The organism is Rhizobium sp. WW22, assembly GCF_047041135.1.
Taxonomy (GTDB): Bacteria; Pseudomonadota; Alphaproteobacteria; order Rhizobiales; family Rhizobiaceae; genus Rhizobium.
Genome location: NZ_CP178198.1, coordinates 3,815,150 through 3,869,641, shown reverse-complemented (window position 1 = coordinate 3,869,641; position 54,492 = coordinate 3,815,150). Strand labels below are relative to the sequence as shown.

Genomic DNA, 54,492 nt, shown 5'->3' with positions numbered 1-54,492 from the left:
GTCAAGATGAAGAGCGGCATAGGCTTGCTTGAGCTCGGAAAGGACCGTTGAATTCAGCGCGTTCAGCGCCTGCGGCCGATTGATCCGGACGAGGCCGACAGCCCCATGAGTTTCGACAATGAGGGTTTCGTAAGCCACTTCTCTCTCCCTTTAAATCAGCTCTGGCCCTTTAAATCACCTTTGGCCCGTCAATCAGCCTTGGCAGGAGGCGCAGTAGAAAGAAGAGCGCCCCGCCTGGACGATGCGACTGACCGTACCGCCGCAGCCGGGCGTACTGCAAGGCTGGCTTTCACGATCATAGACGGAAAAGGAATGCTGGAAATAGCCGAGCGAACCGTCCGTCTGGATATGATCGCGCAGCGACGAGCCGCCTGCGGCTATCGCATCGGCAATGACCTCGCGGATCGCCTCGACCAGCGCCAGCAGCGCTTCGGTCGGTTTGCCGGTATCCATCACCAGCGTGCCGGCGGCGCGCAACGGCGACAGGTGGGAGCGCCACAGCGCCTCGCACACATATATATTGCCGAGACCGGCGATGTTCTTCTGGTCCAGCAGCGCGCTCTTCAGCGGCTGCGCCTTACCGCCAAAGCGCTTAGCCAGATAGTCCGCGCTCAGTTCATTGCCCGTGGGTTCCGGCCCGAGATCACGGAAGAAGGGATGGCTGGCCATCTCGGCCCGCCGGACGAGATCCATGAAACCGAAGCGGCGCGGGTCATTATAGATGACGCGCGCATCGCCGCTTGCACCCGCCAGATGGAAGAGGACGTGATCGTGCTTCTCGTCCTTGGAGCGGGGATGATGGAAGGTTCCCAGCGTCTCGGCCGCAGCACCTTCCTCCACCCGGAACGAGCCGGACATGCCGAGATGCGCGACGATCGTCTTGCCGTCGTCGAGATCGATCAGCAGGTATTTGGCCCGGCGCGACAGCGACGCGATGCCGCGGCCCGCAACGGCCTGCGCGAAATCGGCCGGGAAAGGAAAGCGCAAATCGTTGCGGCGCAGCTCCAACTCCTTCAGAACGGCACCCTCCATGGAAGGCGCAAGGCCCCGTCTGACGGTTTCGACCTCTGGTAATTCCGGCATGGCTATCCATCTTTATGTTTCAACCGCTTATGATCTGAGCTATAGCCCAAGGCATTGCGGCTGGTGATCTGGCTGATGAGATAGCGTGGCAAACGCGATTTCGCTATGGTCCGCCGCTTAATTGTGTAACGGAGTTGAGCCGATGGCAGACAGCCGCACCTCCGCCGATGGCGGCATGGAAACATCCTATGGCTTTCGCGAAGTAGCCGATGGCGAAAAGCAGGGCCTCGTCAACGAGGTGTTCCACAAGGTCGCCAAGCGCTATGACGTCATGAATGACGTCATGTCCATGGGCATGCATCGCGCCTGGAAAGACGCGATGATATCAGCGCTCAACCCGCGCAAGGAGCCTGGTTACAAGGTGCTCGACGTTGCCGGCGGCACGGGCGATATCGCCTTCCGCATCGTGGAAGCCTCGAACCGCCTGGCACATGCAACGGTGCTCGATATCAACGGCTCGATGCTGGCCGTCGGCGCCGAGCGGGCGGAGAAAAAGAAGCTTTCCGACAATCTCACTTTCGTCGAAGCGAATGCCGAGGAACTGCCTTTCGAGCCGAACTCCTTCGACGCCTATACGATCGCTTTCGGTATCCGCAACGTGCCGCACATCGATGTTGCATTGAAGGAGGCCTATCGCGTCCTGAAGCGCGGCGGCCGGCTGCTCGTGCTCGAATTCTCCGAAGTCAATCTGCCGCTGCTCGACCGTGTCTACGACGCCTGGTCCTTCAATGCCATTCCGAAGTTCGGCAAGGCGATCACCGGCGATGCCGAGCCCTATCAATATCTGGTGGAATCAATCCGCAAGTTCCCGAACCAGCAGGACTTCGCGACGATGATCCGCGAGGCCGGCTTCTCGCGCGTGAGCTTCACCAACTACACCGGCGGCATCGCCGCGCTGCACTCCGGCTGGAAGCTCTGAAGCATGATGTCGAGCCACATGACGCGGCCGAAGGTTTCCGCTCGTCAGGACTTTGAGGTGCTATGAGTGCTTTCAGCGCATATTTCGGCCTTGTTCGGGTCGGCTGGGTGCTCGTGCGCGAAGGCGTGGTCATGGCGCTGCCATCGGAAGGGCTGCCCCCCTCCATCAGCCTCGCCAAGTCCTTCGTCAGCATCTTCGCCCGCCGGAAGGCGAAGAGCCAGGCGCGCAGCGACCGGCTTGCCCAAGCGGTCGAGCGGCTCGGCCCTTCCTATGTGAAGATCGGCCAGTTCCTGGCGACGCGCCCCGATGTCGTCGGCGTGGATATGGCGAACGACTTATCGCAGCTTCAGGACCGCATGGCCTTCTTCCCGCATGAAACGGCGACGGCAGCCATCGAGTCTTCGCTCGGCCGGCGGATCGACGATCTCTACGCCAGCTTTGACGCGCCGATCGCCGCCGCGTCGATAGCGCAGGTGCATCCGGCCGAAATCGAGACGGCAGAGGGCCGCAAGCGCGTTGCCGTCAAGGTGGTCCGGCCAGGAGTTCGTCAGCGCTTTTCTAACGATATCAAGGCGATGTATCTGGTTTCACGGCTGCAGGAGCGGTTCATGCCCTCCAGCCGGCGTCTTCGCCCGGTGGAAGTGACCAAGACGCTCGAGCAGACCACCAAGGTCGAGATGGATCTGCGGCTGGAAGCGGCCGCGCTCTCCGAGATCGCCGAAAACACCGAAAAGGATCCGGGCTTCCGCGTTCCGAAAGTCGACTGGGAACGCACCGGCCGCGACGTCATCACCATGGAGTGGATCGACGGCGTGAAGATGTCCGACGTCGAGGGGCTGAAGGCGGCCGGCCACGATCTCAACGCGCTCGCCGATACGCTGATCCAGTCCTTCCTGCGCCATACGCTGCGCGACGGCTTCTTCCACGCCGACATGCATCCCGGCAACCTTTTCGTCGATGCAGCGGGCATGATCGTCGCTGTCGACATGGGGATCGTCGGGCGATTAGGGAAGAAGGAACGCCGCTTCCTCGCCGAAATCCTCTACGGTTTCATCACCCGCGACTATATCCGGGTGGCCGAAGTGCATTTCGAAGCCGGCTATGTACCTGCGCATCACAATACGGAGAGTTTTGCGCAGGCCATCCGCGCGATCGGCGAGCCGATCCATGGCCAGCCGGCCGAAACCATCTCCATGGGCAAGCTTCTGACCTTGCTCTTCGAAGTAACGGAACTCTTCGACATGGAAACGCGGCCCGAGCTGGTGATGCTGCAGAAGACCATGGTCGTGGTCGAGGGCGTATCGCGCATGCTCAATCCACGCTTCAACATGTGGAAGGCCTCGGAACCGGTCGTCGGCGACTGGATTCGCACCAATCTCGGCCCGAAGCGGATCATGACAGATTTGAAGGACGGTTTGAAAGCGGCCGTGAAGCTCGCCGAAGCCGCACCCGAGATTGCCGCGAAGACCGAGAAATTCCACCACGAACTGCTGCATATGAGCGAAAACGGCCTGCGTTTCGATCCGCAGACGGCGGAAGCGATCGGCAAGGCCGAGGCCAAGCACAGCCGCTCCGGCCGACTCGCGTTGTGGGTGATCGCACTGGCGCTTCTCTACATCGCCTGGCACCTGAGCTGATCGCAAAGTTTTCCGAGCTTCTTCCTCGCCTTGGCCCAATAGCTCGGCCGGGGCGGGAAGCCATATGCGCGCGCAAACATAGAGTTGCGCAACGTACGCACTCGCCTCAAAATCAGTCTGTCTGGCACGGATCAAGGTGTTCGCCATTTGGGATATCCCATTGACGATAAGGCTCGCATAGCCTTGCAAAAAAGGAGAACAGCAGAGATGGAGCGTCAGAGAGCCGGTATCGAGCTCAGCGGACAACCCCTTGGGTTCAGCGATCTGGTGCGGATCGGAGCGGGGACTGTCCTGCCGTCGGCGTCGGAGAGCGGCATGGCTCGCGTACGCTTGGCACGCGGCGTTCTCGAAAGCACCATTCAATCGGGGATGCCGGTTTACGGCTCTACGACCGGTGTCGGAGCCATGAAGGATGTCGAATGGTCTCCTGAAGATCTCGAGCCTTCAATCTCGGCCTCGTGCGCGCCCATCATTTCGGTACGGGCGCGCCCTTTTCCATGTCGGTCGTTCGCAATGCGATGGCGATCCGGGTAAATACCGCTTTGACCGGCAAGGTCGGTTGCTCGCAGGAGCTGATCGAAGCCTATCTGCAGCTGCTCAGCGCGGATGTCATTCCTGTCGTCAGGCGAACGGGCTCGATCGGCTGCGCGGATATCGGCCTGATGGGGCAGATTGGCGCTGTGCTGACCGGTGTTGGCGAGGCCGTCTATCGAGGGCGGCGCATGCAGGCTGCCGACGCTTTCAGCGCCGCCGGCATAGATCCTCTCAGGATGCTGCCGCGCGACAGCCTCGCCTCGCTCAGCGTCAATGCCGTCAGCTTCGCCGCCGCGGCGGAAACCACCCGCAATGCCGCCTCGTCGATTCGCGTACTGCTCGCGACCGGCATGATGGCCGCCGGCGCGCTCGGTGCTTCGCGCGATCCCTGGATTTCCGTGCGCCATGTCGGCACCGCCCGCGAGGCTCTGATCGGCGCCTGGCTCTGCAATGCCTCGGAAGAATGGCCCTGGCCGGTCGCGACCCATGTGCAGGACCCGCTGAGCCTGCGCATGATTGCCCAGGTCTTCGGCGCGGTCATCGAAAACCTTTTGACGGCAGGCCACAAGATTCTCGCCGCCACGGGCCGCTCGGACGATAATCCCGTCATCGTAGACGGCCGCGTCATGACCTCGGGCGGCTCCCTTCCGCTCGATGTCACCATTCTGCTTGAAGCCGCCGTCATCTGCATGGCGCATGCCGCCCGCAACGCCTTCAACCGCTGCGTGCTGCTCGGCAACGGCCAGCGGCGTGGCTTGCCGGTCAATCTCGTGCCGGAAGGGAAGATCGCGACCGGCTTCGGCCCCATCATCAAGCTCGCCGGCGAGATCTTCTCACGTGTTCTGTCCATGTCTAATCCGGTCTCGGCCCAGTCGCTCGTCGTGGCGGCTGGGATGGAAGACGAGGCCGCCTTCCTGCCGCTGGTCATCGAACGTTTTGAACGGCAGATGCGCGCGCTGAAGCGCCTGGCGGCCCTGGAAGCCCTGCTCTCGGCCCAGGCGATGGACATTCTCGGCGACAAGCCGGAAGGCGTGGCACGCATGCTCTACGAGGTCGTGCGCAAGCATGCGGATTTCTACGTGGTCGACCGGCCGCTTTCGGCCGAGGTCGAGGCGATCGAGGAGGAACTGGCCTCCGAGTCCTTCGTCTCTGAACTGATCGCGCATAAGCCGATCATCGCCTATGATGATTTCTTCGCACTTGGCTCGCTGGAGCGGGTCGAAGAGCGGCTTTATCGCGACACGATTGCCATCTGAAGCAACGACGAGCGGAGGGAACGCACATGGCCGATTTCGATCTTATTCTGCAGGGCACCGTAGTTCTGCCCGAGCGTATCGTGGAAGCCGGCTATGTCGCCGTGCGCGACGGCAAAATCGCCGAGGTCGGCATTGGCGTGCCGCCGCCAGCGCGTGAGCGGCACTTGCTCGGCAAGGCGCTGATTCTGCCTGGCGCAATCGACGCGCAGGTCCATTCCCTTTCCCAGAAGGACCAGGAGGATTTCATCTGGTCGACGCGCTCGGCAGCCGCTGGCGGCGTGACCACGATCGTCGACATGCCCTACGACGAAGGCAATCTCGTCTGCTCGGCAGCAGCGGTGAAGAAGAAGATCGACCACGCCGCGCCGCAATCGCGCGTCGATTTCGCCCTTTACGGCACGGTCGATCCGGAAGAAGGCCCCGCGCGCATCGCTGAAATGGTTGAGGCTGGCGTTGCCGCCTTCAAATTCTCCACCTTCGGGACCGATCCGAAGCGTTTTCCGCGCATTCCGCCTGCCCTGCTCGATGCCTGCTTTGCCGCGATCGCCCCAACGGGCCTGACCGCCGGCGTCCACAACGAAGATGACGAAGCGGTGCGCACCTACATGGAGCAGGTCAAGGCAAGCGGCGTCACCGACTATCGCGCCCACGGCCTGTCGCGCCCGCCGATCACCGAGCTGCTTGCCATGCACACGATCTTCGAGACCGGCGCGGATACCGGTTGCCCGGCGCATGTCGTGCATTGCTCGCTCGGCCGCGGCTATGACATCGCCCGCGCCTATCGCCGCGACGGCTTTGAAGCGACGGTCGAGTGCTGCATCCATTACCTGACGCTCGACGAGGAAAACGATGTGCGGCGCCTCGGCGGCAAGGCGAAAATTAATCCGCCGATCCGCCCGCGTGCCGAAGTGGAAACCTTGTGGCGCAAGTTGGCGGAAGGCAATGTCTGGCTCGTCTCGACCGACCATGTCAGCTGGTCGGAAAACCGCAAGACCGATCCGGACATGCTGGCGAATGCGTCCGGCGTGCCGGGACTGGAAGTCATGGTGCCGCTCTTCGTCAAGGGTGCTCTGGAACGCGGCGTGCCGCTCACCTGGGCTGCGAAACTGATGGCGGAGAACCCGGCTAAGCATTTCCGTCTCGACCACACCAAGGGCGCACTGACGCTGGGCAAGGACGCGGATATCGTCGTACTGGAACCGCGCGAAATGGTTTACGACGCGGCGGCAAGCGGCAACAATGTCGTCGGCTGGAGCCCCTATAATGGCATTCGCCTGCCCTGGACTGTGTCCGCCGCCTACCTTAGAGGCAAGCAGATCACCGAGGGGCAGAAGGTGCTGGCCGAACCCGGCTCCGGCAACTTCGTCCGTCCCTTGCCTCGCCAAATTCTCGCCGGAGATGCAGCCTGATGACCGAAACCAAGCGCCACAACCTGCCCGTAAACGCTGATCGTATCGCCGAGGATATCGATGCTCTGGCAAGGATCACCGATCCGGGCCATCCTTGGACGCGCCGCGCCTTCTCCCCGCTCTTCCTGGAAGGGCGTGCCTATATCGAGGCGCGGATGAAAGCGGCAGGACTTGAGACCCGCATCGACGCCGCCGGCAACCTGATCGGCCGGCGCGCCGGTGCCAAACCCGGCCTCGGCATAATCCTTGTCGGCTCACATTCCGACACCGTTCCCGATGGCGGCCGCTTCGACGGCATAGCCGGTACCATTGCCGCGCTGGAAGTCGCGCGCTCCCTGAAGGATCGCGGCATCGAACTGGACCATGATCTGGAGATCGTCGATTTCCTCGCAGAGGAAGTCAGCATCTTCGGCGTCTCCTGCATCGGCAGCCGCGGCATGACAGGGCAGATTCCAGAGGCATGGCTCTCCCGCACGAGCGGCGACCGCACGCTTTCGCAGGGCATTGCCGAGGTTGGCGGCGATCCCTCCATGTTGCTCTCCCAGAAGCGGCCGGATCTAGCCGGCTTCCTGGAGCTGCATATTGAGCAGGGCCCTGTGCTGGAAGCCGAGAACAAGGATATCGGCATCGTCACCGCGATCGCCGGCATTACCCGTATCGAAATCACCGTGGAAGGCCGCGCTGATCACGCCGGCACGACGCCGATGGACCGTCGCGCCGACGCGCTGGTGGCCGCTTCGCAGCTCGTACTCGACATCAGGAGCCGCGCGGCTGAACAGGCAAAGACGCCGGGCCATTTCGCCGCGACCGTGGGCGAATTCCGCATCGAGCCGAATGCCGCCAATGTCGTGCCCTCGAAGGTCGTGCTGCTGATCGATGGCCGCGCCGAAATCCGCAGCGACATGGAGGATTTCCTGGCCTGGATCGACGGTGAGGTGAAGACCATCGCTGCCGATTATGGCGTGACGATCAACCCGCCGGTGCGCGTCTCCGACAACATGCCGACGCCGGGCGCTCCCGTACTGCTCGAAACGCTGGAGCGCGCCTGCGAGACTGTCGGCGCCAAGCATCGCCGCATGGCCTCAGGCGCCGGCCACGACACGGCCTGGATCGCCAAGGTTGCGCCTGCTGCGATGATCTTCGTGCCCTGCAAGGAAGGCCGCAGCCATTGCGCCGAGGAATGGGCCGAGAATGACGACATCGCCATGGGTGCTGCCGTGCTCTTCGAAGCGGTGCGCGACATGGACAAGAACCTCAAACAGAACCGGGAGTAGCCGATGGGACGCGTACTCGTTGCCAAGGATGTGGAAGCGGCCGTTAAGGGTGGCTCCGTTTATGCCGCAGGCGGTGGCGGTTGGGCAGATCACGGCCGCATGCTCGGCTATGCGGCCGTCAATGTCGGCAAGCCGGAGTTGGTGTCGATCGAGGAATTGAACGACAATGACTGGATCGCCACGGCGGCGGCCATCGGCGCACCGGCCTCCACGACCCCCTGGGAAATGCAGGGCATCGACTACGTGAAAGCCGTGCAGCTCCTGCAGGACGAGCTTGGAGAGAAGCTTTCCGGCCTGATCATCGGCCAGAACGGGCGGTCCTCGACGCTGAACGGCTGGCTGCCGTCGGCGATCCTCGGAACGAAGGTGGTAGACGCGGTGGGCGACATCCGCGCCCATCCGACGGGCGACATGGGCTCGATCGGCATGGCGGGTTCGCCCGAGCAGATGATCCAGACCGCCGTCGGCGGCAACCGCGCCGAGAACCGCTATATCGAGCTCGTCGTGAAGGGTGCGACGGCGAAGATTTCGCCGATCCTGCGCGCCGCATCCGACCAGTCCGGCGGCTTCATCGCGTCCTGCCGCAACCCCTTGCGCGCCTCTTACGTCCGCACGCATGCGGCGCTCGGCGGCATCTCCATGGCGCTTTCGCTCGGCGAAGCGATCATCGAGGCGGAAAAGAAGGGCGGCAGCGCCGTCATAGACGCCATCTGCAAGACGACCGGCGGCCATATCCTGGCGGAAGGTACGATCACCAAGAAAGACGTCGTCTACACGAAGGAAGCCTTCGATATCGGCACCATCACGGTCGGCTCCGGCGAGAAGGCTGTCATCATGCATGTGATGAACGAATACATGGCGGTCGAAGATGCCGGCGGCAAACGGCGCGCGACCTTCCCTTCCGTCATCACCACGCTGTCGCCGGAAGGCGAGCCCTTGAGCGTCGGCCAGCTGCACGAGGGCATGAACGTCTTCATCCTGCATGTGCCGATGGATATCATTCCGCTCTCTGCCAGTGTGCTCGACCCCACGGTCTATCCCTCCGTCGAGAAGGCCATGGGCATCGAGATCGCCAAATACGCCCTGGCCGGCAAGAAAGGCTGAAAAGCACAGGAGGCTTGAATGGCCCGTGATGCCGGTCTCGAGGAATTGCTGAGAGAGGAGCTCGGGCAACGCCCCGGGCTCAGCGAGAAGGCAATGTTCGGCGGCTGGGCCTTTTTGCTCAATGGCCATCTGCTGTGCGGCGCGCGCGAAGACGGGATGCTGATCCGCCTTGGCAAAGGCAACGATGCCTGGGCACTCGAGCAGCCTGATGTCAAACCCATGCTGTCGCGCGGTCGGGAAATGCAGGGATGGGTGCGCGCCGGGCCGGAGGCCTATGGCAACGACATGCTGCGCAAGCGGCTGCTCCTGGCCGCGCTGAATTTTGTCGAGGGCTTGCCGCCGAAATGAATGAGTATTGAAGAGCACTCCTCTTCTCCCCAGCGGGGAGAAGATGTCCGCAGGACAGATGAGGGGGTGAGCGACGAAGGAGCGAACGTCTGAGCGGTAAGCAAAGACGGTATCTGCCGAGCCGCCCCCTCATCCGACCCTTCGGGCCACCTTCTCCCCGAGGGGGAGAAGGGGAGGCATCAAACAAGAGGGAAATCCATGCCGAAAGCCAATCCACGTCACCCGAAATTCCCAATCCCGGGCGGGCCGGAGCTGCGTGCCAAAGGCTGGCGGCAGGAGGCCCTGCTGCGCCTGCTCGAAAACGTGCTCTCGGTCGGCGAAGATCCGGACAATCTCGTCGTCTACGCCGCCCTCGGCAAGGCTGCCCGCAATTGGGCAGCGCACAAGGGCATCGTGAAGGCGCTCACCGAAATGGATGAGAACCAGACGCTGCTCATCCAATCCGGCAAACCGATCGGCCTCATCCGCACGCACGACAAGGCACCGCTGGTCATCATGGCGAACTGCAACATCGTCGGGCAATGGGCGAAGGCGGAAGTCTTCTACGAACTGCAGCGTAAGGGCCTGATCTGCTGGGGTGGTCTGACGGCCGGCGCCTGGCAATATATCGGCAGCCAGGGCGTGATCCAGGGCACCTACGAAATCTTCATGCGCATCGCCGAGCGTCGCTTCGGCGGCGACCTCTTCGGCCGCTTCGTGCTGACGGCCGGTCTCGGTGGCATGGGCGGCGCACAGCCGCTTGCCGGCCGCATGGCGGGCGCTGCCATCCTCTGCGTCGATATCGATGCCGAGCGCGCCAGGAAGCGCCAGGACATCGGCTATCTGCAGGAAATCGCCCCGGATCTCGATTCCGCGCTGGCGATGATCGATGCGGCGGTCAAGGAGAAGCGGGCGCTTTCCGTTGGGCTGGTCGGCAATGCGGCCGAGATCTATCCCGAGATCGCACGGCGCGGCATCGTGCCCGATATCGTCACCGATCAGACCTCAGCCCACGATCTCGTCTACGGCTATGTACCGAAGGGCATGAACCTGCAGCAAGTTCGGGACTTGCGCGATGATGGTCAAGGGCAGCTGATGGCAGCAAGCCGCGCCTCGATCGTCGAGCATGTGAAGGCAATGCTGGACTTCCAGAAAAAGGGCTCCGAAGTCTTCGACAACGGCAACCTGATCCGCACCCAGGCGAAGGAAGGTGGCGTTGCGAACGCCTTCGATATCCCGATCTTCACCGAAGCTTATCTCAGGCCGCTCTTCTGCCGCGCTATCGGCCCGTTCCGCTGGATGGCGCTTTCCGGCGAGGAAAGCGATATTGCCCGCATCGACGATCTGCTGCTCGAAATGTTCCCGGACAACAAGATCATCACCAACTGGATCAAGCTTGCCCGCCAGCATGTGCCCTTCGAAGGTCTGCCGGCCCGCATCGCGTGGCTCGGCCATGGCGAGCGCACGGCGCTGGCCCGCCGCGTCAACGAGCTCGTTGCAAGCGGCGAGCTGAAGGGGCCGATCGCTTTCTCGCGCGACCATCTCGATGCCGGCGCCATGGCGCATCCGAACATCATGACCGAAGGCATGAAGGACGGCTCCGACGCCATCGCCGACTGGCCGCTGATCGACGCCATGATGCTCTGCTCGTCCATGGCCGATCTCGTCGTCGTCCATTCCGGCGGCGGCGGCTATGCCGGCTATATGACCAGCTGCGGCGTCACCGTGGTTGCCGACGGCACGGATGCCGCCGACGAGCGGCTCGACCATGCTCTGACCAACGATACAGCGCTTGGCGTCATGCGCTATGCGGATGCGGGCTATGAGGAAGCGCTGGACGAAGTTGCGAAAAAGGATGTGCCCTATATCCGTTTGGGATAAGCGCGTCTGTTCTTGGCGAGATTGAGAGACTATGGTCCCCGGCAACTTCAGAAGAATTGAGAATTGCCCGTGATCCCCTGGACCTTGCTCGACACTGCGAAAATCCCCGGCGGCGGCGAGCTGCGACTGAAGCAGCGCGGCCAGGAATTTTCCATCATGCTCGGCACCAACGAGCTGATGAACAGCCGTTTGAGCGGCTCCGAGCGCGCGCTTGCCACGCTTTCCTGCGAGAAGATCAGAGGCCGGAAGGCACCACACATACTGATCGGCGGCCTCGGCATGGGGTTTACCTTGCGCGCGGCGCTCGGTGAACTCGGTGCGGATGCGAAGGTCACGGTTGCCGAGCTTGTTCCGGCAGTCGTTTCATGGGCGCGCGGGCCGATGGCAACAGTCTTCGACGGCTGCCTCGACGACCCGCGTGTTGCCATTCATGAGGGCGACGTGCGTCCGCTCATCCGCGCAAGCAAGGCAACATACGATGCTATCCTGCTCGATGTCGACAACGGCCCGGATGGCATCACGTCCGAAGCCAATGATGGTCTTTATGACTATCATGGCCTGAAGGCAGCGCGCGATGCGCTGCGGCCCGGCGGCGTACTCGCGGTCTGGTCGTCGGGACCTGACGAGCGCTTTACGAGGCGGCTGCGCGGCAGCGGCTTTACCGCCGAAGTGGTCAACACACGCGCCAACGGCAAGACAGGCGCGCGTCACGTGATCTGGCTGGCCACCAGAGGCTAAGCCCTCGCGCTAGAGATAACGTGTTTCTTCTGGCGACCGATCGAAGCGGTCGGCGCGGCCATCGAAATAGCCGACAGGAAGCGAGGCGAGCTCTTTATCGGTGGCATCATCCAGGCAGCTAATGCTGATCGCATAGAACTTGCCGCCGAGGGCTGGATTTTCACCCCAGTTGAAGGAGCTGATGCCGCATGTCTTACAGAAGAGGTGATGTAGCGTCCGCGGGCCGAACTGATATTCGCCAATGTTGTCTTCGCCTGAGGTCAGGCGAAAATCGGCTGGTGTGGCGACAGCCAGCCAATTGCGCTTCTTCTTGCAGATCGAGCAATTGCATTTGAAGGTGCCGCCCTGCAGATCGAGATCGGCTTCGTAGCTCACAGCGCCGCAATGGCAGCTTCCATGATAGGTCTTCTTCATCACTCTCATCCTTCCCTTGAGGTGGCTTCTGCGTAAGCGACGTATTTATCGAGGGCTTGCTCCCATCCGCCGGTCTGCAATCTAAGCTCGGTATCGTCGGGCAGCTCGACCTTGCGGAAGACGAGGCGCGTCTTCTCGCCAAGCTCATGAAACTCCACGGTCACCTGCATCGGATGTTCGGGCCTACCCTCCTGGTTTTCCCAGGCGAAAGTAAAGACGAGACGCTCGGGCGGGACGATCTCCAGATAGCGGCCATGGCTCCAATATTCCTTGCCTTCCGGCGTAAGAATGCAGTGCCGCCAAGCGCCGCCTTCCTTGAGATCGATGGAGACGGACGGCGCCGTCATGTTTTGCGGTCCCCACCAGCGCATCAGATGTTGCGGTTCCGTCCAGAGGCGAAACAGCAGGGCACGCGGCGCGGCAATCTCGCGGGTCAGCACGATCTCGCGCCGCGGCCGCACGCTGCCGCCCTCAGTTGCTGGGGTCATTCTTTCCTCCCTTTTGCAATAGTGCCGCGTAGTCCTCCAGGCGATCGAGATTGTCGTTCCAGAACTGACGGTAATTCTCCAGCCAGTCATCCACTTGCCGAAGCGGCTTCGGCTCCAGCCGGCAAGGCCGCCATTGCGCCTCCCTCCCCTTCGAGATCAGGCCGGCTTTTTCCAGCACCTTCAGATGCTTGGAGACTGCGACCAGCGACATATCGAAAGGTTCGGCCAGTTCGGAAACGGACGCCTCGCCACTCGCCAACCGTGCCAGGATCGCCCGGCGGGTCGGATCTGCCAGGGCCGAGAGGGTCATGCTCAACGCATCCATGCGACTTTCTAAACCTATCAGTTAATTAACTTATAGATTTAATATAGGCCGCAAGCGAGTGATGTCAAGAAGCACCTGCAGCGTGCGATCTCAGGAAACGATGTTGGAAACTTCGATCAGATTCCGGTCCGGATCACGAAAATAGACCGAGAGAATGGGACCGGTCGCACCGGTTCGGGGAACGGGACCTTCCGTGATCGCAACACCCTCGGCCTTCAGGTGAGCAACGATGTCATCGAGCGGCGTGGTGCTGATGAAGCAGAGATCGGCCGAACCCGGTGTCGGGCGGTCAGCCTTGGGCTCAAACTCATGTCCGGCGCGATGCAGGTTGATCTTCTGATTGCCGAAGGTCAGAGCCTTGCGGCCCTCCCCGAAAGTTTCGACACCCATACCGAGGACACGGGTATAGAAATCGCAACTCTCCTCGATGCTCGCAACCGTGAGCACCAGGTGATCGAGATGGTCGATACGGATCATGGTGGCCTCCTGGGCTCAGCGACGCGCCAGCCTGGCAACGGCAAGAGCGCTGGCGAGACAGAGTGCCAGCATGACCAGGATGAAGGCAACCACGGCATTCCAGCCATCGGCAAGCCAGAAATAGCCGCCGACCGAGCCGGCAATGCTGGAGCCGAGATAATAGGCGAGCAGGTAGAGCGAGGAGGCGTGCCCCTTGAAGCCATCGGCCAGCCGTCCCACCAGCGCACTGGCGACGGAATGGGCCATGAAGAAGCCAATCGTCACCAGCACGATGCCGAGAATGATCAGCGGCAAGGAGCTTGAAAGCGTCACCGCCGCACCGACTGCTGCGATCAGCACACCAATCGGCAGCACGATGAAATGGCCGATGCGATCGCCGAGGAGGCCTGCAGCCCACGAGGCGACGATGCCGAAGAGATAGGCGGTGAAGATCAATCCAAGCTCGGTCTGGTTGAGATCATAGGGATCGGCGACGAGACGGAAGCCGGCATAGTTATAGACCGTTACGAAGGAGCCCATGACGAGAAAGCCAATGGCAAAGAGCAGCGGCAGCGCCGCATTGCCAAAATGACCGCTCCAGGCCTTCACATGGAAGCTGGCATCGAAGCCCTTTCGCGGCGTAAAATTGCGCGACGGCGGCAGCAGATAGAGGAAGCCGATGGCGGCGATCAGGCCGAGAATGCCAACCGTTGCCAAAGCCGGCCGCCAGCTCAGATATTCGGCGATCGTGCCGGTCACCACGCGCCCGGCCATGCCGCCGAAGGCGTTGCCGGCGATATAGAGGCCCATGGCACCGCCGAGGCCGCGCGGTTCGATCTCCTCGGCCAGATAGGTCATGGCGACGGCCGGCACGCCGCCCAGCAGAAAGCCTTCGAGCGCGCGAACGGCAAGCAGCATATGCCAGCTCGGCGATACCGAGCAGACGAGCGTACAGATGGCCGCGCCAAGCAGCGAGATGAACATCAGGCTGCGGCGGCCGAGGCTTTCGGAAACGGCGGCGGCACCGAAGATCGCGAAGGCCAGGAAGCCGGTCGAAAGCGATAGCGACAGCGAGCTTGCAGCGGGCGTGACACCGAAATCCTCGGAAAAGATCGGCATCAGCGGCTGCACGCAATAAAGCAGCGAGAAGGTGGCAAAGCCCGAGAGAAACAGCCCAATGGTGGCGCGGCGGAAGGCAGGCGTGCCGCGCGTCAGGAATTGGCGAGGCTTCGCCGGCGGCTCGCTCCTGACGAGTGTCAATTCGGGACTGGACGGAACTTCGGAAGCAGTGATTGCCTGCTGTCTAGCGGCGCGAAACATGGGGGCACCCAACCTTTCTTGCCCTGAAATCTAGCCAGATCAGCTCCATTAGTCCAATATATGGAACAGGCGATCTTGATAGCTTTTGGAGATAGCGATGGAGCTGCGTCATATTCGCTATTTTCTGGCGCTGGCCGAAGCGGGAAACTTCACCCGTGCGGCAGCCAAACTCGGTATCGGCCAGCCGCCGCTCAGCCAGCAGATCCGGGACCTGGAAAACGAAGTGGGTGCGCAGCTGTTCCACCGCGTGCCGCATGGTGCGGAACTGACGGTGGCCGGCGAGGCATTTCTCGCGGAAGCGAAAATGGCGGTCGATGCGGCGGAAAAGGCAAAGCTCGCCGCCCAGCGCGCCAATCGCGGCGAGATCGGCCGCCTGTCGCTCGGCTTCACCGCCTCTTCCGCCTTCAACACCATCGTCACATCAACCATTCGCGAGTTTCGGCGGCACTGGCCGGAAGTGCTGATATCGCTGACCGAGATGAACACCAATGCGCTGATGGAGCGGCTCATGCGCGGCGAGATCGACGCTGCCTTCATTCGCCCGGGCCTGGAAGATCCGCGCGACGTGCGGCTGAAGCGCTTTGCCGATGAGCCGATGCTGATCGCACTGCCGGCCCATCATCCGCTGGCAAGTAAGGAACGCGTGCCGGTTGCGGCGCTCGCGGGCGAACCCTTCATCCTCTTCCCGCGCATGGTGGGGCTGAGCCTCTATGACGATATCGTCGCCGCCTGCCGCGAGGCGGGCTTCGATCTCGTGGTGACACAGGAAGCGCCGCAGATCCCATCCGTCGTCAATCTCGTCGCCGCAAACTTAGGCGTTTCCATCGTTCCGGCTTCGATCGCGCAAATCAAGCTCGACGGCGTCGCCTATCGGCAAATCGATGGGCCGCCGGTCGTAGCGCGGCTCGGCCTTGCCAGCCTCAAGGCGCAGCGATCGCCCGTCATCGCCAACCTCATGAGTCTGATTGGTTAGTTACGTGCTCCGCTCCCAATAGGGCGGATCGCCAAAAGCCTTCTTCAAATGATCGGCCATTGCCCGAAGCTTGGCCGAGGGATTGCGACCTTCGGGATGGGCCATAAAAATGAACTCCGGCTCCGGCCGGTAGCCGACATCGATCTCTACGAGCCTCCCCTCCCTCGCTGAAGGCCCGGCGATGAAGGCGGGCAGCAAGGCAATACCAAGCCCGGCAATCGCGGCATCGTGGAGGACATCGCCATTGTTCACGCCCAGCGCCAGCTTGGCACGGATGACGACAGCGCCCTCTGGCCCCTCGAAGCGCCAGTCGGCGACACCGCGATTGGTGTAAAAAATACCGCGATGACCCTCGAGATCGGAGAGCGAAGCGGGTTTGCCGTTGCGGCTGAGATAATCCGGTGACGCAACGAGAAGGCGGCGGCTGCGGGCAAGCTTCCATGCGACGAGGCGCGAGTCGGCAATCAGGCCGTGGCGAATGATCGCGTCGTAACCGTCCGAGGCGGCATCTACGCGGCGATCGTCGAGATCGAGCGTCAACTCGATCTCCGGATGCGCGGCGAGAAACGGATAGAGAGCCGGCCCCAGATGCAGGCGGCCAAAGGTGACGGGTGCTGCAATGCGCAGCGGTCCCATCAGCATGCCGCGCCGCTCGGCAAGATCGGCCGCCGCCTCGCGAACCTCCTGTGCGATGCGGGTCGCGCGCTGCAGAAAGGCAGTGCCATCCTCGGTCAGGGTCAGCTTGCGGGTCGTGCGGTGAAGCAAGGTCGCCCCCAACGCCTTTTCCATTTCCGACAGGCGCTCGCTGACGACGGATTTCGACAGACGCAGCCGTCGCGCCGCCTCGCTGATCGAGCCCGCCTCGGCTACAGTCACGAACGTCACGATCCCGTCGATCTTCAACATCGTTCGGAAACTCCGAATTCGAATTCCTCTTTTTGAAGACTAATCCGAACGATCGGAAAAGGCCATCTTCCACGTATCGGACAAACCGAAAGACACGTCCTCACACAGGAGATGGAACAATGAACCGCTTGAATGGAAAAGTTGCAATCGTCACCGGCGCCAGCTCCGGCATTGGCCGCACTACGGCAAAACTCTTCGCCGCCGAAGGCGCCAAGGTTATTGTCGGCGCTCGCCGCGCGGCAGAGCTGGAAAGCCTCGCCGCCGAGATCAAGGCCGCCGGCGGAGAAGCAGCCGTCTTGGCTGGTGACGTACGCTCGGAAGACTACCACAAGGCGCTGGTCGCCCTTGCTGTCGAGCGCTACGGCAAGCTCGATATTGCTTTCAACAACGCCGGCACGCTCGGCGAGGCCGGTCCCAGCACCGAGATTTCGGAGGCAGGTTTTTCCGAAGCGCTGGCGATCAACCTCACCGCATCTTTCCTCGCCGCCAAGCACCAGATTGGCGAAATGATCAGGCATGGCGGCGGTTCTGTGATCTTCACCTCGACGTTCGTCGGCCATACCGTCAGCTTCCCTGGCGTTGCCGCCTATGCCGCCAGCAAGTCCGGCCTGATCGGCCTGACGCAGACGCTGGCCGCCGAATTTGGCCCGCAGAATGTGCGCGTCAATGCCATACTGCCGGGTGCCGTCGATACCGATATGTATCGAGACATGAACGATACGGCTGAAAAGCAGGCGTTCATAACCAATCTGCATGCGCTGAAGCGCGTTGCCGGCCCGGAAGAGATCGCTCGCTCGGTCCTTTATCTTGCCTCCGATGATGCGAGCTTCGTCAGCGGCACGGCTTCGCTCGTCGATGGCGGCCTGTCGATCACGCGTACCTGATCGAATATTTGGCCGACGCAATCGCGCCGGCAGCTTCGAAACGCGGACATGATCCCGTAACATAGGCAACGGTTGCGGGATCATGTCGCTCGAATGCTTTGAATGAGCCGCCGACTCTATTCCCCTTACGGCTTTTCCGTTCAGAACATCGTATTATTGTTCATGGATTTCTCGGGGATCGGCTGCACCGAATCCCAATGTTCCTGGATCTTGCTGTCTTCGACGCGGAAGATATCGACGATGGCGCTGCCACGATCGCCCGGCTGGCGAATGGCATGGACGCGCAGGATCACATAATCGCCATCGACCATCACGCGCTTGATCTCGCTCTTCGACTGCGGATAGTTCTTCTTCAGATAATCCAGAAAGCCGCGCAGGCCTTCGGGGCCATCGGCGGCAAGAGGATTATGCTGGATGTACTTGCCGAGATACTTTGAAGCCGCGTCGAAATCCTTGTCGTTCAGCGCCTTCTGGTAGAAATCCAGAACGATCTCCTTGTTCTTCTGCTCTTGCGGCGAATAGGCACGCTCGGCAAAGGCCGGCATGGCAGCGGCCAGGACCGGCAGGGCGATGACAGCGACTTTCATCAGTTTCAAGACGTTGCTCCTTTGCTCGTTAACGTGTTCACCTTTGTCGAGGCCAAGGGTCCGCGCAAATGACAAGGGCGTGAGGGCGATGTGATTGTCTGCCGGAATAGCGGGAAAGGACGGCTCACAACCGTAATGAGAGAATGCCGCGATTGCCTATGACACACCAAAGGCTTAGGCTTATCAGCAAAAGAACAGGCGACGGGTTCAGGCATGGTTCTCGCAGGAAAGCGCATCCTCCTCATCATCTCCGGCGGCATCGCGGCCTACAAGAGCCTCGATCTCATCCGCCGGCTGCGTGAACGCGGCGCGAGTGTGCGGCCCGTCATGACAGCGGGTGCGCAGGAGTTCATCACGCCGCTTGCCGTCGGCGCGCTGGCCGCCGACCATGTCTTTACCGATCTGTTTTCACGAGAGGATGAGCAGGATGTCGGCCATATCAGGCTGGCGCGCGACTGTGATCTCGTGCTGATCGCGCCGGCGACTGCCGATCTGCTCGCCAAGATGGCAAATGGGCTGGCCGATGATCTCGCCTCGACAATATTGCTCGCCACCGACCGGCCCGTGCTCGCAGCCCCCGCGATGAACCCGAAGATGTGGGCGCATCCGGCGACGAAGCGCAATGTCGAGACGCTACGCAGGGACGGTATTACCTTTGTCGGGCCGATGACCGGTGAAATGGCCGAGAGCGGCGAGGCCGGCGCCGGCCGGATGGCCGAACCGCTTGATATCGTCGGGGCGGCGGAGAGACGGCTGGACGACGGTGCAAAGCCGCTTGCCGGCAAGAAGGCGGTCGTCACCTCCGGGCCGACGCATGAGCCGATCGACCCCGTGCGCTATATCGCCAACCGTTCGTCTGGACGGCAGGGCCATGCGATTGCGGCAGCGCTTGCCGCCCTTGGCGCCGATGTTACCCTCGTTTCGGGCCCTGTCACCATACCCGATCCGGTCGGTCTTACCGTCATCCATGTCGAGCGAGCTGATGAGATGCGCGATGCCGTTTTGGCGGCCCTTCCGGCCGATATCGCGGTGATGGTGGCCGCTGTGGCCGACTGGCGCGTCGCCTCCGCATCGGACCAGAAGATCAAGAAGCATCCGGGCGAATCGATCCCGACTTTGGCGCTCACGGAAAACCCCGACATTCTGAAAACGGTCGGCCATCACACGCAGCGGCCGAAACTGGTCATCGGCTTTGCCGCCGAAACACAGGATGTCGAGAGCAATGCCCGCGCGAAGCTGGAGCGCAAGGGCGCCGACTTCATCGTCGCCAACGACGTCTCACCCGCAACCGGCATCATGGGCGGCACAAGAAACAGGGTGAAGATCATCAGCCACACCGGGGTTGAACAGTGGCCCGATCTCGACAAGGATGAAGTGGCGGTGCGACTGGCAGCGCTGATATCGGAACAGTTCAAGCAGAGATAGCAGCCGGCGCCCTGATCTCTCCGGCGGCACGCTCTTCCGGCTGGAAAGGCGTGACATGGACACCGGTATCGTCGATCATGACGGCGCTGCCGTCTGGAATCTCACGCCAGGCATCAACGTCGTCATTCAACGGCTCGGAAACGAGGCAATACCCCAAGCCGACGGGCGAGGCATAGAGTGTCGGCGCCTTGCGGTCGGTGGCATAGCGGATGGCGTAGAGCGACTTGCCGTCGGAGAAGGCCGCGGTGAAGCGCACCAGCACCGAACCGGTCAAATGCAGCGAGAGCCCTTCGACAAAGCCGATGGTCTGAGCGATCGCTGTGATCGGATTCGTCGCCAGGCCAAACTGCATCGCCAGCAGAAACAGAAGCTCGGAATCGGTCGTGCCGCTGCGGGCATGGAAGAGCTTGTCATCGAGCATGGCTTCCATCGGCCGGCGCAGGCGGTCGAAATTGGAAATCTGGCCATTGTGCTGGAACGACCAGTTTTCGAAAACGAAAGGATGGCAATTGTCGCGGCGCGTGCCGCCGCCGGTGGCCGCACGGACATGGGCGAGGAAGAGCGGCGAGCGGATCTGCCGCGCCAGGCTCTTCAGATTGCAATCGGACCAGGCCGGCAGGATATCGCGGTAACGGCCCGGTTCCGGCCGGTCGCCATACCAGGCGATGCCGAAACCGTCACCATTGGTCGCCGTCTTGGCGCGCGTGGCGCAATGGGATTGTTCGATCAGGGAGTGGGCGGGCGAAGACACCAGCTCCTCCAGATAGAGGGGGTCTCCACGATAGGCTGCCCAGCGACACATGCGTCTCTCACTCCGATTCCTGCTGTCTTCCTGTCCCGCGGGAGAATGGCAAATCTTGGACGATTGTTTATGCGGAATGGGTAATAAAGTCTTAATTTTCCATGCAGTGCGGCGCAAGATGACAGATATTTGACGCTTCGTCCGTTCACGTTTCGCATCGCAACATTTTCGTCGTGAAGGCCGCTACGGCAGGACTCTTGCTCGAGATGCGGCGGGCAACACATTTCACAGCGACAATAAGTGTGAAGCTCCCCAAGACTGTGCCTCTTGCATCAAGTCAAATTTGAGCTACGTTAAGCTTGTCTGAAACGTAACGAAAGGAAGGTGATCCAATGTCTAGTGAGATTTCGGTCTTTGTATACGGCATGGAAATGGTTGTGAACGTTGCGAGGCAGCCCTCGCTCTGACCAACACCTTCCCGAAGCGTTCGCCGCTTCAGGCCAGTTACGGGCCAAAGCTCATGGGGGGTCGCCTAAGGCGACCCCTTTTGATTTTCAGCCGTTCGTTTTTTTCCTTGCCAAACGGGAAGAGCGCCTTAGCTAACCCAGCATGTCTTCTCAGGAACAGCCCGAACAGGGTGAAGCCAAGCCGAGGCCGCTGAACGAGCCGGCCCTTACCGCACTCTCATTGTATCCGCAGGACTGGGCCTTGTTCCTCGATATCGACGGAACCCTGCTCGATCTCGCCGAAAGGCCGGAAGCGATTGTCGTGCCCAACTATCTGCCCGGCACGCTGCATGCGCTCTCCCGCCAGCTCGGCGGCGCACTGGCCTTGGTCACCGGCCGCGCCATCGAATTCGTCGATCCCCTTTTTGCGCCCTTCCGCTTTCCCGTTGCAGGCCTCCATGGCGCAGAACGGCGTGATGCGGCCGGACGGCTGCGCCGTGCGCATATCCCGCCCGCCTTTCAGGCGATGAAGCAAACCATTGCCTACGAGGCCCAAGCCTGGCCGGGCGCCATCGTCGAGGACAAAGGGGCGGCGGTTGCGGTCCACTTCCGCCATGCACCTGCATATGAGTCCGAGATCGGCGAAGCCATGCAGCGCCATCTGGAGGAAGCGGGTCCCGACTGGAACCTTCAACGTGGCAAAATGGTCCTAGAAATCTGCCCTGCCCACGCCAGCAAGGGACATGCCGTCGAGGCGTTTCTGTCAGAAGCGCCCTTCGAAGGACGCCGTCCGGTCGCGATCGGCGACGATGTGACCGACGAGACGATGTTTGCCGCCGCCAATCGTCTCGGCGGCCAATCCGTGCGCATCGGCGACGCGAACGGAAAAACACTGGCACGTGCATCCATTGGCTCACCTGCGCGTTTAAGGGACGTGCTGGGAACGCTCGTCAAGTAATTTTCGATCATGGCGATGTCTCCCAGACTTCTCGAAAGGAAGAATTCGTGAGTCGACTCATCATTGTTTCTAATCGTGTTTCCGTACCCGACCATAAAGGCGCCGCTGCGGCAGGTGGCCTTGCGGTGGCTCTGCAGGCGGCGCTCGCCGAGCGCGGCGGCATCTGGATGGGCTGGTCCGGCAAATCGAGCGGCGACGCGGAGCCTGAGCCGCTGCGGATGACGCAGGACGGCAACATCACCTATGCGCTTACCGATCTGACCCAGACCGATGTAGAGGAATATTATCAGGGCTTTGCCAACCGCGTGCTATGGCCGATCTGTCATTACCGGCTTGATCTCGCCGAATATGCCCGCAAGGAAATGACGGGGTATTTCCGCGTCAACCGCTTCTTTGCCCACCGGCTCGCACCTCTGATCGAACCCGACGATATCATCTGGGTGCATGACTATCATCTCATCCCGCTTGCAGCGGAGCTGCGGCAGATGGGCCTGAAGAACCGCATCGGCTTCTTCCTGCATATTCCCTGGCCACCGGCCGATGTCGTGCTCGCCATGCCGGTGCACGAGGAGATCATGCGGGGCCTTTCCTCCTACGACCTGCTCGGTTTTCAGACGGACCATGATCTTGAGAACTTTGCAGGCTGCCTGAAGCGCGAGGGGATGGGCATCGAGAAAAGTCCGGGCCATTTCAGCGCTCACGGCCATGATTTTCGCGGTGGCGCCTATTCGATCGGCATCGAGACGGCGGGCTTTGCCGAATTCGCCCGCAAAGCAGCGTCGCACAGCATGGTGCAGAAAGTGCGCCAAAGCATCGAAGGCCGCGACCTCATTCTCGGCGTCGACCGGCTCGATTACTCCAAGGGCATCACGCAGCGCATCGATGCCTTCGAACGTTTCATCACCAACAACCCCGCCCACCAGCGCAGCATCACCTATCTGCAGATCACGCCGAAATCTCGCTCGGAAGTCCCCGAATATGAGGCGATGCAGAACGCGGTTGCCGAACAGGCGGGCCGGGTCAATGGCGCGATCGGCACGGTCGACTGGGTGCCGATCCGCTATATCAATCGCTCGATCAGCCGCCCGATCCTGGCAGGCCTTTACCGGATTGCGAAGGTCGGGCTGGTAACTCCCTTGCGCGACGGCATGAACCTGGTCGCCAAGGAATATGTCGCGGCGCAGGACCCGGACAATCCCGGCGTGCTGGTGCTATCGCGCTTTGCCGGCGCGGCGCGCAAGCTGAAGGGCGCTCTGCTGGTCAATCCCTATGATGTCGACGGCACCGCCAATGCGCTGGCGCGCGCCATCAACATGCCGCTGCAGGAGCGGCAGGAGCGTTGGCGCGGCATGATGGACTATCTGCTGGAAAATGACGTGTCGCGTTGGTGCGAGACGTTTCTTGCCGATCTTACGGCGGAATAGAGCATGATGATCATCCGGCGGCGGCGGCGGTGAGCAGCCACTGCGCCAACCGCTCCGCCTCTGGATTCGCGACGGCCGGCGGCAACAGCCAATAGCCGCGCTCCGGCGCCTGCAGCATGGGACCCACCGTCACCAGCGTCCGCGCTGTGAGCAGGGAATCGACAAGGCCCATCCAGCCGATGGCAACGCCCTGCTCGCTGAGGGCCGCCTGCACGACGAGCGAATAGGTATTGAAGCGCAGGTCGCCGCGGCCAGCATAGGCATCACGGGCAATGCCGAAGGCGGCAAGATAGCTCTGCCAGTCGAACCACGGCGACGGCATTTCTGAATCGAGATGAACAAGCGTGGTGCCGGCAAGCTGCGAGGGATCGGTGAATGGACCGTGCCGCTCTGCAAAACCTCTGGTACAGATCGGCACGACCTTCTCCGGCAGAAGTAGCGTTGCGCCCGAACCGAACTCGTTGCGTGTTCCGAAGAAGACGGCGATATCGCCGCTTTCCGGCGCGCCGCGATCCAGCCGCTGCGTGGCGACGATCTGGATATCGACTTCCGGATAGAGGAGCCGGAACGCGTGCATGCGGGGAATGAGCCAGAGAGCGGAAAAGGCATAGTCGGTGCGCAAACGAACGGACGGGCGCTCCGCCTCGACGCGGAAGCTGCGCACCAGATTATCGACGCCGGCAACCGCCTTTTCGACGATTTCGAAGAGGCGCTGCCCCTCGGGCGAGAGTACGACACCGCGATGCTGGCGGTGAAACAGGGACACGCCCATCTGCTCTTCGATGCGGCGGATCTGATAGCTGACGGCTGGTTGCGTCAGGCCAAGCGCTGCAGCGGCAGCGGAGAGGCTGCCGGAGCGGCCCACTTCCAGGAATATCCGCAGCCAACCGAGATCGACGAGACGTTCAACCATAAAATTTCCTTTTGGCATCCATCGAAAAATGTCTGCTTCACAGCGGGAACTCTAGTGATGTTCAATAAAATAATCGAATAACAAACAGTGAGCTATCGTCATATGCACTTCCGCAATGCGTTGGCTCGCAGCCGGCCTCTGATCTCCAAGGAAAACACGCGAATGTCCCGCCCGAATATCCTCATCCTCATGGTCGATCAGTTCAACGGGACGCTCTTCCCCGACGGCCCGGCCGAATTCCTGCACGCACCGGTCCTGAAGGCTCTGGCGAAGCGCTCCGTGCGCTTTGCCAACAGCTATACGGCAAGCCCGCTCTGCGCACCGGCCCGCGCCTCCTTCATGTCCGGACAACTGCCGAGCCGCACGCGCGTCTATGACAATGCCGCCGAATTCTGCTCAGATATCCCGACTTTCGCCCACCATCTGCGCGCCGCCGGCTATCAGACAGCGCTGTCGGGCAAGATGCATTTCGTTGGCCCTGACCAGATGCACGGCTTCGAGGAACGGCTGACCACAGACATCTACCCTGCCGATTTCGGCTGGACGCCTGATTATACGAAGCCGGGCGAGCGCATCGACTGGTGGTATCACAATCTCGGTTCGGTCACCGGCGCGGGCACTGCCGAGATCACCAACCAGATGGAATATGACGACGAGGTCGCTTATCACGCGACCCGCAAACTCTACGATCTCTCGCGAGGGCATGACGAGCGGCCCTGGTGCCTGACCGTCAGCTTCACCCATCCGCACGACCCCTATGTCGCACGGCGCCGCTTCTGGGACCTCTATGAGAATTGCCCGGCGCTCGACCCGGAAGTCGGCGAAATCCCCTTCGAACAGCAGGACCCGCATTCGCAGCGGCTGATGAAGGCGTGCGACCACACCGCCTTCGACATCACGCCGGACCAGATCCGCCGGGCACGCCGCGGCTATTTCGCCAATATCTCCTATGTCGACGAGAAGATCGGCGAGATATTAGAGACGCTCGAGCGCGGCCGTATGGCCGACAACACGATCATCCTCTTCGTCTCGGATCATGGCGACATGCTCGGCGAGCGTGGCCTCTGGTTCAAGATGAACTTCTTCGAAGGTTCGGCCCGCGTGCCGCTGATGATCGCAGCTCCCGACTGGCAGCCGAAGCGGATCGACCAGCCAGTCTCGACGCTGGACGTTACTCCGACGCTGGCAGCCCTTGCCGGGATCGACATCGCATCGCTGCGCCGCTGGACGGATGGCGAGGACCTGACGCCGCTGGCTCGTGGAACCGGAAGCCGCAGCCCCGTGCCGATGGAATATGCCGCAGAAGGCTCGGAAGCGCCGCTCGTAGGCTTACGCGACGGCAATTATAAGCTGACCCTTTGCGAAAAGGACCCGCCGATGCTCTTCGATCTCAGGGAGGATCCGAAAGAGCTAACCAATCTGGCAGGCAACCCGGCCTATACGGAAACGCTGGAGAGACTGGCGGCGCAGGCCATGGCGCGCTGGGATCTTTCAAGCTTTGACGCTGCCGTGCGCGAGAGCCAAGCACGGCGATGGGTGGTCTATACGGCCCTTCGCAACGGCGCCTATTACCCCTGGGATTATCAGCCGCTGCAAAAGGCATCCGAGCGCTACATGCGCAACCATATGGACCTCAACGTGCTGGAGGAAAATCAGCGCTATCCGCGAGGCGAATAGGATTTCAATAGTGGACTGATGGCAATAGCTTGGAGCGGTTTCACGAAGCGCTCTAAACATCCCGCTTCTGGCAGTAATGCGCCGTCTCGCCGTCGCCGGTCTGGAAGTCTCCGGGCTGCGGCGGCGCGATCGGTTTGAACTGCGTGCGATCCGGCTTCAGATCGAGCAAGGGCGTGCCGTCAAGGCAATCGAGGCCGCGCACCAGCAATACGGCCCCCTCGACGGCTTCCAATTTGACGATAGAGGTGCCGATGGGATTGGGCCGCACCGGCGAGCGTAGCGAAAAGGTGCCGTGTACCTTGCCGCTGTTGGCCGGGCTCTGCAGCACGAGATCCCTGCGCGAACGATCCAGCCAATAGAGAACTTCCAGGCGCTCGAAGGCTTCCACGCCCTGCAGCGCCGCCACCCAGGGCTCGAAGATTTCGATCCGGCAGATCGGGCCATCATGCCGGCCCTGGCGCGGCGTTTCCATGCGCGATGTCCAGGGCGTGGAAATGCGGCCTATGAAGATGAGCCCCGCATCCAAGGCTACCGGCGGCTCGACGGCCACTTCGTTTTCGCGAATTTCGTTTTCCCGGACCATGAATGCCTTCCTTACCAGAGCGGTTATTTCATGCCCTTCAGCAACGCCGCCAGCTGATCGTCAGTCAGATCGACCTGATAAAACAGCTTGTAGAATTGCTTCACATCGTCGGAAAAATCGCTGCGGAAGAGCTTCGGATAAATGAGCTTCTCCATCCAGCGCACGCCGAGCAGCCTGTTGACGCCAGGCGGGGAATCGAACCAGCCGAAAGGCAGGGACGGTGGCACGAAGATCTTGCCGTCCTTGACGGCCTTGATGCCGGCCCATTGCGGATCGCTTTTCACCGAGGCTGCAAAGTCAGGGTTCTCGGCGATGATGATATCCGGATTCCATCCGGCGACCTGCGGCGGCGTCACCTTGGTCAAGCCACCCTTGCCGGCAGCGGCAGCGACATTCATCGTGCCGACGGCATCGAGGATTTCGAGATTGATCGAGCCGGAGAGCCCGGTTTCCAAACCATCGGCGCCACGGCCATAATAGACGCGCGGGCGCGGGTCGTTCGGCAATGTCGCGAGCTTTTCGTTCAGGTCCTTGATCGCCGTATCGGCATAATCGGCCAGCTTGTTGGCGCGGTCCTCGACGCCGATCAGGGCGCCGACATCGCGCAGCGTATCGGCGGTGCGGGCGAAGCTGCCGTCGATAAGGACATAGGGAATATGCGTGTCGGACTGCACCTGGTCGGCCAGCGCCTTGTAGGTGGGATCGACCATACCGGCATCGAGGATGATATCAGGCTTGGTGTCGGTGACCGCCTGCGAACTGATCGCGCCATCCTTGCCGGTCAAACGGCCAACTGTCGGCAGCGACCGCACCGATGGCATCAAGTAGGCCTTGGCGGCATCATCGGGCGCATGCACCCAGCCCACCAGCTTATCCGGCGCCAGCACATAGACCAGGACGGCGGCTGGCGGCCCGGCCACCACAATGCGGTTGATCTTATCAGGCACAGACACCGTGCGTCCGGCCGCATCGGTGATGACTCGCGCCTCGGCTGCGACCGGCATCAGGCCGACGAAGGCCAGAGCAAGAACCGCAAAAAGTCTCATCATAAAATGCCTGTTCCGATCAAGGAAATCACCCGCGGCACTATGGCATAGCGCTATATCGGATGGAACATCGCGGCAGCACTATTCCAAAATGAAACGCATCCGAACCGATCACGCCGCCTTGACGGCGTGATATTCCTTGATCGCGACCATCTTGATAGCCGGGTAACGTTCCGCCTCGTAGCGCAGCGAGAAGCCGTCCTGGGCGAGGAAGACCGGATCGCCATCGAGATCGCGGGCGATATCGCCGCGGCGCTGGGTGACGAATTTTTCGAGGTCGGCCGGCTGATCGGCCGAGATCCAGCGGCAGACGGAGAAGCGCGACATTTCGAAGGAAACCGGCAGGCCGTATTCGGCCATCAACCGCTCCTTCAAGACATCGAGCTGCAGGGCGCCGACGACGCCGACGATGGCGGGAGAGCCATCTTCCGGCGAGAAGAGCTGCACGACGCCTTCTTCGGCCATCTGCTGCAGCGCTTCCTTGAGCTTCTTCGCCTTCATCGCGTCTTCAAGACGAACACGGCGCAGGATTTCCGGCGAGAAGTTGGGCACGCCCTGGAAGACGAGAGATTCGCCTTCGGTCAGCGTATCGCCGATGCGCAGCGTTCCATGGTTCGGAATGCCGACGACGTCGCCTGCATAGGCGGTGTCGGCGAGCTGACGCTGCGAGGCGAAGAAGAATTGCGGTGCGGTCAGGCCAAGTTGCTTGCCGGTGCGCGACAGCCGCGCCTTCATGCCGCGCTCCAGCTTGCCGGAGCAGATACGCGCAAAGGCGATGCGGTCACGATGGTTCGGGTCCATGTTGGCCTGAATCTTGAAGACGAAGGCCGTCATCTTGTCGTCGGTGGCGTGAACCGTTCTGATGTCGGCAACCTGGTCACGTGGCGGCGGCGCGAAGTCGCCGAGCGCGTTGATAAGATCGCGGACACCGAAATTGCGCAGCGCCGAGCCGAAGAAGACCGGCGTCATATGACCTTCCAGGAAGGAGTCCCGATCAAACGGACGGCAGGCCTCGATCGCCAGTTCCGTCTCGTCGATGAAAGCCTGGCGCTCGTTTTCCGGCAACCGGTCGGCGACTGCCTGCGGGCCGTTCACCTTGGTCGCCTCGACCTCGGTATCGGAACCGCGAACGGTATTGTCAGCCAGATGGTAGGAGCCGCAGAAAGTCTTGGAGCGGCCGATCGGCCAGGTGACCGGAGCCGTATCCAGTGCCAGCTTCTCTTCGACTTCATCAAGAATTTCGAAAGGATCGCGGCTTTCGCGGTCCATCTTGTTGATGAAGGTGATGATCGGGATGTCGCGCATGCGGCAGACTTCGAACAGCTTCAGCGTCCGCGGCTCGATACCCTTGGCGGCGTCGATAACCATGACTGCCGCATCGACGGCCGTCAGCGTGCGATAGGTGTCGTCGGCGAAGTCTTCGTGACCGGGCGTATCGAGAATGTTGAAGACGTTGCCTTCATATTCGAAGGTCATGACCGACGTCACGACCGAGATGCCGCGTTCGCGCTCGATCTTCATCCAGTCGGAGCGCGTCTGCATGCGATCCTTCTTGGCCTTGACTTCGCCGGCAAGCTGAATGGCGCCGCCGAAGAGCAGCAGCTTTTCGGTGAGCGTCGTCTTGCCCGCGTCCGGGTGAGCGATAATAGCGAATGTGCGGCGGCGGGAGACCGCCTCGGCGAGACTTTCGGCCATGCGTGTGAATCCTGTGAATTGGCGCCGTATCTAGCGACTCAAAGGCCTAAATGCAATTGACCTCCGGCCTTCGCGCGCAAACTAATGCCGCATGACCATTCACACTGATATCAGCCCGACCCTGAAGCTCATCCGCCTGCCGCATGGCGAAGGCCTGGAGCTGCCCGCCTATGAGACCAAGGGTGCAGCCGGCATGGACCTGCGCGCAGCCGTCGAAGAAGGCGCGACGCTGACGATCGCGCCGGGCAAGCGGGCGCTCGTTCCCACAGGCTTCATCTTCGAAGTTCCGGATGGCTTCGAGGCGCAGATCCGCCCGCGCTCCGGCCTCGCCTTCAAGAACGGCATCACCTGCCTGAACTCCCCCGGCACAGTCGACAGCGACTATCGTGGCGAAGTGAAGGTGATTTTGGCCAACCTCGGTGATGAGCCATTCGAAATCACGCGCGGCATGCGCATCGCCCAGATGGTGATCGCGCCGGTGACGCAAGTGCGCGTCGCCGAAATTTCCGAGATCAGCGAAACCGCACGCGGCGCCGGCGGCTTCGGCTCGACCGGCGTGTGATGTCCGAACTGGGACGAGACCACGGACTGACGCTCCGGCAAGATTATTTCGACGATCCCTCCGCCTGGAATGCGCTTGTCGATCTGCTGCAGGATACATTCTCGATCGATGTCAGCATCCTGGACCAATTTGACGGCCCGGACCCGACAAGCATGCCGTTTGGCTATTTCGATGCCGATGGCCGCTGCGTCGCCAATTTCAGCGCCTTCTCCATGCCGATGATCATCAATGGCAGGGTCGTCAAGGCGGCGGGCTATCAATCCGGCGCGGTCCGGCCGGAATGGCGCAAGCGCGGCCTCTATCGCGACCTCATGCAGCGCGCCTTTGCCCACACCGCGACTGAGGGCTACGAACTCGATCTGCTGCTCACAGACAAGCCGGCTCTCTATGAGCGGTATGGCTTTCGCATCCTGCCGCAGCATATCTTCGTTGCGCGGACGCCGACGCTTCAGAAATCTGATTTGTCAGCCCGGCAGCTCTCCCTGGAAGCGCCTGACGATCTGCGCCTCATCGAGACGCTCCTGCAAAACCGTCAGCCGGCCTCCGCCCAATTTGCCGTTGTCAGGCAGATGGAGATGTTTCTGCTGAATGCTTCCTTCAACTCCGCGATCCGCCTGACGGCGCTTGGGGATGACACGGTCGCTGCATGGACGTTCGACGGCGCGACTTTCTGGCTTCTCGACATTGTGGGAACTGCCATCCCCTCGCTGGCGACCATCGTCTCAGCGCTCGATATCGAACCCGAGCGCATCGAGATCTGCTTTTCTCCGGACCGCCTGGATTGCCAGGTATCGCTTGAGCCTTACGACGGCTACACCATGCTGATGGTGCGCGGCCAAGCGGCGGCCGATATTGTCGGGCCGCTCATGCTTTCGCCGATGGCGGAATTCTAGAGCCGGTAAGCGGAGGCAGGCGGCGCTTGACCGGCGTCGCCTTGATCATCGACGTGTTCGTCTCGGCCCGCTCGGTGATCTTATCCAATATACCATCGAGTTCACCCATCGAGCGCACCACCAGCCGACCGATAAAGCAATCGTCACCGGTGACCTTGTCGCACTCTATGAATTCCGGCGTTTGCTGAATGATCCGCTCGACGACATGCAACTGGCCGGGCAGAGGCCGGATGCGGACGATCGCCTGCAGGGGATAGCCGATCGCCTCCGGCGCGATATCCACGGTAAAGGCCGAGATGATGCCGCGTTCCTCCAGTCGGCGCAGACGTTCCGCCGCGCTCGGCGACGACAGGCTGGCCGCTTCCGCCAATTCCTTCAGCGATATGCGGGCATTGCGCGCCAGCGCTTCTAGCATCCGCTGATCGATCTCATCGAGACCAAGGCTCGCATTAGGAGCACTCATCATTCAACCTCATTTACCTAGGTCTTTTGGCTAATTTACCTTACTAAATCTATATCACCAGCGCAGATACCGCAATATGATTGGGGCAGATAGACGGGAGCCAAGGCAATGAACGAGATTAAACGCGGCACGGTGGAAATGACGGCGGCGATGCTGATTTCAGGCACGATCGGCTGGTTCGTATTGATGTCCGGGCAGGCCGTGACCGGTGTGGTTTTCTGGCGCTGCTTCTTCGGCGCGCTGACGCTGCTCGTTATCTGCGGCGCCATGGGCCTGCTGCGCCCAGGCATCCTCAATCTCAGGACATTTTCCATTGCCGTCGGTGGCGGGATCGCCATCGTCCTCAACTGGCTGCTGCTTTTCGCCGCCTATTCCCACGCCTCCATTTCCATCGCCACAACCGTCTATAATACGCAACCTTTCATGCTGCTGGGTCTCGGCGCATTGTTCCTCGGCGAACGGATCACCTTCACCAAGCTCTTCTGGTTAGGCCTCGCCTTCGCCGGCATGGTCGTGATCGTCGAAGGCAAGCCGGCCGAGGCCGCCGGTTCGGGAAGCTATGCGATCGGCATCCTGCTTTCGCTGGGCGCAGCCTTCTTCTATGCGCTGGCAGCGATCGCTGCCAAATGGCTGAAGGGCACGCCGCCGCATCTGATTGCGCTGATCCAGGTGTCCACCGGCATTCTGATGTTGGCACCCTTTACCCATTTTTCCGCCGCACCCCAGGATATCGGGGGATGGTCGATCCTCGTCACCATGGGCATTGTGCATACCGGGTTGATGTATGTGCTGCTCTATGGCGCCATCCAGAAGCTGCCGACGCACCTGACCGGGGCACTCTCCTTCGTCTATCCAATCGCCGCCATCATCGTCGATCGCTTTGCCTTCGGCCATGTGCTTGGCCCGGCGCAGATCCTCGGCGCAGTCATCATTTTCGCGGCTGCTGCCGGCATGAATCTCGGCTGGACGCTCCCCCTGCCCTGGAATAGAAACGGTGGTCTTTCGAAGGGGGCCGCCGAATGATCACGTGCTACCTGCATTATGTCATAGATCCCTATAAGCTCGCCCAGTTCGAGCATTACGCCAAGCTCTGGATCCCGCTGGTCAACCGGCTGGGCGGTACGCATCACGGCTATTTCATGCCGCACGAGGGAGCCAATAACATCGCCTTGGCGCTTTTCAGCTTCCCGAGCCTTGCCGCCTATGAGGAATATCGGCTGAAAATACCCGAGGATGCGGAATGCCAGGCCGCCCTTGCCTATGGCGAGGAAACACGCTGCATCATCAGCTACGAGCGTAGCTTCATGCGGCCGGTGTTCTAAAATTATTTAGCCAGATTCGGACAGACATCGGAGCGACCGTCGAGACCTTCGGCCATTTTCTCGAAGGTCAAGCCTGATCCGGCCTTGCCCCCGCCGATGCGCAGCACATAGAGGCTGTCGAAATCCTTGCCGTGCCATTTCGGCACGGCTTTTTCATCGCCGCCATTCTCGCTCATCAGCTGACGGGCGAGATCGACGATCTGCTTGTGCTCCCAGGCAACGAAGATCAGCTTGCCGGCATAAGCAGGCTTCTTCAGCTCGCCTTTCAGATCATCGATATCCTCATAGCCGAAGCTGGTATCGACGGGCATTCCAAGGGCGATCGCCGTCGGTTCTATGGTCGCGAGCGGCCGGATATAATCGTAGGAAGTGCCGGAATCGTCCTTTCGCTTCGATGGATCAGGCGCAAAGATCGCCGCCGGCTTGCCGAAGAGCTTTGTCAGCACCGGCGGTAAAGCCAGCGCCCGGTTGAGACCCTGGCAGCTCAATTGGCCAAGACCCGCCTCGGGCTTTTCGCCATGACGCATGAAGACGATCGTCTGCGTTCCCGTCTCCGCCGCCGAAGCAGCGCTCCAGAACGATGCGAGCACCAGAAGGCTGGCGGCGAGCGGCAGCGAAACGCTCCGCATCAACGCTGAGCCTCGAAAGCCATGCGCACGGCGAGCCCGGCCAGCACCGTGCCCATCAGCCAGCGCTGCACTAGGGCAAAGGATGGGCGCTGGGTGAGAAACATCGCGATCCAGCCGGCACTCAGCGCGAAAATGGCATTGAATGTTACGCTGATAATGATCTGCGCGAAGCCGAGAACAATGGATTGCGTGAAAACGCTGCCGGCGGCGGGATCGACGAACTGCGGCAGCAGCGACAGATAGAGGATCGCGACCTTCGGGTTCAGCAGGCTCGTCACCAGCCCCATCGTGAAAAGCCGGCGGGTGCTGTCCTTTGGCAACTCGCGCACCTGAAAGGCCGAGCGGCCGCCGGGCTTCAGCGCATTCCAGGCGAGCCATCCAAGATAGGCCGCACCCGCCAGCCGCAGCGCATCGTAGGCGAAAGGAACGGCAAAGACGAAGGCGGTAATGCCGAGCGCAGCCGAGAACATGTAGAAGAGGAAGCCGCAGGCGACACCGCCAAGGGAGATCAACCCTGCCGCTGGTCCCTGCGAGATCGAGCGCGACACCAGATAGATCATGTTCGGCCCAGGCGTCAGCACCATGCCGAGAGCAATCAGGGCAAAGGTGATCATGCTGGTCAGATGCGGCATAGAGGCTCCGGCGGAGAAAGGGCTTCAGAAGGAGATTTCGGTCGATGCGACCAGCTTGATTTCATGCGGCCCGGCATCGAAACCGTCAAGCAGCATATTGTGATGGGTGACAATGTCTTCGAAACTCAGTTTGCCCATATCCGCCGTGGTGTGTCCGTCTGATATCAGTGAGACGTCGAAGCCCAGCGAAACGGCGCGCCGCACAGTCGTATCCACGCAGAACTGCGTCATGCAGCCGCCAACGATGAGGTGAGTGACACCATGGCCCTTGAGCCGTGCCTCCAGATCCGTCTCGAAGAAGGAATCGCAGCTCGTCTTGTGCACGACGACATCTCCGGCTTCCGGTGCGATCTCCCGGCGCAGCTGCCAGCCTTCGCTGCGCTTGGCCAAACGATGGGTCGGGCCGCCGTCATGCTGAACGATGAAGGTGGGAATACCGGCGGCACGGGCGCTGTGTTTCAACGCTGCGAGCTTCGCAACGACCGCCTCCAGCGCGGCATCGATAGCCGGCTGGCGATCCGGCGTGCCGAGGCCCGTCAGGATGGAGTTCTGAAGATCGATCAGGAGCAATGCGGAAGACATGATATCCTTGGGCAAAGCGGTTGGGATGGGCCGTTTACACCTTGGTAATATGTTCGCTGCATCGGCGCAATCGCTTGAAAACGCAAAGGTAGTGCAATAGAGCCGATACCATCTCAGGAGGAGAGCTTCATGACGCTCGCGCCCTACCTGCCTATTGCGGCGCGCTCTTTGTCGCTGCAGCCATTTCCCGCCGGGGCCTCGCCGCCGCCGCTGCCTTCATCGCAACGCGCGCCGCCTGAAAAAAACATCCTCAAAGAAGGCCTTCCGGAGATTCTTTTCTCACGCGCTTCACGCGAGGAACGGGTGCGCACTCTGGTTTCCGCGCGCGTTTGATCCTATTGTCATTCCATAAATCCAATGTAGGGAGAGCTACCCATGTCCGACACCCGCAAACCCGGCCGCGGCCGCGTCTACGCCTCGATCACCGAGACCATCGGCGATACGCCGATCGTGCGCCTCGACAAGCTGGCGAAGGAGAAGGGCGTCAAGGCCAACATTTTGGCAAAGCTCGAATTCTTCAATCCGATCGCTTCCGTGAAAGACCGCATCGGCGTCGCCATGATCGAGAGCCTGGAAGCCCAGGGCAAGATCGCTCCCGGCCGATCCGTGCTGATCGAGCCGACTTCCGGCAATACGGGTATTGCGCTCGCCTTTGCCGCCGCCGCCAAGGGTTATCGCCTTATCCTCACTATGCCGGAAACCATGTCGATCGAGCGCCGCAAGATGCTGGCGTTGCTCGGCGCCGAGCTGGTGTTGACCGAGGGACCGAAGGGCATGAAGGGCGCGATCGCCAAGGCCGAAGAGCTGGCCGCGTCGCTGCCGGATGCGATCATTCCGCAGCAGTTCGAAAATCCCGCCAACCCGGAAATCCATCGCAAGACGACGGCCGAGGAAATCTGGAACGACACCGAAGGCAAGGTCGATATCTTCGTTTCCGGTATCGGCACCGGCGGCACGATCACCGGTGTCGGCCAGGTGTTGAAGGCCCGCAAGCCCGACATCAAGGTCATCGCCGTCGAGCCGGCGGATTCGCCCGTTCTTTCCGGCGGCAATCCCGGCCCGCACAAGATCCAGGGCATCGGCGCCGGCTTCGCGCCGAAGGTTCTCGATACGCATGTCTATGACGAGGTGGTGACCGTCAGCAATGACGAGGCGTTCCAGCAGGCGCGGCTCGTCGCCAAGCTCGAAGGCGTGCCGGTCGGCATCTCCTCCGGCGCGGCGCTCACAGCGGCCATCAAGATCGGCCAGCGTCCCGAAAATGAAGGCAAGACCATCGTCGTCATCATTCCGTCCTTCGCCGAGCGCTATCTCTCGACGGCCCTGTTCGAGGGACTTGGCGGCTAAAGGCGCCAACCGTCATTCGGACTTGGAAAGGGGTGCTTCGGCACCCTTTTTCATTCAGGCGGACGGGCGACGATCGAGCGTCGCCTCAGCTCAGGACTTTCAGGCGTGCGCTGCCAGTCGCTCTCCGGCGATGCGATAGGAGATGGCTTCCGCGAGATGGATGCGGCCGACGGTGGGCTTATCATCGAGATCGGCGAGCGTTCGAGCGACCTTGAGGATGCGATGATAGCCGCGGGCGGAGAATTTCATCTTCTCGGCGGCATCGCGCAGCAATTGCAGGCCGGCGGCATCCGGCTCGGCGATGGTTTCGATCATCGCGGTCGAGCAACGGGCGTTGGTGCCGACATCCTTCATGCCGGCTCGTTCGAAACGCTCCCGCTGCCGTTCGCGGGCGCGAGCGACACGGAGCGCTACATCAGCACTGCTTTCCGAGGCTGTCGGCCGGATGAGGTCGGCGGCGGAGACTGCCGGTACGTCTATGCGGATATCGATGCGATCGAGCAATGGACCGGAAATACGGCCCTGATAATCTGAAGCGCAGCGCGGCCCACGGGCGCAGGTGTGGCCCGGTTCGCCGGCCATGCCGCAGCGGCAGGGGTTCATTGCCGCCACAAGCTGAATGCCGGCCGGATAGGAAACTCGATGGTTTGCTCTCGCAATGACGCATTCGCCGGTTTCGAGAGGCTGGCGCAACGCATCGAGCGCCTGCGGCGAAAACTCCGGTAGTTCGTCGAGGAACAGAATGCCGTGATGGGCCAGCGACACCTCGCCGGGCCTCGCACGCAGACCGCCGCCGACGAGCGCCGCCATGGTCGCCGAATGATGCGGCGCGCGATAGGGCCGCCGATCGGAGAGCTTGCCGCCGGAAAGCTGGCCGGCGATCGAATGGATCATCGACACCTCCAACAGCTCGTTCGTCGACAGGGGCGGCAGGATCGACGGCAGGCGCGAAGCGAGCATCGACTTGCCGGAGCCGGGAGGCCCGACAATAACAAGTTATGCCCGCCGGCGGCGGCCACCTCCAAGGCGCGCTTGGCGCTTTCCTGCCCCTTGATATCAGCAAGATCGGGTAGATTGGTGGCACTGGCACGAACGGATGGCTCCGGTCGCGAGAGAACCTGCGTACCGCGAAAATGATTGGAGAGCGCGATCAAGCTGCGCGGCGCCAGAATATCGATCTCCTTGCCAGCCCAGGCGGCTTCCGATCCGCTCTCGGCCGGGCAGATCAGCCCCTTGCCCATGGCATTGGCGGCGATCGCTGCGGGAAGCGCGCCGGCAACGGGCGCGATCGTGCCGTCGAGGTTGAGTTCGCCGATAACGGTATAGGATGACAAAGCATCTGCGGGGATCGCACCGAGCGCCGCCATCAGGCCGAGCGCGATCGCCAAGTCGAAGTGGCTGCCCTCCTTGGGCAGATCCGCCGGGGCGAGATTGACGGTGACTTTCTTCGGCGGCAGAGCGAGGCCGGAGGCGTGCAATGCCGCCTGGACCCGCTCCCGGCTCTCGGCCACCGCCTTGTCCGGCAGACCGACGATGTGCATCAGCACCTTGCCGGGCGCAATCATCACTTGCACTTCGACGGGTACGCCCTCAATGCCCTGAAACGCAACCGTGCTGACGCGCGCTACCATGCCCTATTCCCCTGTCGCCGAACCCGTTTGCCGTTACGTGCCCCGACCAGCAAACTTCGGGTTGCAATCTGGCACAAGATGAGGAATGAAACAAGAACAATAAACGAACAAAAACTTTACCCAGGCGTGTCGAAATCATCGACATGCCTGGGTGGATATGATTGTTCAGCTGAAAGCGTGGCGGAAACTGCCGATCAGGCCCGCTTGGCTTCGATCGCATCCCAGAGCAGGCTGGCGATATCGGCGCCGCCGAAGCGCTTGACTTCGCGGATGCCGGTTGGCGACGTCACGTTGATCTCGGTCATATAGTCGCCGATGACATCGATGCCGACGAGCAGGAAGCCGCGCTCCTTCAGGGCCGGTCCGATGCGGGCGCAGATTTCCTTTTCGCGCGCCGTCAGCTCGGTCGCTTCGGCGCGGCCGCCGACATGCATGTTGGAGCGGGCATCATGCTCGGCTGGCACGCGGTTGATCGCGCCGACTGGTTCGCCATCGACAAGAATGATGCGCTTGTCGCCCTTGCGAACATCCGGCAGATATTGCTGGGCGATGAACGGCTCGCGGAAGAGCTGTCCGAACATTTCGAGAAGAGACGAGAGATTGCGGTCGTCGCGGGTCGAATGAAAGACGCCGGCGCCGCCATTGCCATAGAGCGGCTTCAGGATGATATCGCCCATCTCATCGCGGAAGCGGCGGATTTCAGCCGGATCGCGGGTGATCAGCGTCTTCGGCATGAGATCGGCGAATTCGGTGACGAAGATCTTTTCCGGCGAATTGCGCACCCAGGCCGGGTCATTGACGACGAGCGTCTTCGGGTGGATGCGCTCGAGCAGATGCGTCGAGGTGATATAGGCCATGTCGAAGGGCGGGTCCTGCCGCAGCAGCACCACGTCCATCGTCGAGAGGTCCACGCGCTCCGGCTCGCCGAGCTCGAAGTGATCGCCCTTGACGTCGCGCAGGATCATTGGCTCGACGGAGGCATAGATCTTGCCGTCGCGCATACTCAGCCGCTCCGGCGTATAGTGGAAAAGCTTGTAGCCGCGGTTCTGCGCCTCGAGGCTCATGGCGAAGGTCGAGTCGCCCGCAATGTTGATGCTTCGGACATGGTCCATCTGGACCGCAACATTCTTGATACCAGCCATAGTCAGCCCTCGCTCGGATTTGCGGACAGATGTAGGTCGGCCCGCATCCAAACGCAACGGCTATTCAAGGGCTTCCGCCAAGGTGGCCCTGCTTAGGCAGCAAGGCCCTGTGTGTTGCCCTGGCGGACGAGGTTGCGCAGGCGATAGGCCATGGTCAAAGGCTTCGGGAATGGCTTGCGCAAGAAAGCGACTTTGCGCAGGTAACGGTCGATGCGCCATGTCGCCCAGGTGCCCCCGGCAAAATAGGCGACATCGCCGGCATGCAGCGTACGCTCGACGCCGTCTTCCGTCGTAATGTGTACCTCACCCTCAAGGATCATGACGGTTTCGTCCCAGCCGAAATACCAGCGGAACTCGCCCGCCGTGCAATCCCACAGCGCGGTCATGGCGGCATCGTCCTGCCCGCGCGAATGCTCGGCGATGCGGGCAACGGGATTGCCCGACAAGATCCAGGATGGCTCGATCGGCGACGGCTTCATTTCCATTTCGTTGCTGGCGCCAGCCACGAAGCTTTTCGATCGCGGCAGCGCGAGGACGACTGGCGCGGCACGGGTGGCAAAGGCCGCCATGCTCGCCAACATTAATTTCAAGACCATGCAATCCCCCAAAATTCCATGAGCGTCTGCGATCTCATCGCATGGAACGGGTAACGGCAAAGTTCACGAAACCAAGTGCATTTTAACGATTGCAGCGATCAGGCGGAAAAACCTTCGATTGTGCAAACGACCATGTCATGGTCGGAGAGCGGCTTGCCCTCGCCGTTGAGAGAGGACACAAGATGACTCTCGCCGATCTTCAAGCCGCGGGTGATGAACCAGTCGAGCTTCATGGCGCGATCGGGGAAACGTGTGATCAGGCTCGGGCGCGTGCTTGCCTGATCGAGCGGCCCGCCATGGCACTCGAAGCCTCGGCTTTCGGCCATGGCGAATAGCGTATCCGTCGAATAATCGCCGCCGGTGTGGTTGCCGGTGTTGAGATCGCCGCCGATCAGGATCGGCAGACCGGGCGCGAAAGCCTCGACCTCATCGATCAGCGCCGCCAACTGCCGCTCGCGATAGGCAGCAGTGGCAACACTTTCGAGATGAACGGAAACGGCGACCATGGGGCCGGCCTCCGTCGTGACGATGGCGCCGACGGCGCAGCGATCGCCGATGCGCGGCTGCTCGTTGCTATCGTTGAACCAGACAGCCTCGCCGGGTAGACGGATCATGAAAGCATCCTTCAACGCGACCGAGGCCATCAGGGCATTGCCGTGAAAGCCCTTCTCATTAAAATCGTCGCGGCAGTAGGAGCGCTCGATTTCCGAGCCAAGACTGAGTTCAAGAAACTCGACACCATAGGCATGATTCATGCCGAGTTCGCTGGCGATGATCGCGGTCGGGTCGCGCTGTTCGGTGCGGGCCATGCCCAGATCCATTTCCGACAGCAGGATCAGCGGCGCACCGGTTTCCCGCAGCTTGGCCGCACTTTCCTCCGGGAACAGGCAGCGCTCGAGATTCCAGGCAGCGACAGCAAAAGGGAAGGCCAAAGCCTCGACCTTACCGGCCGCCCCACCGACGCGCACCGTATTCAGGCAGGCGAGCGACGCAAGCTTTTCGGCGTGAACGGCCGGGGTCTTTTCAAGCGAAAGGAAGCTCTTTCGCTCTTCCTGCGATGGTACGGTGAAGGCGGAGACGGTGTTGCGGATCATGATAGGGCCTGTCGAACTGAAATAAGGAGCGCGCGCAGAGAAATCGCAGGTGCTGGTCGCCCCGGCAATAGGCTGATTTTGTGACGGTCTTGTAACGCCGCGCTCAAAACGCATCCGGAAAATGTTGCGGCCAGCGACCCGGCAGCATGGCGACGATGTCGTAGCGTTGCGAGAGACGGGCGAAATCCGGTTGCCGCGCGAGCCAGAGATCGCTCGCGGCACGGATGCGGTTTTGCGAAGAGAAGGAAACGGCGTCGATCGCCTCCTGCGCGCCGCGTCTGGATTTGACCTCGACGAAGACGGCGAGATCGCCTTTGCGGGCGACGATATCGATTTCGCCGAGCTTGGTGCGATGGCGGATCGCCAGGATGCGATAGCCCTTGAGCATCAGGAAGGCGGCGGCGAGATATTCGGCAACATGGCCGCGCCGCCATGCCTTTTGCCGCTTCAGTTTCTCGCCGGCCTCGGGCTTCGTATCAGCCATGGCGCTCCTTCATGTCGAGCAGGCGTTGGTAAAGCTCCTTACGCGGCAAGCCGGTCAAGCGCGCAGCCTCCGTTGCCGCCTTGGCGGTCGGCATGGTCCCTGAGAGATCGGCGAGGATGGCATCGACATCGGCCGCCGCCGCGACGTTTTCCGCCGGTGGGCCGACGAGCCAGACGATCTCGCCCTTCACATTCTCAACGGCATCATAGAACGCGGCGAGTTCGGATAGCGTACCGCGGCGAAATTGCTCGAAGGTTTTCGTCAGCTCGCGGCAGACGGCGCCGGCACGCTCGCCCCCGAGCACATCGGCAGCGGCGGCAAGAGTCGCAGCGATGCGATGCGGCGATTCAAAGAAGATGAGGGTTGCGGGGATGCCTGCCAGCTCGGCCAGCCGATCGCGCCGCCCCTTGTCCTTGGTGGGCAGGAAACCGGCAAAGAAGAAGGCGTCGTTGGGCAGGCCGGAGCCGACGAGGGCCGCAAGCGGTGCGGAGGCGCCGGGAATGGGAACGACCTTATATCCCGCTTCGATCGCCTGCACTGCGAGACGGTAACCGGGATCGGAGACGAGCGGGGTGCCGGCATCCGATACCAGCGCGACCGATCGGCCAGCTTCCAGAGCTTGCAGCAGCCGGGGGCCTGCCTCATCGGCATTGTATTCGTGATAGGCATAGGGCTTGTTCTGGATGCCATAGCGGTCGAGCAGGACGCGGGTGACACGCGTATCCTCGCAGGCCAGCACATCGGCGCCGGCCAGCGTTTCCAGCGCCCTCAGAGTAATGTCGCCGAGATTGCCGATCGGCGTCGCGACGAGATAGAGCGCCGGTTCGAGAGGACGGGCCGGGATCTGATTGTTATGCAGGCGGAAACTGCGTGTCCCGCCGCCTGATTGCTCTTCGTTCATACCGGTCCTGAATTCACTTGGGATAAGCAGCCTTTATGGGCGAGGCGCGCACGGACGGCAAGAGCGGTGCAATTCCTGTGGAGCATTGCCGACGAAATGGCGAATTGGCGCCCGACAAATCGCCTATGCCTCTTGCATTCGGATGGAGAAGTCTGCCAAGTTGCCTGTCCAATCTTTCGGGCCTTGTCCGAAAACATGTCGCTCGGGCGCCTCGGGCCGCCCGGCAAGTCACGGTCGAAAGCGGTAGCATCCATGCGTATTACAATAGAGCGGTCGAACCTCCTGAAGTCGCTGAACCACGTGCATCGCGTGGTCGAGCGTCGCAACACGATCCCGATCCTGTCCAACGTGCTGCTCAAAGCCGACGGCACAAACCTCGACATGAAGGCGACCGACCTCGATCTCGAAATCACCGAGGCAACGCCCGCCAATGTCGAACAGGCCGGCGCCACCACGGTTCCCGCGCATTTGCTTTACGACATCGTGCGCAAGCTTCCCGATGGTTCGGAAGTGCTTCTCGCCACCAATCCCGACGGCAGCTCGATGACGGTCGCTTCCGGCCGCTCGAAATTCTCGCTGCAGTGCCTGCCGGAATCCGATTTCCCCGATCTCACCGCCGGTAGCTTCAGCCATTCCTTCAAGCTGAAGGCGTCCGATCTGAAGATGCTGATCGACCGCACGCAGTTTGCGATCTCCACCGAGGAGACGCGTTACTACCTCAATGGCATCTTCTTCCACACCATCGAAAGCGGCGGCGACCTGAAGCTCCGGGCTGTCGCCACCGACGGCCATCGTCTGGCGCGCGCCGATGTCAGTGCGCCTTCCGGCTCCGAAGGCATGCCTGGGATCATCATCCCGCGCAAGACTGTGGGAGAACTGCAGAAGCTCGTGGACACGCCGGACGCGATGGTCACCGTCGAAGTCTCCGACGCCAAAATCCGCCTGACGATCGGCTCGATCGTCATGACCTCGAAGCTGATCGACGGTACTTTCCCGGACTATCAGCGCGTTATTCCAGCCAACAACGACAAGGAAATGCGGGTCGATTGCGAGACTTTCGCCCAGGCCGTCGACCGTGTATCGACGATCTCTTCGGAGCGTGGCCGCGCCGTGAAGCTGGCACTGTCTGACGGCCAGCTGCTGCTGACCGTCAACAACCCGGATTCGGGAAGCGCGACGGAAGAAGTTGCCGTCGGCTATGAGATGGACCCGATGGAAATCGGCTTCAACGCCAAGTACCTGCTCGACATTACCGCACAGCTTTCCGGCGATGCAGCCATATTCCTGCTGGCCGATGCCGGCTCGCCGACGCTCATTCGCGACACGGCCGGCGACGACGCGCTTTATGTGCTGATGCCGATGCGCGTGTAGAGCACGATGCCGAAAAGTGTGAGCGGTTTTCGGACGATATCATGCTCCACTTCTTTGATTTTAGAGCCGGATGTCTCATCCGGCTCTAGGGAAACCAAAGCGCCCTTTCTGCGTTTATCCAATGCAAGGGCGCTTTTATTTGGTCTTTTGTCGATTGCGACATTTTCTCTTGTTATTGCGTCATTCGGTTGCAAGATCTAGAGAAGCAATATGTAAGTCGCGACGGTAACATCTGATGGGGGAGAGCATGGCGCTGCGTCTCAAGGAACGGCTGGGCAAGAAATTCGATGAGGAGATTCGCTTCTTCAAAGGCATGATGCAGGGACCCAAGACCGTGGGGTCGATCGTTCCTACTTCGTCGATTACGGCTCGCAAGATGGCTGGCGTCATCAACACGCAATCAGGGCTGCCCGTGCTGGAGCTTGGGCCGGGAACAGGCGCGATCACCAAGGCGATCCTCGGACGCGGCGTCGAGCCGCAAAATCTCGTTGCCATCGAATATTCCACCGATTTCTACAATCATCTCGTCCGCCGTTATCCCGGCGTCAACTTCATCAATGGGGACGCCTTCGATCTCGATAAAACGCTGGGCGTGCTGCGCGGCCAGACCTTCGATTCCGTCGTCTCGGGCATTCCCCTTCTCAATTTCCCGATGAAGGCGCGCGTCGCGCTTCTCGAGAGCCTGCTGGATCGCATCCCGCCCGGTCGCCCGGTGGTGCAGATTTCCTACGGCCCGGTCTCGCCGATCATCGCCAAGCCGGATCGCTATCATATCCGGCATTACGACTTTATCGTCCGCAATATTCCGCCGGCCCAGCTCTGGGTCTATAGCCGCGGCTGAGACAATCGCTGGGAAATCCATGTACGCTCTTTATGTTACGCACCCACAGGTGCGGATCGACCCGAATGTGCCGGTGCCGGAGTGGGGCTTGTCCGACATTGGCGCCGAGCGGGCGCGGCTGGCTGCGAGCCGGCCCTGGGCTGGCAAGCTCGGCCTGATCGTCTCCAGCGGCGAGCGCAAGGCAATCGAAACGGCCGAGGCCTTGGCAGCGGCAAGCGGCGCACCGATCGAGGCCATCGAAGCCATGCATGAAAATGATCGCAGCGCCACAGGTTTTCTGCCGCCGCCGGAGTTCGAAAAAGCGGCGGACTGGTTCTTTGCCAATCCGCATCAGAGCTTCAAGGGCTGGGAACGCGCTATCGACGCGCAGGCGAGAATCGTCTCCAATGTCGAGGCCGTTCTTGCGCGCCACGATCCGAAAGTGCCGATCGCCTTCGTCGGCCATGGCGGCGTCGGCACGCTGCTGAAATGCCATCTGGAGGGGAAGCCGATCGCGCGGCAAGGCGATCAGCCGCCGGGCGGCGGCAATCTTTTCTGTTTCGATCTTGCGAAGCGCGCCGTCTCATGCGACTGGACACCCATGGAAGACTGGATGGGATGGGCTTGATATGACCGCACGCGACCGCTTGATCGTTGGACTGGATGTTCCAAACCTTCAGGAGGCCGAAAAAGTGGTCGGCGCCCTCGGCGATGACATCCTCTATTACAAGATCGGCTATCAGCTCGCCTTTGCCGGCGGCCTGGAATTCGCCCGCGATCTCGCCGCCAGCGGCAAGAAGATCTTCCTCGACATGAAGCTGCTCGACATCGACAATACGGTGGCCTCCGGCGTGGAGAATATCGTCAAGATGGGCATGTCGATGCTGACGCTGCACGCCTATCCGAAAGCCATGAAGGCGGCTGTCGAAGCGGCCAAAGGGTCAGACCTCTGCCTGCTGGGCGTCACCGTGCTGACCTCGATGGACGAAGGCGATCTCATCGCCGCCGGCTATGAATATGATCCGCATACGCTGGTGCTGCGCCGGGCTGAACAGGCGCATCTCGCGGGCATGGGCGGTATCGTTTGTTCGGCGGAAGAGTCCGCCGCGGTCCGCAAGATCATCGGACCTGATATGGCGCTGGTGACCCCCGGCATCCGTCCGGCCGGCAGCGACAAGGGCGACCAGAAGCGGGTGATGACGCCGGCTGACGCCATCAAGGCCGGATCGAGCCATCTCGTCGTCGCACGACCGATCGTCAAGGCGGCCGATCCAAAGGAGGCCGCTCGCGCCATCCTCGCCGAGATGGACGCCGCACTCTAAGATACAAAAGCAAGCTGGGAGGAAAACATGCCAAAGGGATATTGGATTGCGCGCGTGGATGTTCGCGACCCCGAGCGCTACAAGGATTACGTCGCTGCCGCGAAGCCCGCCTTCGAGAAATACGGCGCGAATTTCCTTGCCCGCGGCGGAGCGTTTACCCCGCTGGAGGGACAGGCACGCGGCCGCAACGTCGTGATCGAGTTTCCGTCGCTGCAGCATGCCGTCGATTGCTACAATTCGCCCGAATATCAGATCGCCGCCAAAATCCGCCAGCAGGTGGCAGACGCAGAAATGGTCGTCGTCGAAGGCGTCTAACTCCCTTGAAAAGCCGACGCTGCAATGCAGCGCGATAGCACTTCACCTCGGCGCGCGGATCGGCTAAGACGAAACCAGATAAGCCCAATCCAAGCCTTTCGAGGAGCCTGCCATGACCCTGTCCAACCTCCCGCCGCTCGTTACCGTGTTCGGAGGATCAGGTTTCATCGGGCGGCACGTCGTGCGCGCGCTTGCCAAGCGCGGCTATCGCATCCGTGTCGCCGTTCGCCGTCCCGATCTTGCCGGTTTCCTGCAGCCGCTCGGCAATCTCGGCCAGATTTCGATCGTTCAGGCCAATGTGCGCTACCGCAATTCCATCGACCGCGCCGTGGAAGGCGCGCAGCATGTCGTCAACTGCGTCGGCATTCTCGCTGAAAGCGGCCGCAATACCTTCGATGCGGTGCAAGAATTTGGTGCCAAGGCGATTGCGGAAGCCGCCCGCGGCGCCGGCGCCTCGCTGACGCATATTTCGGCACTGGGCGCCGACGCCAACTCGCCTTCGGCCTATGCCCGAACCAAGGCTCGCGCCGAAACCGCCATTCTGTCGATCAAGCCGGATGCAATCATCCTGCGCCCTTCGATCGTGTTCGGGCCGGAAGACGAATTCTTCAACAAGTTCGCCGACATGTCGCGCACCGCGCCGTTCCTACCGCTGATCGGCGGCGGCAAGACGAAGTTCCAGCCCGTTTATGTGCAGGATATCGCCGAGACCGTTGCGCGGAGCGTCGACGGCAAGCTGAAGGCCGGTACGACCTATGAGCTCGGCGGCCCCGAAATCCTGTCTTTCCGCGAATGTCTCGAGACCACGCTTGCCGTCATCAATCGGAAGAAGTCATTCGTCTCCATCCCCTTCGGGCTGGCTTCGCTGATCGGCTCGGTCGCGTCGCTGGTGCCGCTCATCAAGCCGCCGATCACCGCCGACCAGGTAACGCTGCTGAAGAGCGACAACGTCGTTTCGAAGCAGGCGGAAGCGGAAGGACGCACTTTGAAGGGCGTCGGCCTGCTGCCGACATTGCTTGTCTCCGTGCTGCCGTCTTATCTGGTGCGTTACCGCCCGCAGGGCCAGTTTACCGGCTCGGGCAAAGCCGCCTGACGATTCGGCCGTTCCACGAAATTCACCCGCCGCCCGGCTTTGCCGAGCGGCGTTTTTTATTGCCCCGCGAAGACAGAATCGTACTTTAAGACGCTGGCAGAGCAGCGCCATTCACAGCTTGGCGTTGCTCAAAAGACGCAGTCTGGAAATAGTAGCATTAACGTCAAATTTAATATGAACATTTATTGCTATTGCTCATTCCACTGACTAACACAGCCGCGCGTCTCAGGCTTGGACAATGAACCGGTTCGCGGCGCGCTTCACACTTCTGCGGAAAGGCATTCTTCGATGGGCAAGTCTATCGCGCTTTTGTTTGCGTGCGCGGCACTGGTGATTCTCGCAGGCTCCTTCGTGGCCCGCGGCAGCATCGCCTCGATCAAGGGCGAATGTGCGCCGACCTACGGCGTCGACCCCTGCACGACGGGTTCCATCGACACGTCCTCCCGGAACTGATCGGGTATGAAAAAGGCCGGTTTTGACCGGCCTTCATTTTTCCAGGATATCAGCGCGAACGAGCGGTCTCAGCCGAAATAGAGACCGATAAGACCGATCGTGCCGACGGCAATTCGCCACCATGCGAAGGGGGCGTAACCCCGGCGGGATACGAAGTCGAGCAGCGCGCGCACGACGAGCAACGCCGAGATGAAGGCCATGAAGAAGCCGATGACGATCAGCTGACCATCGGCGAAGCTGAGATCATGGCGGCTCTTCCACAAATCCAGAGTGAAAGCGCCGACCATCGTCGGCATGGCGAGGAAGAAGGAAAATTCAGCGGCAGAACGCTTGTCGGCGCCGAGCAGCAGGGCACCGACGATGGTGGAACCGGAGCGCGACGTTCCCGGAATCATCGCCAGGCACTGAAAGAAGCCGATCTTGACCGCCATCGGCCAGGAAAATTCGTAGGCGCTGGTGTATTTCGGCTTGAACTCGATCCTGTCGATGACGAGCAGGACGATGCCGCCGAGGATCAACGAGATACAGATGACCTTCGGCGAATCGAACAGCACCGTCTTGATGAAATCATGCGCCAGTGCGCCGATAACGGCAGCGGGCAGAAAGCCGAAGAGGACGGCCAGAACGAAGTGACGAGCCTTGACGCTGACGGGCAGCGCCTTGGCGATCTGGACGAGACGATTGAAATAGACAAGCAGAATGGCGAGAATCGCGCCGAGCTGGATCAAAACTTCAAAAGTACCGGCCGATTTGAAGCCGAGAAAATGTCCAAGCAATATCAGATGGCCCGTCGAGGAGACCGGAATGAACTCCGTAAGCCCCTCCACAAGGCCTAAAACCAACGCGATAACAATTTGTTCAGCCATATCGTGTCCTTTGTCTAACGGCAGGGCGGCCCGATTCGCTTGTGCAAACTAGGCCAAGATCCTATAGCTTCAACCGATGACAAATGACTAGGGCCGCAGAATCGCGACCCAAAAGACTTCCGTAGCATCAATTAGAAACACCCGAGTACCAATGCCGACGCTGTATCATCACCCAATGTCATCTTCCTCCCGGTTCGTTCGTCTGATCCTGACGGAATATGGCTATCAGACGGAGCTGATTGAGGAACAGACCTGGGAAAAGCGACGCGATTTCCTGGCACTGAACCCCGCCGGCACCCTGCCTGTCTATGTCGATGACAGCATGCGGGCGCTCTGTGGCGCCTCGGTGATTTCCGAATATCTTGACGAGACGCATGGTGTTCTGAAGCGCGATCGTCGGCTTCTGGCCGAAGATCCGTTCCAGCGCGCCGAAATCCGCCGGCTGACGGAATGGTTCATGCAGAAGATGGAGCAGGATGTGACGCGGCCGCTGACGCGCGAGCGCGTCTTCAAGCTGCAGATGACCGCCGAGCAGGGCGGTGGCGCGCCCGATTCCAAGGTCATGCGCATGGCGCGCGGCAATATCCGCCAGCACATGAAGTATCTGTCCTGGCTTGCAGGTTCGCGGCAGTGGCTGGCCGGTGAGCGCCTGAGCTACGCCGATCTCGCCGCCGCGGCCTCGGTTTCCGTGCTAGACTATCTGGGTGAGATCGACTGGACGGAATCGCCTGTCGCCAAGGAATGGTATCAGCGGCTAAAGTCGCGCCCATCCTTCCGGCCGATCCTGGCGGAGCGTGTGCGTGGAGTCACACCAGTTTCGCACTATGCCGATCTGGATTTCTGACGAGGGCTCGATATGCCCGGTGATCGCGAAGCGGAAAAAGCTGACAAGCGAAGAAACACACTGACCGCTTTGTTGCGAGAGGAAGCGCGTGCCTATGGTTTCGATCTCTGTCGCATTACCAGGCCGGACGCCATACCCGAAGCGGCGGTCCGGCTCGGCCAGTTTCTCGACAAAGGCCATCACGGCACCATGGGGTGGATGGAAGAGACACGCGACCGCCGCGGCGATCCGCGCGTGCTCTGGAGCGAGACCCGCTCCATCGTCGTCTTCGGCCTGAATTATGGTCCCGACGAAGATCCGCGCGGCATTCTGGAAAAGCAGGACAAGGCGGCGATCTCCGTCTATGCCAGAAATCGCGACTATCACGACATCATCAAGGGTAGGTTGAAGGAGATCGCCACCCGCTTCGCGGCGCGCTCGAAGGAGGATGTCAAGGTCTTCGTCGATACGGCGCCTGTCATGGAGAAGCCGCTGGCAGAGGCTGCCGGTCTCGGCTGGCAGGGCAAGCACACCAATCTCGTCAGCCGCGCCTTCGGCTCCTGGCTCTTTCTGGGCTCGATGTTCACCACAGCCGATCTCGAGCCGGATGAGCCGGAGATCGACCATTGCGGCTCCTGCCGCGCCTGTCTCGACGCCTGCCCGACCGCTGCCTTCCCGGCGCCCTATCAGCTTGATGCACGGCGCTGCATTTCCTATCTGACCATCGAACACAAGGGTCCGATCGATCCTGAGCTTCGGCCGTTGATCGGCAACCGCATCTATGGCTGCGATGACTGCCTTGTCGCCTGCCCCTGGAACAAGTTCGCAAGCGCCGCCTCGGAGATGAAGTTGGTGGCGCGCGAGGATCTCAAGGAACCGTCGATCGCCCTCCTGCTCAATCTGGATGATGCGGCTTTTCGTGCTTTCTTCAGCGGCTCGCCGGTCAAGCGCATCGGCCGGGACCGCTTCATCCGCAATGTACTCATCGCCGCCGGCAATTCGGGCGATCGCTCCTTTATCGAGAAATGTCGCGAACTGGCCGGAGATCCCTCGCCCACCGTGCGCGGCATGGCGGTCTGGGCGCTATCGCGACTGATGACGGCTGGCGAATTCCATGCGTTTGCGGCACAAAGACATGACGAGGCAGACGAAGAAGTTCGCGCCGAATGGAAACTGGCAGGGGTATCGTGATGCATGTGATGATTTTCGGCTGCGGCTATTCCGGAACGGCCATCGCCAAGGCCTTCGCCGGCTCCGGCGTTCGCATCACCGGCACGACCCGCTCCGCCGACAAGGCGGCATTGTTAACGAAGGAAGGCGTCGAAGCCTTCGTGTTCGACGGTGAAACGATCGATCCGGCTCTGGCCGAGGCGATGCAAACGGCAACGCATCTGGTGCAATCGATCGCGCCCGGCAAATCGGGCGATCCGCTGCTGCGGCTGGCGCAGCTCAATCTCAAGGCATTGCTGCCAAAGCTGGAATGGATCTGCTATCTCTCGACCGTCGGCGTCTATGGCGACCACAAGGGTGCCTGGGTCAGCGAGCAGACCCCGCTGCATCCCGTCGCGGACCGCTCGGTCGAGCGGGTAGAAGCGGAAGACGGCTGGCTGCGCGTCGGCATCCGGCTCGGCCTTCCCGTCGCTGTACTCCGCCTTTCCGGCATTTACGGCCCCGGCCGCAATGCCTTCTGCAATCTGGAAAAGGGAACCGCCCGGAGGCTCATCAAGGCGAACCAGGTGTTCAACCGCATCCGCGTCGAGGATATCGGCGCTTGCGCCCGCTTCCTGTCCGATCGCAAGCTCGGCGGCATATATAATGTCACCGATGACGAACCTGCGCCGCCGCAGGATGTCATCGTCGAAGCTGCCCGCCTGATGGGCGTCGAACCGCCACCGGAACAGCCTTTCGAAACGGCCGAGCTGACGCCGATGGCGCGCTCTTTCTACGGGGAAAACAAGCGCGTTTCGAACGCGAAATTGCGCGCGCTCGGCTTCCAGTTCCGCTACCCAGAGTATCGCATGTCGCTCGCCGAATTATGGTCCTCGGGAGCGTGGCGCGGCTGAGAAATCGCTCTCCACGCCAGGTGAGATCGCATGAAAATTCCTACTTAGCCAGGCACTATAGTTCAATTTGCTCCGCATTTATGGTTAACGACCTCTAAAATTGCACAAATGCGGCAGCGATTATGGCAAAGTCGGAAAATTATTTTTCCGATTTTTGTGATGCCTGACATCACCAGGCGCCTTCGAGAAAATTCATTCCATTTTTAACTGATTTTATTGGGTTTTTTCCACGATCAAGCAAATCCGCTGAATAGTCCCAGTATTCCCCCAATATCACGAATGTTACAGAATGTAACATTCCGTGATCGAAAGTGGCACTTTTTCGCCATTTTTGGCCTGATTTAAGCCCCGCCGCCTACCCAGGGCGCAAGTTCAATAGCTTGAGGGAAAAATCGGTTTGAAGAAAATCGCACGTTCTTTGGCAATCGCCGCAACTATATCCGCCTCCATTGCTGTCGTTTCGACTCCGGCATTTGCATCCGCTGGCTGCGGAGGCGCTTCATGGTACGGGGGAAGCTCCAAGACTGCTTCCGGGGAACGCATGAGTTCCAGAAATCTTACTGCAGCCCACCGCTCGCTTGCCTTCGGCACGCGCCTGCGGGTTACCAACAAGCACAATGGCCGCAGCGTCGTCGTTCGCATCAACGACCGTGGGCCCTTCATTCGCGGACGTGTTCTCGATCTCTCCCGCGCTGCCGCACAGAACATCGGCATGGTCGCTTCGGGTACCGCCAAGGTCTGTTACGAGGTCGTCGCCTCGAAGTAATCGCCGGAAGCCGGAACTACCGGCAAATCGGCATGACGCTTGCTCTCTCGGCCAATCGCGGCTACCACGCGATTGAGACGTCTCAAAATCCGCCGCCATGGGCATTGTCTGCGCGGATCGGCGAGGCGTCAGCGGTTTTGGTAGGGCGCAGATTCCCAAGATGAGCTCCAACGGGTTCCGGGTCATGCGCGAGTAGGAGAGTGTGAATGCGTCTGGGCGGCCGATTGCAGGGGGCCATCGAAGTTCTTGCCGATATCGAAGCGCGCAAGCGACCGGTGGCCGATGCCCTGAAGGATTGGGGCCTTGCCCATCGCTTCGCCGGCTCCGGCGACAGAGCCGCGATCGGCAACATCGTCTATGACGCCCTGCGCATGCGGCTTTCGCATGCCTGGCTGATGGAAGACGACAGTGCGTCCGCGCTTGCCCATGCTGTACTCTTCCGCCAATGGGGCTTGACGCCCGAGGCGCTGGCCGCCGAGCTCGACGGTGATAAATTTGCTCCCGAGGCGCCGAGCGCCGAAACATTGGCCGCTTTTGCGGCCCGCAAGCTCGAAGATGCGCCCCGCCACATCCAGGGCGATATTCCCGAATGGGTCGAGCCCTCCTTCAGCCAAGCCTTCGGCGATGGCTGGCTTTCGGAAGCGCAAGCTCTCGCCGAACGTCCGACGCTCGACCTCCGCGCCAATGCACTGAAGGCCGATCGCGCCAAGGTCGTGAAAGCGCTGGAACGCGCTGGCGGCCAGGCATCGAAAATCGCCCGGTTCGGCATCCGAATTCCGGCCGGCGAAGGTGCGTCACGCCTGCCGAACGTCACGGCCGAGCTCTCCTTCCAGAAAGGCTGGTTCGAGGTGCAGGACGAAGGTTCGCAGATCGTCGCGGATCTGGTTCTGCCTGAAGAAGGCGATCAGGTGCTCGACTATTGCGCTGGCGGCGGCGGCAAGACGCTCGCCATGTCGGCCGCGATGCACAACAAGGGCCAGGTCCATGCCTATGACAGCGACCGGCGACGGCTGGCGCCGATCATCGAGCGCCTGAAACGAGCCGGCACTCGCAATGTCCAGGTCCATGACGACCGCAACGGCCTGCTCCAACTGCGCGGCAAGTTCGACAAGGTTCTGGTCGACGCTCCCTGCACCGGGACCGGCACCTGGCGGCGCCGTCCCGATACCAAATGGCGGCTGACGCAGAAGAACCTCGACGAGCGCATCAGCCAGCAACAGGAAGCCTTGGCGCAAGCCGGCGAATTCGTCCGCCCCGGCGGCGCGCTGCTTTACGTCACCTGTTCGGTGCTGCCGGAAGAGAATGAAGCACAGGTAAACCGTTTCGCCGCCCAGAATCCGGACTTCGAAGTCGTGGAGACCCTGAGCTCATGGGGGAAGCTGTTCGGGAAGGATGCCCCAAAGCCCCGCTCCTCGGATGGCAAGACCATTACGCTGACGCCAGCCTCCACCGATACCGACGGCTTCTTCTTCAGCCGTCTGCAACGGAAGATGTGAGCTGGCGGCGATCGACTAGCGATTGCGCTCGGCCGGTTGTCCTGTCGTAGCCCTGCTTGCACCGCCCTGCCGACAACCTCTCAAGCGGCCTATGCCTGCCATTTGAAGGCAAATTCATTTCGCTTGTCGCCGTACACCCGGGGTTCCTCGCCTTAAAATCGTTCTAAACTAGAGTGTTTGACACAAGTTTGTTTTTCATACATGAGACAAATTGCCAAGTTTTGACGGTGCCCCCGCTGTCACAGGAGAGGAACATGAAACTAAAGAACAAAATTGGCGCCGCGCTCGCGGTGGCCGTTATCGCGACTGCTGCATCCACCCTTCCCGCCCTTGCGGCAACTCCCGAACCGGCAGCCGTTCTCAAGCACTATGCGGAACTGGCACATGCCAAATATCAGGACTCGCTGACGACGGCGAAAGCACTCGACAAGGCGATCGACGCCCTGCTCGCCAACCCCAGCGACAAGACGCTTAAGGCGGCACGTGCGGCCTGGATCAAGGCTCGCGTTCCCTATGCGCAGACGGAAGTCTATCGCTTCGGCAATCCGGTCGTCGACGACTGGGAAGGCAAGGTGAATTCCTGGCCGCTGGACGAAGGCCTGATCGACTATGTCGACGCCTCCTACGGCACGGAAAGCGATGAGAATGCGCTCTATGTCGCCAATGTCATCGCCAACAAGACGATCAAGATCAACGGCAAGGATGTCGACGCATCGCATCTGACGCCGGAATTCCTGTCGGGCACACTGCATCAGGCCGGCGGCATCGAAGCCAATGTCGCGACCGGCTACCACGCCATCGAATTCCTTCTGTGGGGCCAGGACCTGCACGGCACGGATGCCGGCGCCGGCGAGCGTCCGGCAACCGACTACGATCTGAAGAATTGTACGCATGGCAATTGCGACCGCCGCGCCGAATATCTGAAGTCCGCGTCCACGCTGCTGGTTTCGGACCTGCAGGAGATGACGGACAAGTGGGCGCCGGACGGCGAAGCCACCAAGCATGTCGAAGCTGATCCGAAGGCCGGCCTCACCGCTATCCTAACCGGCATGGGTTCGCTTTCCTACGGTGAGCTTGCCGGCGAGCGCATGAAGCTCGGCCTGCTGCTGCACGATCCGGAAGAAGAGCAGGATTGCTTCTCAGACAATACCTATAACGAGCACAATGGCGATGCCGTCGGCATCGCGTCCGCCTATAATGGCAATTATACCCGCGCCGACGGCACCAAGATGAAGGGGCCGTCACTGCACGATCTGGTTAAGGCCAAGGATCCGGCGCTCGACAAGGAAATGGAAGGCAAGCTCGACGCGACACTTGCTGCCATGAAGGCGCTGGTGCATCGCGGCGAGACGGTTGAAAAATACGATCAGATGATCGGCGAGGGCAACAAGGAAGGAAACGCGAC

General features: G+C 61.2%; 57 protein-coding genes and 2 pseudogenes (2 of these 59 only partly in view). 34 read left to right on the top strand and 25 right to left on the bottom strand.

The window, feature by feature from the left end; genetic code table 11:
- Positions 1-138 carry the start of an enoyl-CoA hydratase gene (locus tag ACK83U_RS18845; RefSeq protein ID WP_112336703.1) on the bottom strand. The gene continues 636 nt to the left of window position 1, outside the view, so 138 of the gene's 774 nt are visible here — the first part of the coding sequence; the start codon lies at positions 136-138; its stop codon lies off the left edge, out of view.
- Positions 139-192: 54 nt separating this feature from the next.
- Entirely contained in the window at positions 193-1,083 is an 891-nt protein-coding gene (gene mutM, locus ACK83U_RS18840) for a bifunctional DNA-formamidopyrimidine glycosylase/DNA-(apurinic or apyrimidinic site) lyase (RefSeq protein ID WP_112609361.1), read from the bottom strand.
- A 142-nt stretch (positions 1,084-1,225) separates the two neighbouring features.
- Between mutM and ubiE the strand changes: the two genes are divergently transcribed.
- The 9 genes and pseudogenes from ubiE to ACK83U_RS18795 all read left to right on the top strand — a co-directional run bounded on the left by ubiE (position 1,226) and on the right by ACK83U_RS18795 (position 12,162).
- Positions 1,226-2,002 carry a bifunctional demethylmenaquinone methyltransferase/2-methoxy-6-polyprenyl-1,4-benzoquinol methylase UbiE gene (gene ubiE, locus ACK83U_RS18835; protein WP_112609359.1) on the top strand — a complete coding sequence of 259 codons (777 nt, stop codon included), beginning with the start codon at positions 1,226-1,228 and terminating at the stop codon, positions 2,000-2,002.
- A gap of 62 nt (positions 2,003-2,064) precedes the next feature.
- The gene (gene ubiB, locus ACK83U_RS18830) at positions 2,065-3,639 is read left to right on the top strand and encodes a 2-polyprenylphenol 6-hydroxylase (RefSeq protein ID WP_112609357.1); all 1,575 of its coding nucleotides are present in this window, start codon (positions 2,065-2,067) and stop codon (positions 3,637-3,639) included.
- 207 nt (positions 3,640-3,846) lie between these two features.
- Positions 3,847-5,429: pseudogene (locus ACK83U_RS18825) on the top strand (aromatic amino acid lyase).
- 26 nt (positions 5,430-5,455) lie between these two features.
- Positions 5,456-6,838, top strand: a complete 1,383-nt coding sequence (locus ACK83U_RS18820) for an amidohydrolase family protein (protein WP_112609353.1) — start codon at positions 5,456-5,458, stop codon at positions 6,836-6,838.
- Positions 6,838-8,112 (top strand): Zn-dependent hydrolase, encoded by a 1,275-nt coding sequence (locus ACK83U_RS18815; protein WP_112609351.1) that lies wholly within the window; start codon positions 6,838-6,840, stop codon positions 8,110-8,112. The genes ACK83U_RS18820 and ACK83U_RS18815 overlap by 1 nt, the downstream gene beginning before the upstream one ends.
- 3 nt (positions 8,113-8,115) lie before the next feature.
- The gene (locus ACK83U_RS18810) at positions 8,116-9,216 is read left to right on the top strand and encodes a DUF917 family protein (RefSeq protein ID WP_112609349.1); all 1,101 of its coding nucleotides are present in this window, start codon (positions 8,116-8,118) and stop codon (positions 9,214-9,216) included.
- An 18-nt stretch (positions 9,217-9,234) separates the two neighbouring features.
- Entirely contained in the window at positions 9,235-9,564 is a 330-nt protein-coding gene (locus ACK83U_RS18805; protein ID WP_112336711.1) for a TfoX/Sxy family protein, read from the top strand.
- Positions 9,565-9,762: 198 nt separating this feature from the next.
- Positions 9,763-11,424, top strand: a complete 1,662-nt coding sequence (locus ACK83U_RS18800; protein WP_112609468.1) for a urocanate hydratase — start codon at positions 9,763-9,765, stop codon at positions 11,422-11,424.
- A gap of 69 nt (positions 11,425-11,493) precedes the next feature.
- On the top strand, positions 11,494-12,162 hold the full coding sequence (locus ACK83U_RS18795; RefSeq protein ID WP_112609347.1) for a hypothetical protein: 669 nt from the start codon (positions 11,494-11,496) through the stop codon (positions 12,160-12,162).
- Between the two features lie 9 nt (positions 12,163-12,171).
- Here ACK83U_RS18795 and ACK83U_RS18790 read toward each other — a convergent pair whose 3' ends face one another.
- From ACK83U_RS18790 to ACK83U_RS18770, 5 genes are all read right to left on the bottom strand, one after another.
- Positions 12,172-12,576: a GFA family protein gene (locus ACK83U_RS18790; protein WP_112609345.1), complete on the bottom strand. Its 405-nt coding sequence runs from the start codon at positions 12,574-12,576 to the stop codon at positions 12,172-12,174.
- Positions 12,577-12,581: 5 nt separating this feature from the next.
- Positions 12,582-13,064 carry an SRPBCC family protein gene (locus ACK83U_RS18785; protein WP_112609343.1) on the bottom strand — a complete coding sequence of 161 codons (483 nt, stop codon included), beginning with the start codon at positions 13,062-13,064 and terminating at the stop codon, positions 12,582-12,584.
- Complete coding sequence (locus tag ACK83U_RS18780) at positions 13,048-13,389, bottom strand: metalloregulator ArsR/SmtB family transcription factor (RefSeq protein WP_112609341.1); 342 nt, start codon at positions 13,387-13,389, stop codon at positions 13,048-13,050. The genes ACK83U_RS18785 and ACK83U_RS18780 overlap by 17 nt, the downstream gene beginning before the upstream one ends.
- A gap of 90 nt (positions 13,390-13,479) precedes the next feature.
- Positions 13,480-13,866 carry a VOC family protein gene (locus ACK83U_RS18775; RefSeq protein ID WP_112609339.1) on the bottom strand — a complete coding sequence of 129 codons (387 nt, stop codon included), beginning with the start codon at positions 13,864-13,866 and terminating at the stop codon, positions 13,480-13,482.
- Positions 13,867-13,881: 15 nt separating this feature from the next.
- On the bottom strand, positions 13,882-15,165 hold the full coding sequence (locus ACK83U_RS18770; protein WP_112609337.1) for an MFS transporter: 1,284 nt from the start codon (positions 15,163-15,165) through the stop codon (positions 13,882-13,884).
- A 97-nt stretch (positions 15,166-15,262) separates the two neighbouring features.
- Between ACK83U_RS18770 and ACK83U_RS18765 the strand changes: the two genes are divergently transcribed.
- A complete protein-coding gene (locus ACK83U_RS18765) occupies positions 15,263-16,138 on the top strand; it encodes a LysR family transcriptional regulator (RefSeq protein WP_112609335.1) in 876 nt (291 codons plus the stop codon).
- Here ACK83U_RS18765 and ACK83U_RS18760 read toward each other — a convergent pair whose 3' ends face one another.
- The gene (locus tag ACK83U_RS18760; protein WP_112609333.1) at positions 16,139-17,044 is read right to left on the bottom strand and encodes a LysR family transcriptional regulator; all 906 of its coding nucleotides are present in this window, start codon (positions 17,042-17,044) and stop codon (positions 16,139-16,141) included.
- A gap of 119 nt (positions 17,045-17,163) precedes the next feature.
- Between ACK83U_RS18760 and ACK83U_RS18755 the strand changes: the two genes are divergently transcribed.
- Positions 17,164-17,928 carry an SDR family oxidoreductase gene (locus ACK83U_RS18755; RefSeq protein WP_112609331.1) on the top strand — a complete coding sequence of 255 codons (765 nt, stop codon included), beginning with the start codon at positions 17,164-17,166 and terminating at the stop codon, positions 17,926-17,928.
- Positions 17,929-18,068: 140 nt separating this feature from the next.
- Here the strand turns inward: ACK83U_RS18755 and ACK83U_RS18750 are convergent, their stop codons facing one another.
- Positions 18,069-18,515: an ester cyclase gene (locus ACK83U_RS18750; RefSeq protein ID WP_412474872.1), complete on the bottom strand. Its 447-nt coding sequence runs from the start codon at positions 18,513-18,515 to the stop codon at positions 18,069-18,071.
- 213 nt (positions 18,516-18,728) lie between these two features.
- Between ACK83U_RS18750 and coaBC the strand changes: the two genes are divergently transcribed.
- Positions 18,729-19,940 (top strand): bifunctional phosphopantothenoylcysteine decarboxylase/phosphopantothenate--cysteine ligase CoaBC, encoded by a 1,212-nt coding sequence (gene coaBC / locus ACK83U_RS18745; RefSeq protein ID WP_112609327.1) that lies wholly within the window; start codon positions 18,729-18,731, stop codon positions 19,938-19,940.
- Here coaBC and ACK83U_RS18740 read toward each other — a convergent pair.
- A complete protein-coding gene (locus ACK83U_RS18740) occupies positions 19,927-20,742 on the bottom strand; it encodes a class II glutamine amidotransferase (protein WP_112609325.1) in 816 nt (271 codons plus the stop codon). The genes coaBC and ACK83U_RS18740 overlap by 14 nt on opposite strands.
- A gap of 549 nt (positions 20,743-21,291) precedes the next feature.
- Here ACK83U_RS18740 and otsB point away from each other — a divergent pair.
- Both otsB and otsA read left to right on the top strand, forming a co-directional pair.
- On the top strand, positions 21,292-22,086 hold the full coding sequence (gene otsB / locus ACK83U_RS18735; RefSeq protein WP_112609323.1) for a trehalose-phosphatase: 795 nt from the start codon (positions 21,292-21,294) through the stop codon (positions 22,084-22,086).
- Positions 22,087-22,133: 47 nt separating this feature from the next.
- Complete coding sequence (otsA, locus tag ACK83U_RS18730; protein WP_112609321.1) at positions 22,134-23,510, top strand: alpha,alpha-trehalose-phosphate synthase (UDP-forming); 1,377 nt, start codon at positions 22,134-22,136, stop codon at positions 23,508-23,510.
- A 10-nt stretch (positions 23,511-23,520) separates the two neighbouring features.
- On the opposite strand, the gene ACK83U_RS18725 is transcribed toward otsA, so the two are convergent.
- Positions 23,521-24,423 carry a choline sulfate utilization transcriptional regulator gene (locus ACK83U_RS18725; protein ID WP_112609319.1) on the bottom strand — a complete coding sequence of 301 codons (903 nt, stop codon included), beginning with the start codon at positions 24,421-24,423 and terminating at the stop codon, positions 23,521-23,523.
- Between the two features lie 162 nt (positions 24,424-24,585).
- Here ACK83U_RS18725 and betC point away from each other — a divergent pair, with 162 nt between their 5' ends.
- Positions 24,586-26,100: a choline-sulfatase gene (gene betC / locus ACK83U_RS18720; RefSeq protein ID WP_112609317.1), complete on the top strand. Its 1,515-nt coding sequence runs from the start codon at positions 24,586-24,588 to the stop codon at positions 26,098-26,100.
- 52 nt (positions 26,101-26,152) lie between these two features.
- On the opposite strand, the gene tsaA is transcribed toward betC, so the two are convergent.
- The 3 genes from tsaA to ACK83U_RS18705 form a co-directional block, all read right to left on the bottom strand.
- On the bottom strand, positions 26,153-26,683 hold the full coding sequence (gene tsaA / locus ACK83U_RS18715; RefSeq protein ID WP_112609315.1) for a tRNA (N6-threonylcarbamoyladenosine(37)-N6)-methyltransferase TrmO: 531 nt from the start codon (positions 26,681-26,683) through the stop codon (positions 26,153-26,155).
- Between the two features lie 23 nt (positions 26,684-26,706).
- On the bottom strand, positions 26,707-27,732 hold the full coding sequence (locus tag ACK83U_RS18710) for an iron ABC transporter substrate-binding protein (protein ID WP_112609313.1): 1,026 nt from the start codon (positions 27,730-27,732) through the stop codon (positions 26,707-26,709).
- Positions 27,733-27,840: 108 nt separating this feature from the next.
- Positions 27,841-29,424 (bottom strand): peptide chain release factor 3, encoded by a 1,584-nt coding sequence (locus tag ACK83U_RS18705; protein ID WP_112336731.1) that lies wholly within the window; start codon positions 29,422-29,424, stop codon positions 27,841-27,843.
- A 91-nt stretch (positions 29,425-29,515) separates the two neighbouring features.
- On the opposite strand from ACK83U_RS18705, the gene dut reads away from it, so the two are divergent.
- Together dut and ACK83U_RS18695 are read left to right on the top strand one after the other, a co-directional pair.
- Entirely contained in the window at positions 29,516-29,986 is a 471-nt protein-coding gene (dut, locus tag ACK83U_RS18700; protein ID WP_015338557.1) for a dUTP diphosphatase, read from the top strand.
- On the top strand, positions 29,986-30,879 hold the full coding sequence (locus ACK83U_RS18695; protein WP_112609311.1) for a GNAT family N-acetyltransferase: 894 nt from the start codon (positions 29,986-29,988) through the stop codon (positions 30,877-30,879). Before dut ends, ACK83U_RS18695 begins: the two co-directional genes overlap by 1 nt.
- On the opposite strand, the gene ACK83U_RS18690 is transcribed toward ACK83U_RS18695, so the two are convergent.
- The gene (locus ACK83U_RS18690; RefSeq protein WP_112609466.1) at positions 30,851-31,342 is read right to left on the bottom strand and encodes an Lrp/AsnC family transcriptional regulator; all 492 of its coding nucleotides are present in this window, start codon (positions 31,340-31,342) and stop codon (positions 30,851-30,853) included. The two genes, ACK83U_RS18695 and ACK83U_RS18690, sit on opposite strands and share 29 nt — an antisense overlap.
- A 108-nt stretch (positions 31,343-31,450) precedes the next feature.
- On the opposite strand from ACK83U_RS18690, the gene ACK83U_RS18685 reads away from it, so the two are divergent.
- Entirely contained in the window at positions 31,451-32,365 is a 915-nt protein-coding gene (locus ACK83U_RS18685) for a DMT family transporter (protein ID WP_112609309.1), read from the top strand.
- Positions 32,362-32,664: an NIPSNAP family protein gene (locus ACK83U_RS18680; RefSeq protein WP_015338553.1), complete on the top strand. Its 303-nt coding sequence runs from the start codon at positions 32,362-32,364 to the stop codon at positions 32,662-32,664. The genes ACK83U_RS18685 and ACK83U_RS18680 overlap by 4 nt, the downstream gene beginning before the upstream one ends.
- Before the next feature lie 2 nt (positions 32,665-32,666).
- Here the strand turns inward: ACK83U_RS18680 and ACK83U_RS18675 are convergent, their stop codons facing one another.
- From ACK83U_RS18675 to ACK83U_RS18665, 3 genes are read right to left on the bottom strand one after another with little or no spacing between them, the layout of a single operon-like run.
- Positions 32,667-33,293 (bottom strand): hypothetical protein, encoded by a 627-nt coding sequence (locus tag ACK83U_RS18675; RefSeq protein WP_112609307.1) that lies wholly within the window; start codon positions 33,291-33,293, stop codon positions 32,667-32,669.
- Positions 33,293-33,925: a LysE family translocator gene (locus ACK83U_RS18670; protein WP_112609305.1), complete on the bottom strand. Its 633-nt coding sequence runs from the start codon at positions 33,923-33,925 to the stop codon at positions 33,293-33,295. The genes ACK83U_RS18675 and ACK83U_RS18670 overlap by 1 nt, the downstream gene beginning before the upstream one ends.
- 24 nt (positions 33,926-33,949) lie before the next feature.
- Positions 33,950-34,507, bottom strand: coding sequence for a cysteine hydrolase family protein (locus ACK83U_RS18665; RefSeq protein ID WP_112609303.1), 558 nt, complete (start codon positions 34,505-34,507; stop codon positions 33,950-33,952).
- A gap of 129 nt (positions 34,508-34,636) precedes the next feature.
- Between ACK83U_RS18665 and ACK83U_RS18660 the strand changes: the two genes are divergently transcribed.
- A complete protein-coding gene (locus ACK83U_RS18660) occupies positions 34,637-34,840 on the top strand; it encodes a hypothetical protein (protein WP_112609301.1) in 204 nt (67 codons plus the stop codon).
- Positions 34,841-34,882: 42 nt separating this feature from the next.
- Positions 34,883-35,851, top strand: coding sequence for a cysteine synthase A (gene cysK / locus ACK83U_RS18655; protein ID WP_112336737.1), 969 nt, complete (start codon positions 34,883-34,885; stop codon positions 35,849-35,851).
- Positions 35,852-35,950: 99 nt separating this feature from the next.
- Here the strand turns inward: cysK and ACK83U_RS18650 are convergent.
- From ACK83U_RS18650 to rsmI, 6 genes and pseudogenes are all read right to left on the bottom strand, one after another.
- A pseudogene (locus ACK83U_RS18650) lies at positions 35,951-37,482 on the bottom strand (YifB family Mg chelatase-like AAA ATPase).
- Between the two features lie 194 nt (positions 37,483-37,676).
- On the bottom strand, positions 37,677-38,624 hold the full coding sequence (gene gshB / locus ACK83U_RS18645) for a glutathione synthase (RefSeq protein ID WP_112336739.1): 948 nt from the start codon (positions 38,622-38,624) through the stop codon (positions 37,677-37,679).
- A 92-nt stretch (positions 38,625-38,716) separates the two neighbouring features.
- Positions 38,717-39,220: a cupin domain-containing protein gene (locus ACK83U_RS18640; protein ID WP_112609297.1), complete on the bottom strand. Its 504-nt coding sequence runs from the start codon at positions 39,218-39,220 to the stop codon at positions 38,717-38,719.
- 98 nt (positions 39,221-39,318) lie between these two features.
- The gene (locus tag ACK83U_RS18635; protein ID WP_112609295.1) at positions 39,319-40,314 is read right to left on the bottom strand and encodes an endonuclease/exonuclease/phosphatase family protein; all 996 of its coding nucleotides are present in this window, start codon (positions 40,312-40,314) and stop codon (positions 39,319-39,321) included.
- Positions 40,315-40,417: 103 nt separating this feature from the next.
- Positions 40,418-40,798, bottom strand: coding sequence for a YraN family protein (locus ACK83U_RS18630; RefSeq protein WP_112399645.1), 381 nt, complete (start codon positions 40,796-40,798; stop codon positions 40,418-40,420).
- Positions 40,791-41,699, bottom strand: a complete 909-nt coding sequence (gene rsmI, locus ACK83U_RS18625) for a 16S rRNA (cytidine(1402)-2'-O)-methyltransferase (RefSeq protein WP_112609293.1) — start codon at positions 41,697-41,699, stop codon at positions 40,791-40,793. The genes ACK83U_RS18630 and rsmI overlap by 8 nt, the downstream gene beginning before the upstream one ends.
- Before the next feature lie 252 nt (positions 41,700-41,951).
- Here rsmI and dnaN point away from each other — a divergent pair, with 252 nt between their 5' ends.
- The 7 genes from dnaN to ACK83U_RS18590 all read left to right on the top strand — a co-directional run bounded on the left by dnaN (position 41,952) and on the right by ACK83U_RS18590 (position 47,073).
- Positions 41,952-43,070, top strand: a complete 1,119-nt coding sequence (gene dnaN / locus ACK83U_RS18620) for a DNA polymerase III subunit beta (RefSeq protein WP_112399709.1) — start codon at positions 41,952-41,954, stop codon at positions 43,068-43,070.
- A gap of 247 nt (positions 43,071-43,317) precedes the next feature.
- The gene (pmtA, locus tag ACK83U_RS18615) at positions 43,318-43,911 is read left to right on the top strand and encodes a phospholipid N-methyltransferase PmtA (protein ID WP_015338541.1); all 594 of its coding nucleotides are present in this window, start codon (positions 43,318-43,320) and stop codon (positions 43,909-43,911) included.
- 19 nt (positions 43,912-43,930) lie between these two features.
- On the top strand, positions 43,931-44,518 hold the full coding sequence (locus ACK83U_RS18610) for a histidine phosphatase family protein (RefSeq protein WP_112609291.1): 588 nt from the start codon (positions 43,931-43,933) through the stop codon (positions 44,516-44,518).
- A gap of 1 nt (position 44,519) precedes the next feature.
- Positions 44,520-45,212, top strand: a complete 693-nt coding sequence (gene pyrF, locus ACK83U_RS18605) for an orotidine-5'-phosphate decarboxylase (protein WP_112420077.1) — start codon at positions 44,520-44,522, stop codon at positions 45,210-45,212.
- 27 nt (positions 45,213-45,239) lie between these two features.
- Complete coding sequence (locus ACK83U_RS18600) at positions 45,240-45,527, top strand: DUF1330 domain-containing protein (RefSeq protein WP_075856622.1); 288 nt, start codon at positions 45,240-45,242, stop codon at positions 45,525-45,527.
- Positions 45,528-45,639: 112 nt separating this feature from the next.
- Positions 45,640-46,620: a complex I NDUFA9 subunit family protein gene (locus tag ACK83U_RS18595; RefSeq protein ID WP_112609289.1), complete on the top strand. Its 981-nt coding sequence runs from the start codon at positions 45,640-45,642 to the stop codon at positions 46,618-46,620.
- A 288-nt stretch (positions 46,621-46,908) separates the two neighbouring features.
- Positions 46,909-47,073, top strand: coding sequence for a hypothetical protein (locus tag ACK83U_RS18590; protein WP_015338536.1), 165 nt, complete (start codon positions 46,909-46,911; stop codon positions 47,071-47,073).
- A 68-nt stretch (positions 47,074-47,141) separates the two neighbouring features.
- On the opposite strand, the gene ACK83U_RS18585 is transcribed toward ACK83U_RS18590, so the two are convergent.
- Positions 47,142-47,939 (bottom strand): undecaprenyl-diphosphate phosphatase, encoded by a 798-nt coding sequence (locus ACK83U_RS18585; protein ID WP_112336748.1) that lies wholly within the window; start codon positions 47,937-47,939, stop codon positions 47,142-47,144.
- Positions 47,940-48,090: 151 nt separating this feature from the next.
- Between ACK83U_RS18585 and ACK83U_RS18580 the strand changes: the two genes are divergently transcribed.
- The 6 genes from ACK83U_RS18580 to ACK83U_RS18555 form a co-directional block, all read left to right on the top strand.
- Positions 48,091-48,783, top strand: coding sequence for a glutathione S-transferase family protein (locus ACK83U_RS18580; RefSeq protein ID WP_015338534.1), 693 nt, complete (start codon positions 48,091-48,093; stop codon positions 48,781-48,783).
- 12 nt (positions 48,784-48,795) lie between these two features.
- Entirely contained in the window at positions 48,796-49,953 is a 1,158-nt protein-coding gene (gene queG, locus ACK83U_RS18575) for a tRNA epoxyqueuosine(34) reductase QueG (protein WP_112609287.1), read from the top strand.
- Positions 49,953-50,825 (top strand): SDR family oxidoreductase, encoded by an 873-nt coding sequence (locus ACK83U_RS18570; RefSeq protein WP_112609285.1) that lies wholly within the window; start codon positions 49,953-49,955, stop codon positions 50,823-50,825. Before queG ends, ACK83U_RS18570 begins: the two co-directional genes overlap by 1 nt.
- A gap of 397 nt (positions 50,826-51,222) precedes the next feature.
- A complete protein-coding gene (locus ACK83U_RS18565; RefSeq protein ID WP_015338531.1) occupies positions 51,223-51,591 on the top strand; it encodes a septal ring lytic transglycosylase RlpA family protein in 369 nt (122 codons plus the stop codon).
- Positions 51,592-51,797: 206 nt separating this feature from the next.
- Positions 51,798-53,087, top strand: coding sequence for an RsmB/NOP family class I SAM-dependent RNA methyltransferase (locus tag ACK83U_RS18560; protein ID WP_112609283.1), 1,290 nt, complete (start codon positions 51,798-51,800; stop codon positions 53,085-53,087).
- Positions 53,088-53,341: 254 nt separating this feature from the next.
- On the top strand, positions 53,342-54,492 hold the 5' portion of the coding sequence (locus tag ACK83U_RS18555) for an imelysin family protein (RefSeq protein ID WP_112609281.1). 139 nt of this gene lie beyond the right edge of the window; the window shows 1,151 of its 1,290 coding nt (coding positions 1-1,151); its start codon is at positions 53,342-53,344; its stop codon lies beyond the right edge, outside the window.

What these genes read in the sequence shown, in the direction of transcription:
- rsmI (WP_112609293.1), bottom strand. Translation starts at nt 41,699, where the DNA reads ATGAACGAAGAGCAATCAGGCGGCGGGACACGCAGTTTCCGCCTGCAT.
- ACK83U_RS18740 (WP_112609325.1), bottom strand. Translation starts at nt 20,742, where the DNA reads ATGTGTCGCTGGGCAGCCTATCGTGGAGACCCCCTCTATCTGGAGGAG.
- ACK83U_RS18755 (WP_112609331.1), top strand. Translation starts at nt 17,164, where the DNA reads ATGAACCGCTTGAATGGAAAAGTTGCAATCGTCACCGGCGCCAGCTCC.
- ACK83U_RS18630 (WP_112399645.1), bottom strand. Translation starts at nt 40,798, where the DNA reads ATGGCTGATACGAAGCCCGAGGCCGGCGAGAAACTGAAGCGGCAAAAG.
- ACK83U_RS18800 (WP_112609468.1), top strand. Translation starts at nt 9,763, where the DNA reads ATGCCGAAAGCCAATCCACGTCACCCGAAATTCCCAATCCCGGGCGGG.
- ACK83U_RS18570 (WP_112609285.1), top strand. Translation starts at nt 49,953, where the DNA reads ATGCATGTGATGATTTTCGGCTGCGGCTATTCCGGAACGGCCATCGCC.
- ubiE (WP_112609359.1), top strand. Translation starts at nt 1,226, where the DNA reads ATGGCAGACAGCCGCACCTCCGCCGATGGCGGCATGGAAACATCCTAT.
- cysK (WP_112336737.1), top strand. Translation starts at nt 34,883, where the DNA reads ATGTCCGACACCCGCAAACCCGGCCGCGGCCGCGTCTACGCCTCGATC.
- betC (WP_112609317.1), top strand. Translation starts at nt 24,586, where the DNA reads ATGTCCCGCCCGAATATCCTCATCCTCATGGTCGATCAGTTCAACGGG.
- ACK83U_RS18680 (WP_015338553.1), top strand. Translation starts at nt 32,362, where the DNA reads ATGATCACGTGCTACCTGCATTATGTCATAGATCCCTATAAGCTCGCC.
- ACK83U_RS18585 (WP_112336748.1), bottom strand. Translation starts at nt 47,939, where the DNA reads ATGGCTGAACAAATTGTTATCGCGTTGGTTTTAGGCCTTGTGGAGGGG.
- pmtA (WP_015338541.1), top strand. Translation starts at nt 43,318, where the DNA reads ATGGCGCTGCGTCTCAAGGAACGGCTGGGCAAGAAATTCGATGAGGAG.
- ACK83U_RS18760 (WP_112609333.1), bottom strand. Translation starts at nt 17,044, where the DNA reads ATGTTGAAGATCGACGGGATCGTGACGTTCGTGACTGTAGCCGAGGCG.
- ACK83U_RS18675 (WP_112609307.1), bottom strand. Translation starts at nt 33,293, where the DNA reads ATGCGGAGCGTTTCGCTGCCGCTCGCCGCCAGCCTTCTGGTGCTCGCA.
- ACK83U_RS18580 (WP_015338534.1), top strand. Translation starts at nt 48,091, where the DNA reads ATGCCGACGCTGTATCATCACCCAATGTCATCTTCCTCCCGGTTCGTT.
- ACK83U_RS18790 (WP_112609345.1), bottom strand. Translation starts at nt 12,576, where the DNA reads ATGAAGAAGACCTATCATGGAAGCTGCCATTGCGGCGCTGTGAGCTAC.
- ACK83U_RS18610 (WP_112609291.1), top strand. Translation starts at nt 43,931, where the DNA reads ATGTACGCTCTTTATGTTACGCACCCACAGGTGCGGATCGACCCGAAT.
- ACK83U_RS18590 (WP_015338536.1), top strand. Translation starts at nt 46,909, where the DNA reads ATGGGCAAGTCTATCGCGCTTTTGTTTGCGTGCGCGGCACTGGTGATT.
- ACK83U_RS18810 (WP_112609349.1), top strand. Translation starts at nt 8,116, where the DNA reads ATGGGACGCGTACTCGTTGCCAAGGATGTGGAAGCGGCCGTTAAGGGT.
- otsB (WP_112609323.1), top strand. Translation starts at nt 21,292, where the DNA reads ATGTCTTCTCAGGAACAGCCCGAACAGGGTGAAGCCAAGCCGAGGCCG.
- coaBC (WP_112609327.1), top strand. Translation starts at nt 18,729, where the DNA reads ATGGTTCTCGCAGGAAAGCGCATCCTCCTCATCATCTCCGGCGGCATC.
- ACK83U_RS18805 (WP_112336711.1), top strand. Translation starts at nt 9,235, where the DNA reads ATGGCCCGTGATGCCGGTCTCGAGGAATTGCTGAGAGAGGAGCTCGGG.
- ACK83U_RS18705 (WP_112336731.1), bottom strand. Translation starts at nt 29,424, where the DNA reads ATGGCCGAAAGTCTCGCCGAGGCGGTCTCCCGCCGCCGCACATTCGCT.
- ACK83U_RS18660 (WP_112609301.1), top strand. Translation starts at nt 34,637, where the DNA reads ATGACGCTCGCGCCCTACCTGCCTATTGCGGCGCGCTCTTTGTCGCTG.
- ACK83U_RS18635 (WP_112609295.1), bottom strand. Translation starts at nt 40,314, where the DNA reads ATGATCCGCAACACCGTCTCCGCCTTCACCGTACCATCGCAGGAAGAG.
- ACK83U_RS18640 (WP_112609297.1), bottom strand. Translation starts at nt 39,220, where the DNA reads ATGGTCTTGAAATTAATGTTGGCGAGCATGGCGGCCTTTGCCACCCGT.
- ubiB (WP_112609357.1), top strand. Translation starts at nt 2,065, where the DNA reads ATGAGTGCTTTCAGCGCATATTTCGGCCTTGTTCGGGTCGGCTGGGTG.
- ACK83U_RS18560 (WP_112609283.1), top strand. Translation starts at nt 51,798, where the DNA reads ATGCGTCTGGGCGGCCGATTGCAGGGGGCCATCGAAGTTCTTGCCGAT.
- ACK83U_RS18595 (WP_112609289.1), top strand. Translation starts at nt 45,640, where the DNA reads ATGACCCTGTCCAACCTCCCGCCGCTCGTTACCGTGTTCGGAGGATCA.
- dnaN (WP_112399709.1), top strand. Translation starts at nt 41,952, where the DNA reads ATGCGTATTACAATAGAGCGGTCGAACCTCCTGAAGTCGCTGAACCAC.
- ACK83U_RS18690 (WP_112609466.1), bottom strand. Translation starts at nt 31,342, where the DNA reads ATGAGTGCTCCTAATGCGAGCCTTGGTCTCGATGAGATCGATCAGCGG.
- ACK83U_RS18665 (WP_112609303.1), bottom strand. Translation starts at nt 34,507, where the DNA reads ATGTCTTCCGCATTGCTCCTGATCGATCTTCAGAACTCCATCCTGACG.
- ACK83U_RS18750 (WP_412474872.1), bottom strand. Translation starts at nt 18,515, where the DNA reads ATGAAAGTCGCTGTCATCGCCCTGCCGGTCCTGGCCGCTGCCATGCCG.
- tsaA (WP_112609315.1), bottom strand. Translation starts at nt 26,683, where the DNA reads ATGGTCCGGGAAAACGAAATTCGCGAAAACGAAGTGGCCGTCGAGCCG.
- ACK83U_RS18775 (WP_112609339.1), bottom strand. Translation starts at nt 13,866, where the DNA reads ATGATCCGTATCGACCATCTCGATCACCTGGTGCTCACGGTTGCGAGC.
- ACK83U_RS18695 (WP_112609311.1), top strand. Translation starts at nt 29,986, where the DNA reads ATGTCCGAACTGGGACGAGACCACGGACTGACGCTCCGGCAAGATTAT.
- ACK83U_RS18785 (WP_112609343.1), bottom strand. Translation starts at nt 13,064, where the DNA reads ATGACCCCAGCAACTGAGGGCGGCAGCGTGCGGCCGCGGCGCGAGATC.
- pyrF (WP_112420077.1), top strand. Translation starts at nt 44,520, where the DNA reads ATGACCGCACGCGACCGCTTGATCGTTGGACTGGATGTTCCAAACCTT.
- ACK83U_RS18765 (WP_112609335.1), top strand. Translation starts at nt 15,263, where the DNA reads ATGGAGCTGCGTCATATTCGCTATTTTCTGGCGCTGGCCGAAGCGGGA.
- ACK83U_RS18670 (WP_112609305.1), bottom strand. Translation starts at nt 33,925, where the DNA reads ATGCCGCATCTGACCAGCATGATCACCTTTGCCCTGATTGCTCTCGGC.
- ACK83U_RS18770 (WP_112609337.1), bottom strand. Translation starts at nt 15,165, where the DNA reads ATGTTTCGCGCCGCTAGACAGCAGGCAATCACTGCTTCCGAAGTTCCG.
- ACK83U_RS18710 (WP_112609313.1), bottom strand. Translation starts at nt 27,732, where the DNA reads ATGATGAGACTTTTTGCGGTTCTTGCTCTGGCCTTCGTCGGCCTGATG.
- ACK83U_RS18600 (WP_075856622.1), top strand. Translation starts at nt 45,240, where the DNA reads ATGCCAAAGGGATATTGGATTGCGCGCGTGGATGTTCGCGACCCCGAG.
- ACK83U_RS18815 (WP_112609351.1), top strand. Translation starts at nt 6,838, where the DNA reads ATGACCGAAACCAAGCGCCACAACCTGCCCGTAAACGCTGATCGTATC.
- mutM (WP_112609361.1), bottom strand. Translation starts at nt 1,083, where the DNA reads ATGCCGGAATTACCAGAGGTCGAAACCGTCAGACGGGGCCTTGCGCCT.
- dut (WP_015338557.1), top strand. Translation starts at nt 29,516, where the DNA reads ATGACCATTCACACTGATATCAGCCCGACCCTGAAGCTCATCCGCCTG.
- ACK83U_RS18725 (WP_112609319.1), bottom strand. Translation starts at nt 24,423, where the DNA reads ATGGTTGAACGTCTCGTCGATCTCGGTTGGCTGCGGATATTCCTGGAA.
- queG (WP_112609287.1), top strand. Translation starts at nt 48,796, where the DNA reads ATGCCCGGTGATCGCGAAGCGGAAAAAGCTGACAAGCGAAGAAACACA.
- ACK83U_RS18820 (WP_112609353.1), top strand. Translation starts at nt 5,456, where the DNA reads ATGGCCGATTTCGATCTTATTCTGCAGGGCACCGTAGTTCTGCCCGAG.
- ACK83U_RS18685 (WP_112609309.1), top strand. Translation starts at nt 31,451, where the DNA reads ATGAACGAGATTAAACGCGGCACGGTGGAAATGACGGCGGCGATGCTG.
- gshB (WP_112336739.1), bottom strand. Translation starts at nt 38,624, where the DNA reads ATGGCTGGTATCAAGAATGTTGCGGTCCAGATGGACCATGTCCGAAGC.
- ACK83U_RS18780 (WP_112609341.1), bottom strand. Translation starts at nt 13,389, where the DNA reads ATGGATGCGTTGAGCATGACCCTCTCGGCCCTGGCAGATCCGACCCGC.